Here is a 57,671-nt window from a genome sequence, read left to right as displayed (position 1 = left end):
CTCGAGTGCACAATTTGACCGGCATTGTTAACCAAATTGATGATCACCTTGCCATCGGTTAGCAAATCGAAATCTATTTTTGTTTTTCCAATGGCTGGATTTGGATAAACCCGCATATTACCAACCGCATTGGGAACAAAGTTGGAGGCGATGATCTCTGGCTGTTGGAAACCCTGGGTTAGCATAATGCCGGCATTTTGGAGCGTGAGGGTGGCTACATCACCAATGGTAAACTGAACCAAGGTATTGCCGACCTGAGCACTTCCACCTGTACTGGCAACTACACTACGGGTTAGTGCGGTCTGCCCATAAGATTTAATTAGGTACAGGAAAAAAATTAGGGAGCATAAAAATATTTTTTTCATAGAGCGCATGAAAGTTGTTCAGTTATGGTTCATAGAATTAGCATTCATATTTTCAACCATAACTTTCATCTCCCCAATAGGTAGAAGGGATGAGCGTTAATGGATGACCATTACAAATTGACAGAAAGCAATCAATTATTTCAATACGCTTTTTACGGTATTTTTTTTAATTAACAGCGATTATTGCAGGCCCAGAAATGCCTTGTTTTCTAAAGCGTATTTAACCAACAGCGCTGTATTGTTTAAATTGAGTTTATAAAAAATATTTTTACGGTGCGTATCTACTGTTCTGGTGCTTAAGAAAAGCAGATTGGCAATTTCCGCGTTGGTATTGCCCTCAACAATAAGGTTAACAATTTCAAGTTCGCGAGAGGAGAGGATGTGTTTATTTTTTTTGTCAGGATATTTATGATGGCATAAAAACTCTTCGAGGATATCTTCCAAACCGTTTGATACATAGTAAGCTCCCTGGTGGACATCATCAATTGCCTTGAATAGGTTTTTATCATCTGTGTCTTTAAAAAGATAGCCTTTGGCGCCAGCTTCAAGCATATTCAACACATTTCTTTTATCATTAAGCATTGATAGTACAATTACTTTAATTTCTGGATAATCTGATTTGATAATTTCAAGAGTTTGATATCCGTTTAAAACCGGCATATTTATGTCAAGCAGTATTACATCCGGCCTTTCATTTTTAACAAGATCGATCACTTCAGTTCCATTATTGGCAACTGCAATTACTTTAAAATCTTTTCTAACGGCTAAAATGAGTTGTAGCCCGTTAATTAGTACGTTATGGTCATCTGCGATTAATAGCTTAATCATTAATTCTTTGTTTTAAAATTCTTTTTAAGTTAAGTGTAATGGTAACGGCAACGCCTCTTCCAATTGCCGTATCAGTATTCAACTCTGCCTTTATGGCCTTGATGTAGGCTTCAATGTTATATAAGCCATAGCCTCTTTTTACGTTTTGAAAATCGTATCCTTTGCCATCATCTTCATAAAGTAAAATCAGTTTTTCGTGACGATTGATGATTACGATATGAATATTTTTTGCTTCAGCATGTTTAATGGTGTTGGAAATCAATTCCTGGCAGATTCTGTAAATGGCATACTCTGGCGTACTTTTAAGTGCAACGGTAAAGCCCGAATAATCGAAATGGATCTGTATAATGCCTAATTTGCTGAGACTTTCAATAAGATCCTCCATTGCTGTAACCAAGCCATTTTCATCAAGTGTTTTAGGACTTAAATTAATCAAAGTTGTTCTTAGCATGCTTACAGATGAATCAATATATTCTGTCGATAATTTACGCAGTTCGCCCCCATCGATCATTTTGTTAATGTCGCCGGCTAAGAGATAATGCTTTAAAGAAGATAATTTTAAGCCTAATTCATCATGAAGATAGTTAGCGATTCTTTCTCTGTCTGTTTTCTGGAAGTTGATCATCTGACGTAACTGTATCACTTGAAGGTGTTTTACCCATCTTAAATAAATAAAGAGCGCGAGTAGCGCAGTAATAATTAAGCTAACAATAAGCAACGCGATAAACCAATCCGTTTGCCAAAAAGGGCTGCTGATTACAATTGTTAAAATTGTTTTTTCATTACTGTAAACATCAGTGAGTACAAGTTTAAAATTTCCTGATGGCATATTTGGAAACCGGATGCTATTGCTGCCTAAAACACTAACCTTTTTGTTGTCATAGCCAATCATTTGATAAACTATTTTTCTTTGTGCAGGGTTAATGAAATCCATCGTACTGAATGCAATTGTGATGGTATTTTCATCGTGATCTAGTTTTAAGTATTTGGTTGTAATTGGATTATCGATGCCTTGATGAAGCTGATCATTGATCAGAATGTTGGTGATCTGGGGTTTAGAATAACTGGTATAGATATTCGATTTTTTTGGGTCTATCACATTAACCCCATTGATACCTCCAAATGCCAATAATCCATTTTTAAGTGATACAGCAGCATCAGGATTAAAAACCATGCTCTGCAAGCCATCACTAACGGTATAACGCGTTTGATTACTATTTTTTGTATTGTAAAAGTACATGCCATTGTTGGTTGCCACCCAAAGGTTTTTATATTGATCAGCTAAAACACTACGGCAATTTAGATCTGTCAATGTTGATTTTTCTATAGTATTTGTAGCAACATTAAATTTTAAAAGCCCTGAAGTTGTAGCCAGGTAAATAATTTTGTCAACTTTTATGCTGCCATTTATGCCATAAGGCGATCTGGTAAGTTCTTTAATGAAAATAAATTTTCCAGCCGTTAACCGGGCAAGATATATAGATGTATAATAGGTTTGGATGATGACTTGATTATTATCAGATGGAATTAACCGTTGTATATTGGGCCATGACACCGCACGGTTAATGGCCTGGTCCATTTCAAAGTATAGTTCGTTTTCTGGTTTGATAGTTACCCTCGCAATGCCATATTCTGTAGCTGCAAATAAATCCGGACCTATTTTTGAAATTTGATTGATCTGGGCCTTTCCATTTAACTTTTCCGAAAACTTTACTTTTAATGCTTTGAATTTTTGCTTTTTAACATCATAAATAAAAAAAAGACCATTATAAAGTACAGTTAAAATGTTGCCATTATCTAACGCTATAAGTTGAGCAACTCCGAGTTTTAAAAATTCATGTTTTAATGGCTTTGTTAAATCCGAGTGGTAGATAAGCAATCCAGCGTTCTTTGTTCCGCACCAGAATTGACCGTTTTTAGGCCTTAAAATTACACTGATATCATTTTCAAAATTAGGTGAAACATCGTTTTTATCGAGATATCTGGAAAAAATTACCTTATTTAAATTAGTATAATCGAGGCCATAACCATTAATGCCCAAGAACAGGTTCTGTTTTTGATCGATGTAAATTTTGCGAATAAAATTGCCCGACAGGCTAAATGAATTATCAGGTTGGTGGTTATACTCAGCAAAAAACTTTTTTGTAGGTAAATCGAACAAGAGTAAACCATTACTTCTAGTTCCTATAATAAGCCAGGGTTTGCCTGGGTATTTTGCGATGGCTGTTACAGATATGTTTTTGCTCGTTTTACAACCATTGAAACGCTCATACTGTCTGGTTTTTATATTTAGCTTTAACAATCCATTATCACTGCCAAGCCAAAGTAAGCTATCTGATGCAAAATATATATCTTCGATATGACTGTTCAGGTTTCCGTTCGTACTGTTCATAAAAAACTCCTGAACATGCTGCTCCTTAACATCGTCGGCCTGGTTAATATAAATACCTTTTACGCCTCTGCTAACAAACCAATCTAGCTTATTGTAAAATGGGAGCGGACTGAACAGATAGCCGTTAGAATATGTTGTTATATACTTTGTAGTACTATCTTTAGTGTTGTATTTATAAACGTTGCCCGCCAAATACACCCAAAGATTTTGCTGTTTGTCTATATAAAAAGGGAAGGAATAGTAATTCTCATTCAATTTAGCTCCTTTTGCGAAATTGTAGCTTTTAAAATTATCTTTTATCCGGTTATATTTTACCAGATTGCTTTGCGAACCGATTATTAAATCGCCATTTCGATCTTCGATAATGTTAGTAATATAATTTCCGGGAAAAGCGGTTGAATTGTTTTTCTTTTTATAGGTGATGCAGGTTTTTCCATCGAAACGATTTAACCCATTTTCGGTGCCAATCCATAAAAAGCCATCTTTATCACTACATAATGTACGTATTATTGGATCGCTTAAACCGTCTTCGAGTGTGAGATGCTTGAATAATAGGGGCGGGGCATTTTGAGCAGAAACTGATAGATAGAAGGAAATACAACAGAAAATCCCGCATAGCTTTTTTAATAAATTAAACTCGGAAAAGTAGTTAACAAAGTACATGGGACGTTAAAAATAGAATAATTTAGCTTTTAAATATATAAAAATATAATATTTTGCTTCTTTTAAATTTATAATAATATGCTGATTATTAGGGTTATGTCGAATAAATGGACTTTAAAATGCCGTTAAAATAAAAAAGTATATATTTGCCTTGCTCAAAGGGGTGCTTTTTGATTCCGCAATTTCTGTTGCCATCAATTTGCTGAGATTATACCCATTTAGAGGTTTAAGCCAAAAGGTTTAAGGTATAGGGTTTAACCTTACACCCTATACCTCAAACCTTACACCTACTAATGAACCTGATGCGGATAATGCCGCCGGAGGAAGAGGTTAAAATTTACAAAACTGTTTCGCCCCGAAAACGGTATCTAATTATTTTTACCGGCTGCAAAGCAAATTATTGTAAATGAATTTTCAAGATTGGTTTAAGCTTTTTCAGGAGCAGATTTTACACACCTCATTAATCGAATGGTTGGCTGTGGGTTTTGGGGTATCTGAAGTTTTATTGGCAAAGAAAAATAGTATCTGGCTTTATCCAACAGGAATAATTTCGATCCTGTTATCGATGTTTCTACTCTTAAATGTAAAGTTGTATGCAGAAACCTTGCTGAGCATTTATTATCTGGTGATGAGCGTTTACGGATGGATAATCTGGAAGAAAAGAAAACAGGACGGAGAAAACCAGGTTTCATGGTCTAGCAATAAAGAATTAACCATTGCTGTTTTAATTTCTGTGATTGGTTTCGGCATACTTTACCTTGTATTGAGACATTATACCGATTCGGATGTGCCTGTTTTTGATGCCTTTGTATCTTCAACAGCATGGGCAGGTATGTGGCTGTTGGCCAAACGCAAAATAGAAAACTGGATATTCCTGAATATTTCGAATATTGTTGCCATTCCGTTGCTGTTTCATAAAAAGCTTCCGCTTATGGCCTGTTTAACTACGTTTTTGTTCACTGTAGCAATATTTGGATTTTTAGACTGGAAGAAGATCATTAACAAAAGCAGACTCAAATTGGCTTAATTACTTTCATACGCAAAGCAAAAAAATAATCATGCAAGAAACATTAGCAACCACCTGGCAGGAAAAAGTAAAAGCTTATGCAGCAATTTCTGAAAAAATGGGAAAACTTCATCCCGAAATTTTAGAACTGGCCTATCAGGAAAACTGGTTTAAGCTTTTTGTGCCCGAAATTTATGGTGGAGCGAACAAGAAACTTCCTGAAATTTTAAGATTGGAAGAAGAATTGGCTGAAGCTGACGGAAGTTTAGGTTGGACCATTACACTTTGCGCTGGCGCAGGTTGGTTTGCCGGGTTTTTAAATCCTGAATTGGCTGCAGAGATTTTTGCCGATCGTGAGGTTTGTTTTGCAGGGAGTGGCGCTGTTGGTGGGGTGGCCATTAAAACGCAAAGTGGGTATCTGCTTAATGGAAAATGGAGTTATGCCAGTGGTGCATTACACGCCACTATATTTACAGCTAACTGTACGCTTAAAAACGAAAATGGTGATGATATTTTGGATGAAAATGGAGAGCCTGAAATTAAATCATTCATCCTTAAAAAAGAGGAAGTAAATATCCTTCCCGGCTGGTCTTATTTTGGTTTAATTGCAACGGGCAGTCATGCTTTTGAAGTTCGCGATCTAAACGTTGACGAGCGTAGGACTTTTAAAATTAACCAGCATATCGAAGTGGCAGATTCTGGCTTTGATTATCCCTTTTTACAGCTTGCTGAAACTACGTTAACGGTAAATAGTTTAGGAATGACCAATCATTTTATTAAACTGGTAGAGCAATCTTTTTACTCCCGCTCGGGATTGGGGAGATATAGCGAAGCGCAAATTTTGTTTTTTAACAACGAACTTAACCGTAGTAAAGAAGAGGTAATAAATCTTCGTACAAAATTCTACCATACGTTTGATAAATCCTGGAACCAGTTAATGAGTGAAGGCGAAATTGCTGAGGATACTTTAATGGAAGTGAGTTCAATCAGTCGTAAATTGGCTCATACCTGTTGGAAATCGGCAGCTGCTTTATTCCCATACTGTGGCTTAGAGGCTGCAAAAAAGGAATCAGAAATTAATAGGGTTTGGAGAGATATTCATACGGCGAGCCAACATGCTTTACTTACATTCGAAATTTAATCATTCCAAAAGCTCTGGTTTAATTTTATCTTTAAAATCAGTAGCAAACTTATTCAGTTTGGGCTGTATCACAAATGCACAATAAGGTTTCCCCTGATTGTTGCTAAAATAGTTTTGATGATAATCTTCAGCCTCGTAAAATTCGGTTATAGGAGAAACTTCTGTCACAATGGGCTTATCGAAAACATGTTGTTGTGTTAAATCTTCGATCATTTTCTCCGTCTGTTTTTTCTGACCTTCATTTTCATAAAAAACCACCGAGCGGTATTGCGTGCCAACATCATTACCCTGCCTATTTAAAGTTGTTGGATTATGGGTTTTAAAGAATACCAATAAAAGCTCATTGAATGAAATAACACTTTCATCGAATGAGATTTGAATTACTTCTGCGTGTCCGGTATCGCCGTTACAAATTTCCATATAGGTTGGATGCTTTAAGTCTCCCCCCATGTAGCCTGATGTAACCTGGCTTACTCCATTTAACGTCTGAAAAACGGCTTCGGTGCACCAAAAGCAGCCTCCGCCAAATGTTGCTGTTTGCATATCCTGCATATATAAAATCTATTCCAATTTTTAGATCAATCAAAAAAAGACATTTTTTTGATATTAAAGATTGGTTGGATACCGATTATTCCTATAAGTTTTAAGTAGGTGCTGTTTGGACAGCACTTTAGGATAAATACTTCAATGTCCTCAAGATTAAGTAATCTTAATTAACCATAGATAAAAGAGATGCATACAGATATAAGAATCTGAGTTTATCTGTGTGCATCTGTGGTTAAAAAACTTAACTAAACGGAATTGATAAATGCACGGCAAAATGTATCTATATAGCAGGAAAACAAAAAAAGCCTGTAATTGTAATTACAGGCTTCAGTTTTTTTATTGATATTGGATATATATCGGTTTTGGTGTAAGCTTTAATAGCTCTTCAGGGGTCATTAACCGCTTAGGCTCTTTCTTTAAATCATTTTTATAAAATAGCTTAAAGCCAGTAAACTGTACGGGTTCGCTCTGTATAAAGTGGCGATAAGTACCTTTTTTTAATTCAGGTTCACCCCATCCATCCATATGCATCACAACCTGAACCTCAGGACGTAATTTGATACTTGGAGAATTGGTTACCATTTTCTTAGTAAAACGGTGTAATACAAATACTTTTGGAGGCAAATTGTATTTTTTAACAATATCTGCTAAATATCCGGTTACATAATTAACATCGGCAGCATCATAGGTGCCGATCTTTTTGCCTGGCAATGTTCCGTCTTTCATCGAAAATTCTGGATCGATACCTAAATGAACATATGGCAATTCCAGGTATTTTGCAATGTGAGGTAACTCTGCTTTTATGGTGCTTAAAGCTACCTGAAGATCCAAAAATACAATTGTGTTAGGTTGCATTTTAGCAATTTTCAAAACAGAATCAATCTGTTTATTACCCATTCTGTTGATGTATTTTCCATCTTTTCCTGGTGTTCCGCTTGCTACTGCAGCAATATAGTGTAATCCTGGTTGTACCGGGGTAGAAGGATCAGCTTTTTCCCAGTGTTTAACCTCAGCATTTAAGCGCTGCCACATTTCTTTAGGCGCATATTCGCCAAGCGCACCCATTTTTTTCGAATGCAGGTTCCCATAATAAACAACTATGCGTTTAAAAGGTAAAATAGCTCCCGCTAAAGGATAGGGCTGTTTTTTTACTGGCCATCTGCCGGTAGTATCTCCGTTTGCCAGTTTTTTTACTAAAGAATCGTAAAGCTTTGGATCAACCGGTTTCATTACGTTTACCGTTGAGTCCGTTTTCTTTTTAGTTGAATCAGAAGAGAAGATTTTACCGATACCGCCGCTGCTCTTACCGTCTGAATTACAGTTGGCAAATAAGCTGATTGCGGCAAAACCAAGTATTAGTGTGCCTGCTAATTGAGGGAATTTCATAAATATTATATAGATAATTAAAGTTTATACTTTTTCCGGATCTGTTTTGATGAAAGTAGGGTGGAAATCTCGTAGTTTAAAATAAAGTAATCAACATTTACACATTACAGAATTTGCCAAAAACACCCAATGGCAATTTAATGCCCGATGTAGCCTGTAGAAACAGTTCTCCGGTTTCGAGGTTTTGAACAGATGGGAATGAGGTGCGGATCAAGTTTTCTACAATTACCGACGAAAAACCTAATGAATAAGTATTTAGGATTAAGAAATGTTCTTTTTCATCCAAAAGCTGTACCACATCCTGCATCATTTCCTGGATATGATCTTCCAGTTTCCATTTTTCGCCATTAGGGCCATGACCGTAAGCAGGAGGATCTAAAATGATTCCATTGTATTTTTTGCCTCTTTTCAATTCTTTTTTTACAAACTTTAAGGCATCCTCTACCATCCAGCGGGTATCTTTCAATCCCGAAAGCTCCTGGTTTTCATTTGCCCAGGTAACTACCTGTTTAATCGAATCTACGTGGGTAGTTTCGGCGCCAGCTGCATTGGCAATTAATGATGCCGCACCAGTGTAGGCGAAAAGATTTAAAACTTTAGGCTGAGGCGTTTTAAATTTTTTAATCGAAGAAGAGATGAAATCCCAGTTTACAGCCTGTTCAGGAAATACACCTACATGTTTGAAAGAGGTTAAACCTAAGCGGAGTTTAATACCTACTTCGTTGTTTTTATATTCTACATGCCAGCGATCTGGAATAGAAAGATTTTTCTTCACCCATTCACCAGAGGTAGCCGAACGCCCCCTGAAGGTGATGTTAGCCGTTTTTTTCCAATCCTGTTCGGAGTATGTTTTTTTCCATACCGCTTGAGGTTCAGGACGGATAAGGGTTACATTTCCAAAACGTTCCAGTTTTTCAAAATCCCCGCAATCAATCAGTTCATAATCTTTCCAGTGGGTTGGGGCAAGTAATTGTATCATGTATTAAATAACTTTAAATTTGGGTAACTTTTGATATATTGATCATCAGTTGTCAGCGTTAAATCATTAGCTATTGCTGGTGAAATAATAAGCCTGTCAAAAGGGTCTTTATGTATTAATGGTAATAATCTTTTTCGAAATAGAATTATCTCCATTAATAAAAAATAGAAATATATGTGTGTTTAATAAAAAACGCATTACATATAATCCTTTAGCTCGTCTAATGGCTCGTTAAAATCATCAGAAATATAAAGAATTGTGCCTTTTGCAGCGCCATAGAGACTTTTTGGCTCTTCAACAGTATTTGTTTTTTCACTTTCCGATTTAGGAAAGCGCTTTGAGTGTTTAGCTTTTAAAAAATAAATAAAATCTTCTACCTCGTTTACCATGCTTTCTGGTAAGGTTTCCAATTTGTGAATGATATTTTTTGTAGCCGTAGTCATATTACAAATATAAGAATTTTCTTAAAACTTATCTTTTGCAGCTTTCATAAAGCGGCTGGCGAATACGAAATCGTTTAATTCTTTAATATCGGTATGTGCAATTTCCTTGTTACTGCCTTCCCAGAATTTCTTCCCTTCGTGTAAGAACAAAATGTAATCGCCAATACCCATAACTGAGTTCATATCATGTGTTACTACAATGGTTGTGGTTTTGTATTCTTCGGTAATTTCCTGAATCAATTCATCAATTACAATGGAAGTTTTTGGATCTAAACCCGAGTTCGGCTCATCACAGAACAAATACTTCGGGTTCATAGAAATGGCACGTGCAATACCTACACGTTTTTTCATTCCACCAGATAATTCTGCCGGGAATAATTTGTTTTTACCCGCAAGGTTTACCCGTTCCAAACAAAAATCAACCCTTTCAAGCTTTTCTTTTCTGCTTTGATCCGTAAACATGTTTAAAGGAAACATAATGTTTTCTTCAACAGTCATACTATCGAACAGGGCGGAACCTTGAAACAACATACCAATTTCTTTACGTACTTCGATCCGTTGCTCGTAGGTCATTGGCGTAAAATCTCGGCCATCGTACAGTACCGAGCCCGAATCTGGCTGATGCAAACCTACCATGCATTTCAGTAAAGTTGTTTTTCCTGATCCGGAACCACCGATAATTAAATTGGTTACACCTTCTTCAAACTTTCCGGAAATACCTTGTAATACGTCATTTCCTGAGAACGATTTATAAATATCTTTAATTTCGATCATTACAATAACAATTGGGTCACGATATAATCGCAAGCTAAAATAGAAATACAGCTAATTACAACAGCTCTGGTACTGGCCTGCGAAACCTCTAAAGCACCACCACGAACGTAAAAACCTTCGTATGCCGGCACAGAGGTAATAATAAAGCCAAAAACAAATGCTTTTACCAAAGCAACAGTGATGGTATAAGGGTTAAAATCGGTAGTAATGCCCTGAATATATTCTGCTGGTGTTACTGCTCCTGAAACCGAACCGCCAATATATCCACCGGTAATGCTTAAAAACATAGAAATGATTACCAACATGGGTACCATCGTTATGCCCGAAATAATTTTAGGTAGAATTAAATATCCAGGTGCATTTATACCCATAATTTCTAAAGCATCAATCTGCTCGGTAACTCGCATCGAACCAATTTCTGATGAAATGGCCGATCCTATTTTTCCTGCCAGTACTATTGCACTAATGGTTGGGCTTAACTCCAATATACTCGAGTCGCGGTTTACAGAACCGATAATTGTTTTTGGAATAAAATCACTAACCAGCTGGAAAGCAATTTGTAGTGTCATTACTGCACCAATAAAAGTAGAGATAATAGCAATTAAACCTAAAGAGCCTACGCCAACATAATCCATTTGTTTGGCGATTTCTTTTAGGTAAATTTTCAGTTTTTCCGGCTTTCTGAATACAGACTTGAGTAGCAGGATGTATCTGCCGAAATTGGTAAAATTCATTCCGTATGTATTTGCTTAATTTAAATGATCATTTATAATACTACAAAGAAACGATAAAAAAGTTGGAGCGCTTTGCTAATTGCAAAAATATTCGTGGTTTTGAATATAAATATGGTTTTTTGTTAACAAAAATTAAACCATTAAATAATGAAAGCTGTAATAACCGGTGCAACTAAAGGAATTGGTAGAGCTATTGCGACTAAATTTGCCCAAAATGGATACGATTTAGTTTTGGTAGCAAGGGGATTAGATGAACTCGACAGGCTTCGACAGGAATTAACCCCTTACGGGAATGCCATTTTCACCCAGCAAGCAGATTGTTCAGTTAAAGAAGAAGTGTATGCTTTTTTAAATTCGACTGCTGTAAATTTTGATCATGTAGCTGTTTTGGTAAACAATGTGGGGATCTTTTTGCCAGGCAGCATGCTCGATGAGGACGACGAAACCTTCGAAAAGCAGCAGCATTTAAATACAAATGCCTGTTATTACATCAGTAAATTTTTTGGAAAAAAAATGCGTTCAGCCAAGCGAGGCCATATATTCAACATCTGTTCGGTGGCCAGTAAAGTACCTGTGAAAAATGGAGGCAGTTATAGTGTAACAAAAGCAGCGATGTTAAGTCTTAATCATGTATTGCGGCAAGAGTTAGCACCTCATAATGTTAAAGTAACTGCATTTTTGCCAGGCTCTACTAAAACTTCATCATGGGAAGGAACAACAATTCCGGATGAAAAATTTGTACAGCCTGAAGATATTGCAGAAACTTTGTTTACCATTTTAAACTTAAGTAAGGGGGTAAATATAGACGAGGTTTTGATTACTCCGCTTGATTTTTAAACACAAAATGAACAACGTTATGGAAAAGAAGCTTTTTAGAAACGAACACGATAAGATGATTGCCGGTGTAGCTTCGGGACTTGCAGATTACATGCAGGTGGAGGTTACCATAATTAGATTATTGTTTGCATTATCGGCTATATTTATGGCTGGAGGTGGCTTAATTGCCTATATAGTAATGTGGATTATTGTTCCGGTTAATGATGATCCGGCGGCAAGATTTTCTAAATTTAACGATTACTTTGGCAAGAAAAACCCAAATGCACAACCCTTTGGGAGTGCCGATCCTTTTGCGGGACCAGCTAATCAGGGAAACCAGAATTGGACACAACCTGTTGATGGCGGACTAAAAACACCGTTTGAAACACAGCCCAATTTCGACAAATTCAATAAATCCAACGATACTGGCCGCACTATAGGCGGATTGCTATTATTAGTGATAGGGTGCTTTTTCCTGATGCGCGAGATGGATTTTATACCCGATTGGTTTAGTATCCGCAATTTATTCAGGTACATGTGGCCATTAATATTTATTGCTTTAGGTGTAAGTATTATAGCCAAATCAAAAAGAAAGAACGACTGGGCTGCTTTTCAGAACCAACAGGAGGCTGAACAACAAAAAACAGCTGATTTTTCTGAAACCATTGTAGAAAATGAACCTACAGCACCAGCTAACAAAGATGATAATTCAACATCCGCTAACCCTCAAGTATAAATAAGATGAAATTAGATAGATTAATTTGGGGTATTATCCTGCTTTTTATTGGCGGTGTACTTCTACTCGAAAACTTTGGCGTAATCAATTTTTATTGGCGTAATGTTTGGAGCTTTTGGCCTGTATTCTTAATTATAGCAGGTTTAAATATCCTGTTCAATAAAAACAATTCGCAAACAGGTAGCATCATTTCTATTGGCGTTTTAGTGGTGGCCTTGTCTTTCCTTTTTTATAAAGGCCAGCAGGTTCCAGAACGCGGCAATTGGTGGGGGCGCCACTTTAAAAAAGACGTCGACATTAATATCGAACACAACAATGACGACGATGATGATAACGATAACGACACTTCGTATAATCACTTAAGTTTATCTGAGCCGTTTGTAGCTGCAGATAATGCAAAAAAAACGGTATTAAATATTTCAGGAGGTGGCATATCATTTAATCTGGATGGTGAAACAGCAGAGTTGATTAATGCCGACGTAAAGAAAAGGCATGGTAACTTCTCTTTAAAGAAATTGCTTACCGATAGTGCTACCGTACTTACTTTCCAAATGGACGATAAAAAGAGTAAGTGGAATTTTGGTGATGGTGGTAACGATGTTAACTTTAAATTGAATAAAGAAGCTAACTGGGATATTTTAATGAAACTGGGAGCTGGAGAGGCAAACTTTGATTTTGCCAATTACAAGGTGCGTACTTTCCGCTTTGATGGTGGAGCAGCAGCTTTAGATATTAAATTCGGAGATTTATTGCCAATAACCGATGTAATTGTGAAATCTGGCGTGGCCGATGTGAAAATTAAGGTACCTACCAACTCGGGTTGCCGGATTAAAACCAAAACAGGTTTATCAGCTAAAGATTTCGATGGTTTTGAGAAATTGAGTGATGGTGTTTACGAAACTTCAAACTATAAAGCCTCAACCAAAAAAATCTTTATCAATTTAGATGGCGGATTGAGTAACTTTGAAGTAAGCAGATACTAGGGAGGTTGAAGGTTAGAAGGTAGAAGGCGTAAGGCTAAGACTTCATTAACGGAATCTTTATAAAATGCTGATCTTACAATCCTAATCTCATAATCCTGATCCAATCTAATGAATCCTGATCAATATATAGTTGTAATTAATGGAAAGCCACAAGGGCCGTATAGTTTAACCGAACTGAAAGATTTAAACATCAGTGCGAATACTTTTATACGTAAACCCGGAATGGACGATTATAAAGAAGCTCATGCAATTCCCGAATTGCGTGAGCTTTTGGGTTTTAGTTATCAAAAAACTGCGCCCCAATATTTTGCCGCTTTCGATCAAAGGCTGTTGGCATCGGTGATTGATCATTTTATTATTTTTGGAATATATAGCATCATTATTTTAACGAGCTATATTTTTATTGAAGGCAAAGATCAGCGGATTATGGCTTTTCTAATCCCATTTCCATCCATATTTATCTTTAAGCTCATTTATGGCAGCATTGCCGAGGCGTCTAAAAGTCAGGCTACCATTGGTAAAAAACTCCTCAATATTAAAGTAACAGATTTAGAAGGGAGCCGGGTTTCTCTTGGTATATCCCTGGTTAGGAATTTTTCTAAAATCTTATCTGTAATTCCTGTTTTCTTTGGATATCTATATAGCTTTTTGAATAAGAAAAACCAGTGCTGGCACGATATTGCAGCCAATACCTTGGTGATTAAGGATCGGTTAATATAAGTTAGAAAAGCAAAGTCAATACACTATTTTCGTTAGTCGGGCTGTACGCTATATCTTTGGCTGGTCTTCGACAATGCTCAGGCTGTGACAGCCAAAGGATGCCGCTTCCATCCCGTTTAGGAAACTTGGGCCAGTGCAATGATGCCAAACCCACCCACCGCTAAAGAATAAACCTGTATTCTATGGTTTATGCAAATAAAAAGTTTTTTTTCTGAGAAGCATTACTTTAGATTTATGCAGCAGGCTCCAGGAGGTATGGCGTACCTCTTTTAACAGCAGCAAAAGCTCTGCTCAGTAGCTTATTTTTTATCACATTCAGTACACACATAGCGTTTTTTCCCTCAGCTTTTTTTCGATCATAGTATCGTTTGAATTCGTTATCTTTTTTTATCGTGTTTAGCGCACACATGGTCAGTAACGCCTTTAGTTTTTTATTGGCGAGGTTGCTTACCCGGTTTCTCCCTCGTATACTCGTCCCCGAGCTATGTGGAAATGGGACTATTCCACAATAGCTCGCAAACTTTCTGTAGTCTGAAAATGCAGCGAAGGCTTCAGTATGGATCAGGATAAACATAGCCGTCTGCTTTCCGATCCCATGCACGCTCTGCACAAGGCTGAACTGTTCGTTTAGTTCCTGGTCCTCTGTTATTAAGGCTGCCAACTCGATATCTACCTTTTTTATCCGTTCGGCGTAAAGGGCAAGCATTTCCTGGCTATCGGCTATGCAATAGCCAGCGTTCTCCCTATCAAATCCTTTAAGCGCTGAGCAGGTGCATTTAAAAGAGGTCTGGTGTCTTACCAACTGTTCGCGGTGTGCCAGCAGGTGTTTGAGTTTTGAGCTTGTTGCCGAAGGAAGGAGGTAAGGACGGGCTTTGTGCTGATTTGAAAAAGCATAGCTTGCGATTGCCTGTGCGTCAGCCTTATCAGATTTCCCCCGTTTAAGTCCAATGGAACGCTTAATGTGCAGCCCGTTTTCAACCCATATAGATAAATCATTTGCATGCATAAAGTTGGTTATGGGGCAGATATAAATACCTGTATGCTCGCAACAGAAAAGAACCTTCTTAAGCGCGATACCATGTATGGAAAGCCATTCCAGCATTAGGCCAAAGCCATCATAGCTGTTCTTAAAAACATGGTGGAGGGGCTTCTCGAAACAGGCCTGTGTAACAACAGCAACATCGATGGTTGATTTGGAAATATCTATTCCAACAAATAGTTCATAATTCATAACTTTACGGTTAAGTGAAATGGAAATCCTAAAGTTGAATAAAACTGAATCCCTTAATAGTCCGCTAGACTAAAATTCTATATGGTTCTTGTTCAACTAAAAAGCAGAGGTCTGTTACAGGTTCTAGATCGTAAGTCTGGATCGCAGCATAGTTCACCTCTGCTTTTAAGGTTTCCTTTGTCAAATTTAATTCTTTGATAATCTTTCTCAAACCTAAGGGATTGAGGCGGTAGCGCCCGATTTTCTTCTAATCGGGACTAAAGCCGAAAGCAGGACTGCAATTGCCAAGTACTACTGCTCTTTGTTTCCAAAAAAAAGCTTTGGGTTTTTGTTATAAGATCAGGTCGATTTAATTACAACATTCCAACATTAAAACATTCCAACAATCCTTATCTTTGCAAACAGATGGAAAATATATTGGCAAAACATGATCTGGCTGGCGGATATTGCAACAGTTTAACGGCTTATTCGAGATATTTAACCCGTGAAGTTAACATAGGTGATATTGCTTTAGGTGGGCACAATCCAATCCGGATTCAATCGATGACAACCACCGATACCATGGATACTTTGGGTACTGTTGAGCAGACCATCCGAATGGTAGAATCGGGTTGCGAGTATGTTCGTATCACTGCACCTAGCATTAAAGAAGCCGAAAATCTGGCCAATATTAAAAAAGAACTACGTTTCCGTGGTTATAATGTGCCATTAATTGCAGATATCCATTTTACGCCTAATGCTGCCGAAATGGCTGCACGTATTGTAGAAAAAGTAAGGGTTAACCCTGGAAATTACGCAGATAAAAAGAAATTCGAAAATTTAGAATACACGCAAGATGCTTACAATGCGGAGTTAAGCAGGATTTACAAAAAGTTTATCCCTTTAGTTAAAATCTGTAAAGAGTATGGCACTGCCATGCGCATCGGCACTAACCACGGGTCGCTTTCAGACAGGATTATGAGCCATTATGGCGATACGCCCCGCGGCATGGTCGAATCGGCAATGGAATTTATCCGTATGTGCGAAGACCAGAATTATTATAATCTGGTGATCTCGATGAAAGCCAGTAATACCCAGGTGATGGTTCAAGCCTATCGCTTATTGGTAGAAACCATGGCGAAAGAGGGGATGAATTATCCTTTGCATTTAGGTGTTACTGAAGCTGGTGATGGCGAAGATGGCCGTATTAAATCAGCCGTTGGTATTGGAACCCTATTAGAAGACGGTTTAGGTGATACTATCCGTGTTTCTTTAACCGAAGATCCTGAATTTGAAGCACCGGTTGCTAAGGCCTTGGCAGATCGTTATGCTTTAAGGAGTCCGAAGTCGGAAGTCGGAAGTCCAGAGTCGATTACGCTACGCTCTACGCTCCACGCCCAGCGCCCAACTTATTCCCCTTACGAATACAACCGCCGTGTTACTGCCACTGTACAGCATATTGGTGGCCATCATCATCCGGTAGTAATGATCGATGTTTCGAAAGAAAACTTAAAAGACCCTTACTTTTTAAGTTCAGTGGGTTACAATTACAACGCAGGTTTAGATAAATATAATCTGGCTGATCAGGCTTGCGATTTAGCCTTTTTAGGTGATAACTTGCCGTCTTTTTCTTTCCCAGGGAATTTAAAGCAAGTTTATAATTACAAAACCTGGTTAAAACTTAAAGATAAAAACAACTGTCATCCTTTATATACGCTTACGGAATATGGTTCTGTGGATGTTAAAGACAAATTTTTGAATTTTGTTCAGCTTGATTCAAAACAGCTTAGCGAAATAACAATTGCACAATTGGATAGCACGGTTGTTTTAATTCTAGAAACATCTTCAACACATGGAATGGCTGAACAAAGGGCATTTTTTGTTGGATTGCAGGAGAAAAACATCCAGATTCCTGTTATCGTAAAAAGGACTTACCAGAATGTAGATGCCGATCACCTAATGCTTTATGCTGCAACCGATATTGGCGCCTTATTTACCGATGGCTTTGGAGATGGTGTGTGGATTGATGCAGAAGGTCAAAACCTTTCGTTGATCAATTCTACCAGTTTTGGAATTTTACAGGCTACACGTACACGCATCAGTAAAACAGAATATATTTCTTGCCCAAGCTGCGGTAGAACACTTTTCGACCTGCAGGAAACCACTCAGTTGATTCGTTCGCGTACCGACCATTTAAAAGGGATAAAAATCGGTATTATGGGCTGTATAGTTAACGGCCCAGGTGAAATGGCCGATGCCGATTACGGTTATGTGGGCACGGGGCCTGATAAAATTACTTTATACCGTGGTAAAGAAGTAGTAAAGAAAAATGTAACTACCGCTTATGCCTTAGACGAACTGATCGACATTATTAAAGATGATGGCAACTGGGTAGAGAAGAACTAATAAGATAAATGTTATGCTAATGGTTTGTGTCTCACAAACCATTTTGCTTTATTTAGTGCCATTTAAATTTCTGACCAATAAATCCTAAATTGCCTTAATGAATATCCCGGAGTTTCAATTCCTATTTAACGAGCTTAGAAACTGGCTTGCTGGCAAAGGCCTTGCTGATGGCGAACTCATTTATTCTTACTTTTTTATCGGACTGGTTGGCGTTATTTTATTTCTGTTCATCACCATATTTTTAACCCGACAGCTTTTTATCGGTGTGGTAAAAAGTGCAAAAACAAAGTCAGACTGGCAAAAAGCCTTATTCGAATTTAGGGTTTTCAGGGCTTTTGCTTTGATATTTGGGGCCTATATCATCTATAATGTTGTTCCTTACCTTTTTATTGATTTTAAAAACGGGTTATTTTATGCTTTGATTTTTGCTAAAATCTACATGGTTTTAGCAGTAATGTTTGCTATAAATGCATTTCTGAATGCTTTGGTTTCCATCATGGAATCATCAAAGAAATATGCTGATAAACCCATTAGAAGTTACAAACAGGTAGCCAAAATTGTATTTTACATTGTTGGTTTTGTACTCATCCTATCGATTATTCTTGGCGAATCGCCGCTTTATGTTTTCGGCGGTTTTGGCGCAGTTACCGCTGTTTTTATTTTGGTTTTCAGAGATCCGATTTTAGGTTTTGTAGCTTCAGTACAAATGAGTGCCATTGATCTGGTAAGGGTAGGCGATTGGATTACCGTAGAGAAATATGGTGCCGATGGTGAAGTAACTGAAATAAATTTGACTACCATTAAAGTGCGTAACTGGGATAAAACGGTAACCATTGTGCCAAGTTATGCCATCGTTAGTGAGTCGTTTAAGAACTGGCGGGCAATGGAAGAGAGTGAGGGAAGGAGGATTAAAAGGCATATCAATATCAAAATTTCGAGTATTAAATTCTGCGATGAAGAATTGATTGGAAGACTACAGAGTATAGATTTTTTGAAAGATTATCTTAAAGAAACGCAGGCCTTTATAGAAAGGTATAATGCCGAAAATACGGTGAATCCCAATAATCTGGTTAACGGCCGCCACATGACTAATATTGGCACTTTCAGGGTTTATGCAGAGAAATACCTCGAAAGTAATCCACACATTAATACCGATTTAACTTTTATGGTGCGCCAGTTGCAGGCCACAGAAAACGGATTACCGATTGAGATTTATGTATTCTCGAAAGAAAAAGGATTGAAGCGTTTCGAAGAAGTGGCTGCTGATATTTTTGATCATTTATTAGCTGCTGTACCCTATTTCGATCTCGAAATTTTCCAAAGTCCCAGCGGTAGCGATATGCGCAATTTTGTGAGAAGGGGGGACGATTAGTATTGAAAAATTAGAACTTCCATAAATAATTTCCACCAAAGTAGTTTCTTAGGAAAACCAAAGAAATGATAATCAAAAAGACTAAAATTCCTTGAAGGGTGACGTTTTGTTCTAGTTTGCTGTTAAAATAAAGAATTATCGCTAGAAAAACACCTAAAGCACTAGTAACTAATCCAAAAAAATCATCCTTTAAAAACCGGGTTTTACAAACAATAGTTACATCAGGTTTCCGCAAACCAAAATATAAGATAATGCCGGTTATTTTTGATCTATAGATTAGCAGGGAATCTTTCTCATTTATTTCATTGAAAAGTTTAGGTGGTATCCTATATTTTTCATGAAGGGTTTGAACACTAAAAATGTGTTCTTTTCTGTTTTTGGAGCGATAGCCCTCAAAATCAACAATAAATTCAGCATTTGATTTTACGGGCGAGAAATTACTGTCAAGAAAAATGATAAAACAGAAAAATAATGTTAATCCAATTAAGCTCTTCTTAAATAGAGCTTGATTGAAGCCTGAGAAGTTGATTCTATCTTGAGCCATAATTTATGATGGCCCAAGATAATTAATTTATACTTCACTTATAAAAGTGATTACCTTTTCGCAAACCTTAAACAACAGCGGTGGTAAGGTTTCGTTGGAATAGGGCTGTGTTGCACCGTAAACATGATTGGCTCCTTCAATTTTAACCAATCTGCTATTTGGGTTGACCTCTGCCAAAGTTTGTGCAGTTTCAAAAGGAACATTTACATCATCATCGCCATGAACAATTAACCAAGGGATGTTTACCCGTTTTGCTGCATCTAAAATATCCAATGCTGCTGCATTCTCTTCCAGATCTTCCAATAAGGTTACGTTTAAAGGCATCTGCTCCTTGGTGCGGGCATTGGTGACGAATATTTTGCCGTTTTTCTTCCACTCAGCTTCCTGTTCTTTTTTCCACAGGCTGGCAAAATCGCCAATGGCACTCCAGGTAATCAGTTTGTTAATCCTTAAATCGTTCGCAGCTTCAATAATCGATAAGCCACCACCACGACTATGGCCTATCAGGTTTACCTTTGTGTCTTTACTATATGCTTTTTCGATAAAATCGAGTACCGCATTTAAATCAAAAAGTTCTTTTGATACGGTGTTGCTGGCAAAGGCTTCCATATCAGTCACATCTTTCGGATCATCAACCGGAACACCACTGTGCGATAAATTGAACTTGATGTAACGGTAGCCATTGCTGGCAAAATATCTGGCTACTAAATTGTGTGCACCCCAATCTTTAAAACCTTTAAAGCCATGAACAAAAAGTATAATGGGTGTGTTAGGGTTTTTCTCATCGAAAGTAATATCGCCGAGAATTAATTTTCCGTCTGAACCGATAAGGCTAAAATTGCTTTGTGTAATCATAATTTAAGAAATTGATACAGAATATAAACCTACGAAATCTAATTTTGTTGTGTATTTAGAAATAGAAGGATATTGACCACAACCATGAGTACAATAGCCCTGATGGAAATGGAAATCCCTTTTGGATAGGTTAAATTGTTGTTCTACGAAGTTTATCCAAAAGGATTGGAATGTACAGCAGGACAGAACCTTTCCCATTTGCACAGGAACTGCGCTTCAAAAAAGGATATATACTTATTGAATAGTAAATTATTCTTTACGGTAATAATGCGTGGCCCAACCAATAAATAACAACTTCAAAACAACCTTATTCATGCAATTAACATCAGTAATTAATAAGACCGCTAGCTTTCTGGTCAATGCAATTGTCAGTAAAATCCAAAAACGATTTCTAATATGCCTAAGAAATAAATTAAAAAGCCAGGTGCAGGCAACCATTTTTGCATAAATACGTAATATACTGCAGTGGATAAAAAGTGGTTACATCCGGCTAGGACGTAGAAGAGGGCATAAATCCAGAGGAAATTTTACGGATTGGTTTGTTCATAAAAATCAATATCGTTTGATTAATCTTTAAGTTCTTTATTTAAAACCGTTCTAAATTGATGTAAATTACAGGTTAATGACAGTCACATGCGTTCACCCTGTTACTTTTGTATCCCGATAATAGTTAATAACGGAAGCACTTGGAATATTTAAAAGTAATAGCTTTTACGCATCACCACATCGACCTGAAATCTTTAGGGAAATTAGTTATTTGTGATCAGAGTTTAGATAGCAGGTTGAAGAATGTTCAAGCAGAACTTCCCGTTAGCGAAATTTTCTATATCGGAACCTGTAACCGGGTAGAGTTTGTTTTCCTTACCAAAGAGAAAACCGACAAGGAATTTGTAACCAGATTTCTTACCGTTTTAGACATGGGGCTGCCTCCTGAATTTATGGAGCGTTTTCTGGATAACGTTACGGTGTACGAAAACGAAGAAGCTTTTAACCATTTACTCAGAACATCGTGCTCTTTAGAGAGTTTGGTGGTTGGCGAAAAAGAAATTCTTGCCCAGATCCGTAAAGCTTACGAAAACTGCCGCGATGCAGGTTTTACTGGCGATTACATGCGCATGATTATGGATCGCGTGGTTAAAACTGCAAAAGAAGTTTATACCCACACCAATATTTCGAAAAATCCGGTTTCTGTTGTTTCATTGGCCTACCGCAAGCTAAAAGAGTTAAATATGTGCGGCAACTCACGTATCTTAATTATTGGCGCCGGCGAAACCAATCAAAACATTGCAAAATACCTCAACAAACATAAATACTCCAACTTCTCGATTTTCAACCGTACGTTTTCTAAAGCCGAATCTTTGGCAGAAGAACTAGGTGGTAAGGCTTATCCTTTAGCTGCACTTGAAGATTTTAATGAAGGGTTTGATGTGATCATTACCTGTACTGGCTCTACAGAGGCGATTATTAACGAAGCCTTATACGCTAAATTGTTAAACGGCGATCAGGGCAAAAAGGTAATTGTAGATTTAGCCATTCCGAATGATGTTACACCTGCAGTGATCCATAACAATCCTGTACATTATATCGAAGTAGAATCGCTAAAAGAGGTAGCACGCAAAAATATCCAGGAACGTTATAACGAACTGGTGCATGCCGAAGAAATTATCAGCAATAACATTACCGAATTTTTCTCTGTTTTAAAACAACGCCGTATCGAATTAGCGATGCAGGAAGTGCCAAGAAAGATTAAAGAAATCAAAAATACAGCCATAAATGGCGTGTTTGCCGATGAAATTAGTCAGATGGATGAAGCCTCGCGCGAAGTTTTAGAACGTGTAATGAACTACATGGAGAAAAAATACATCAGCGTTCCGATGGTGATGGCCAAAGAAATTTTGGTTAATCAATCCTAATTTAACAGCAAAGGTCGCTAAGCAAAATCGCAAAGCGCACTAAGGTTTAATTTTTCTTTCTTTTTCTGTCTTCCTTCATCTTGTCATACTGAACGCCGTGAAGAATCTTTGTCTTTCTAGATAAATCCCGATGCCAATTCCCTTGTCGTCCTGCTGAACTTGTTTTAATATCTTTCATGCAACCAACTTAATGGACTTACCTTTTATATGGTTCAATCATCTGACATATCATAGTGCAGTCAGGTATTATCATCTGACTTATAGTATATCTAAAAGGATCAGGCGTAAGATGGTAACATCTTACACCACGTTATACTTTCATGTCGTAAATGTCACAGAAATCCTTTAAATTATCCCTTCTGTAACCTCACTGTCTCATTTTTAAACAATTCATGGTATAAACCACTAATTAAATTAAATTTGCAATTCATTTAACCTTTATAGTGAAGAAATTAACCATCGGAACACGCGGTAGCGACCTGGCTTTATGGCAAGCAAATCATATAAAAGATGAATTGGCTGCAATTGGAATAGAAGCAGAAATAAAAATCATTAAAACTCAGGGCGATAAAATCCTGAATTTAAGATTGGATAAACTGGAAGGCAAAGGCTTCTTTACCAAAGAACTGGAAGAGGAGCTTTTGGGCGGAACAATTGATCTGGCTGTACATTGCCTTAAAGATTTACCTACTACACACCCTGAAGGTTTGATTATTGCCGCTTTACCGCCACGTGAAGAAGCAAGTGAATATCTTTTGATTCTAAAAGATTGTGTAGATGTTTCGCAAAAGCTTTCGTTAAAAAAAGGTGCAATGGTTGGCACTTCATCCAATCGCCGCAAAGCCCAGTTATTGGGCTTACGTCCAGATTTGGAGGTTGAAGATTTACGTGGAAATGTGCCCACCCGTATCCAAAAACTTCGTGATGAAGATTACGATGCCATTCTGATTGCAAAAGCTGGTGTTAAGCGCTTAAATCTTGATGTGAGCGATTTACATGTGGAAGAATTAGAAACTACTGAGTTTATCCCGGCACCCGCACAGGGCGCTTTGGCTATTCAGATCAGGGAAAATGATACCGAGCTTTTCGATGCATTGCAAAAATTGCACGATCCAGAAACGGCAGAGACTGTAACTGTAGAGCGTAAGGTTTTAAACCTTTTCGAAGGTGGTTGCCACATGCCTTTAGGCTGTTATTGCAAAAAGGAAAACGGAAAATTCGAAATATGGACTTCAAAAGCCGAAACAGCCGATGATTTCCCTGAGCGTTTATTTTTACGCGCAGAAAGTACTGAAGGTTTAGCAGAAAAAATTGTTGCCAAGTTTAGTGTAGAAAGAAAGAAACCGGCAAAGGTTTTCATTTCACGCGAAATTGGCGAGCACAGTTATTTCCGTAGGGCATTAGAAAATAACAATATTGAAATAGAAGGACGTTCGTTGATCCGTACCTTCCCAATAGTAACGGTTTTAGATCAGTTTATTTTAAGGCACGTAGATTGGGTTTTCTTCAGCAGCCGCAACAGTGTTGAATATTTTTTCAATTTAAAACCGGTATTGCCAAAGAAAACAAGGTTTGGTGTGGTAGGAAGAGGATCAGAAGATGCCTTGCGTAAATTTGGCCATATTGCCGATTTTGTTGGCGAGAGTGGCGATATTACCGAGGTTGCCGAAGATTTTGCGCAATTGGTTGGCGGTCAGCAAATACTGTTCCCAAGAGCACAGGATTCTTTACAATCGATTCAAAAATCGTTACCAGCTGATGCTAAAATTATCGATCTGCCGATTTACGAAACGGTAATCGAAGATGATATAGACCAGAGTTATGCCGATGTACTGATTTTTACCAGTCCATCAAATGTTGATGCATATTTCGCTGATAATTTATTGGAGCCAGGCCAACAGGTAATTGCCATTGGAAACTCTACTGGTAAGAAATTTGATGAAATGGGCGTGAAATATGCTCTGCCTTATTCGCCTGATGAAATTGGATTGGCTGAAGCTGTTTTTGGGATAGAGATGAGGTAGGTTTGAGGCGGAAGGTAGAGGGTTTGAAGACCGAAGGTCTTGAGAGGGTAAAGACTAAAGCGCAAAGCCGATTACCCCTGCAAGAAAATATCCACTGCGAAATCCAAAAGTCGGTGTAATCATCTAATCTGTGTAATCACCCCGTAAGGAAAAATAGAAGATATTCAGGTCTTGATACCTGATACTAAATACTTGATACAAATAAAATGTTAAACCGTCCGCGTAGATTAAGGAAAAACCCATTGGTGAGAGAGATGGTAGCCGAAACACGGTTATCGAAAGATATGTTTGTGTACCCTTATTTTGTGGTACCAGGCAATAACGTTACCCATGCAATTGATGCCATGCCAGGGGTAAACCATTATTCGGTTGATACGCTGGTTAAAGATGTTGAAGCCGGAATGAAAAAAGGGCTCAACAAAATTATGCTGTTTGGTGTTGGTGATGAAAAATCAGAAGACGCGAAATCGGCTTATCATGATCATTCATTGGTTCCAACTGCAGTTCGGGAATTAAAAAAACAATTCGGAGATGATTTATATGTAATTACCGATGTTTGCGTTTGTTCTTATACTACCCATGGCCATTGTGGTATATTAGAGAACGATTATGTTCAAAACGATAAAACAGTAGCGGTAATTGCTAAAATGGCTTTAACACATGCCGAAGCCGGTGCTGATATGTTTGCCCCGTCTGACATGATGGATGGCCGGATTGAAGCCATACGTAATCTTTTAGATGAAAACGGTTTTGTTAATGCGGCTATTATGAGCCATGCCACAAAATTTGCTTCTGCCTATTATGGCCCTTTTAGAGAGGCTGCAGATTGTGCACCAAGTAAAGGTGATAGAAAAGCTTACCAGATGGACTTTAGAAACCCTCTAGAGGCTTTACGCGAAGCCGCTTTGGATGAGCAAGAAGGCGCTGATATTTTAATGGTGAAACCAGGCTTAGCCTATTTGGATATTATCCAAAGACTAAAACAGGATACCAATTTACCAATTGCAGTTTATAACGTATCTGGCGAATACTCCATGGTAAAAGCAGCTGCCGAACGCGGTTGGATAGACGAACAAAAAGTAGTAATGGAAACCATGCATGCCTTTGCCCGCGCAGGTGCAAGCATTATTACCACTTACCATATTAAAGAGATTTTAAATAACGACTGGCTTTAGAGGCGGAAGGTAGAAGGCTTAATGGTTGAGGGTTTATACCCACAATCTAGATCCTTAAGAATTCATTCTAAAACCTACAAATATAATGAGGTAAAAGATTGATGGCTTGTTGGCTATGGGTTATGCGCCCAAAACCTTTTACCTTCTACCTTTTAGCCTTCAACCTTAACAAAAATGTTAGATTCATTAAAAAAAATGTTTTCAGGCAACGAAGCCGATATTCCGGTAAATACAGGTAGTAAACCTGATATTTCGAGAGTAAAATCTGCCGAACTGTACGAAAAATCAAAAACGTATTTCCCTGGGGGGGTAAACTCACCTGTTAGGGCTTTTAAATCTGTTTATGGTACACCACTTTTTATCGAAAAAGGTGATGGCTGTTATATATGGGATGCAGACGGTAATCAGTTTATCGATTTTTGTGGTAGCTGGGGACCATTAATTTTAGGACATAACAATCCAAAAATCCGCGAAAAAGTTACCGAGGTAATGCAAAACGGAATGAGTTTTGGCGCGCCAACGGCTTTGGAAAATGAATTGGCAGAGCTGATTATCAAAAACAACCGTTTTGTAGAAAAAATCCGTTTTACCAGTTCTGGTACAGAAGCGGTAATGTCGGCCATACGTTTGGCAAGAGGCTTTACCGGTCGCGATAAAATTTTAAAGTTCGAAGGTTGTTACCATGGCCACAGCGATTCTTTATTGGTTAAAGCAGGTTCTGGTTTGGTTACCTTTGGCGAAACTTCATCGGCAGGTGTGCCTAAATCTTTTGCCGAGGAAACAATTGTTGTTCCATTAAACGATAAAACTGCGATTGAGCAGGCTTTTGCACAATTTAAAGATCAGATTGCTGCTGTAATTATTGAAGGTATTCCGGCAAACAATGGTTTGATTATGCAGGATGAAGAATACATTCATTTTCTGCGTAAAATCTGTACGGATAATGGTTCACTTTTAATTTTTGATGAAGTAATTACCGGATTCAGGGTTGGTTTTGAAGGCGCTGCAGCACATTATGGCATTACTCCTGATATTGTAACCTATGGAAAAATCATTGGTGGTGGTTTACCTGTGGGTATGTATGGTGCCCGTGCTGAAATTATGGCACATATCTCTCCTGATGGTGGTGTGTATCAGGCAGGTACCTTGTCTGGGAATCCGGTGGCTATGGCAGCGGGCATTGCCACTTTAACAGAACTGAACAAATCAAGCTTTTACAAAGATTTGAATGCCAAAGCGCAAGAATTTGTAGCTAGTATTCAGCGTTTTGCAACCGCACGTAACTATAAATTTAAGGTATTTACCATTGGTTCTATCTTCTGGTTTGCTTTTACCGATAAAGATAAAATCCAATCGGCTGATGATATTGATGCCGGCAGTATGGAGAAATTCAAAATTATGCACCGTGAGTTATTGAATAGAGGAATTTATTTGGGACCATCGGGATATGAAGTTGGTTTCGTATCTTCAGCACATACTAAGATCGAATTGGAGAAAGCGAAACGTGCTATTTTTGAAGCATTAGATTTGGTGTTTAAGAAGTAATTTTTTACCTGTTATATGATACCTTGCGATGGTTCGTGGAGACACGAACCATGGATAGAACTTAGTAAATCTGTGTAATCAAACCATCTGTGTAATCAACCCGAAAGGAATGAAGAAATCCATTATCATATTTTACGCATTATTGCTTTATGCACTAATTCAGCTCATTTCGTGGGGAACATTGGTGGTGCGTTTGCAGCCAAGCCGCATGACCATGATTATGGGCGAAGGTTCGGTGTTTTTGTTTTTGCTCTGTATTGGCGGTTATTTCCTTCATCAATCATTAAAACGTGAAGATAAATTAAGGGAACAGCAGCAGAACTTTCTGATGTCGATTACCCACGAGCTGAAATCGCCTCTTGCGGCGATAAAACTTTCTATCCAAACCATTGTTAAACGTGATTTGGATAAAGCACGCCAAACATCATTGCTTAACAATTCGTTAAAAGATATTGAACGATTGGATGATCTGGTTGAAAATATGTTGTTGGCCACCAAGATCGAAAACCGTTCCTATACTTTTCCGAAGGAAGAATTTAACTTCTCGGAGCTGGTATATAAAATTACGGATAGGTTACAGGTTCATTCTTGTGGCTGTGAGCAGATTATAAATGCTAAAATTCAGCCAAATTTGCAGTTGGTGGGTGACAAATTTGCCTTATCGTCAGTAGTAACCAATTTAATTGAGAATGCGGTGAAGTATTCGAATCCTTGTGATGAGATAAATGTGCATTTAAACAAAGTTGATGGGCATATTCAATTAAGTGTGATGGATCAGGGGCCGGGTATTTCAGATGCCGAAAAAATGTTGATATTTGATAAGTTTTACCGCGTTGGTAACGAGAATGTCAGAAAAGCGAAAGGAACAGGTTTAGGCTTGTTTATTGTGAAGGAGGTTTTACAATACCATGATGCAGATATTACAGTAAAAGACAATTTGCCTCAAGGAAGTATTTTTGAAGTAACATTTAGTTAATCTCAATTATGTCACAAAAATTAAGAATTCTATTGGTAGAAGACGAGGATCACTTGTTAGATGCTATCAAATTAAACCTCGAACTTGAGGGTTATAAAGTTCACGCCGTTAAAGATGGCAAAACCGCTCTTAAAATTTTTAAAGAAGAACGCTTTAATCTAATTATTTTAGATGTAATGTTGCCTGAAATGGATGGTTTCCAGGTTTGCGAAACAATCCGTTTAGAGAATGCAGAAGTTCCAATTATGTTTTTAACAGCTAAAAACACTTCGGAAGACCGTGTTTTAGGTTTGAAAAAAGGAGCTGACGATTATTTGGTTAAACCTTTCAACCTTGAAGAATTAATTCTTCGTGTTGGTATTTTGGTTAAACGCAGTTTAAAATCTGATGATTTAAAAGAATTGAATTCTTACAAAATCGGTGATAAAACAATTTATTTTAACTCTTTCGAATTAAAACACGATGATGGCACCATCACACCGTTAACCAAAAAGGAAACGATGTTGTTGAAACTGTTGATCGAGCGCAAAAACGACGCGGTTTCAAGAGAGCAGATTTTAGAAACTGTTTGGAATTATGATGTTTATCCTTCAACAAGAACAATTGATAACTTCATTTTAACTTTCCGTAAGTATTTCGAACCAGATCAAAAAAATCCAGTTTATTTCCACTCGATCCGTGGTGTAGGCTATAAATTTACTGATAGTCATTAATGTACAATAATAAGGGCAGATATGCTTTAATGGCAGTTTTTGCGCTTGCTGCATTGGTTTGTGTATTTTACAATCAATATCAACTGGCCGCTGTTTCAGTACTGTTGTTTGTCTTTGTTGTTTGGAGCCATTTTAAGCATAGTTCGGTTTTAATGGCATCGAAGCATTTCAAGAATAACGATTTTGGTAAAACCAAAGCCTTATTGGCTGAGGTGGTTAAGCCGGAGCGCTTGGCTAAAAGCCGAAGGGGTTATTACGAATTCATGCAGGGCAATATGGCTTTGAAAGAAGAGGACTACGATAAAGCCGAGTATCACTTTCAGCTGGCAAGCCGTTTTCCGGTGGGAGGTAAAAATGAGAAATCGTACGTACTGATCCATTTGGCTAATCTCGCTTTGCGGAAGAAAGATAAAGAAAGGGCAGAAGCTTATACGAAATTGGCCAAAGAACTTGCTGAAACGCAACGCTCGAAAGACATTATCGTTAAAATTGAAAAAGAAATAAGCAAGTTATAATATTAATATTGTCATTTTGAACAAACGAAGCACCAGTTTTTGATAAAAAGGTACTTCGTTTTTTTTTTATTTATACCTTTGCGCAATTAAAATTTTTATCCATCCGTCATCCTGAATTCAGTTCAGGATCCAACTAGATAGAAAGATGCTGAAATAAATTCAGCATGACGATAAATGGAGTATTACTACAAATCATGAAGAATAACTTATTTTTAGACGCAGCATTTTCAAAACAAACCGAACGCCCACCAGTATGGATGATGCGTCAGGCAGGTCGTTTTATGCCACAATATTGGGAAATTAAAAACAAATACTCTTTTTTAGAGATGTGTAAAAACCCGGAAATTGCTGCGGATGTGACCATGTTACCGGTTGATTTGTTGGATATTGATGCCGCCATTTTATTCTGTGATATTTTGGTAACTGGCGAGGCTATGGGCGGCGATTTGAGTTTTACTCAAGGCGTTGGACCTAAATTTGCAAATCCGGTACGTACCGCTAAAGACATCGAAAACTTAAATGTTGATTGCTTGGACGAATTGCAATACGTTGCCGATGCGATTAAAGTGATTCAACAACGATTGGATAGCAGAATTCCATTGATCGGTTTTGCAGGTGCGCCATTTACGGTAATGAGTTATTTAATTGAAGGAGGTTCATCTAAAGATTTTAAATTAACCAAACTCTTTATACATAATCAACCAGAGCTGGCACACAAACTTTTGGCTAAAATTGCTAAAGTAACGGCAGATTATTTAAACCTTCAAATAGCGGCAGGCGTTAATGCTGTTCAGATTTTCGACAGTTGGGCACTTGCTTTATCCTGGAACGATTATCAGGAGTTTTCTCACCGTTATATTCAGGAAATCATTGCTAACTTAAACAGAAAAGATATTCCGGTGATTTCTTTCTGTAAAGGCAGTTCGGTTTTTGCACCAATTATGGCAGAAGCTAAACCAGATGTAATTTCTGTTGACTGGAACGCTGATTTATTGAATATTAAAAATGCTCTGCCAGCAGGTATTGCCGTTCAGGGAAATTTAGATCCACATATTTTATATGCTGATAAAGCAGTAATTAAAGCACAGATCCATAAATTATTCGAACGTATGCGTGGCACCGAAGGCTTTATCTTCAACTTAGGACATGGTATAATGCCAGATATTCCTTTCGATAACGTTAAATACGCAATTGAAGTAGTTAAAGAATTTAGGTATTAAATTCTCATACCCCATTAGATAAATAATGATAGAAACCTTGCTGCCATATTACCACTATTTTCTTGCAGTACACATTGTATTTGTAATTAGCTGGATGGCGGGATTGTTTTATATCCTTAGTCTTTTTATTTACCACACTGAAGCAAACAATAAGCCCGAACCTGAAAAAACTATCCTCCAGAAACAGTTTGTTAAAATGGAGGCTACTTTATGGAAAATTATCGCCACCCCAGCCATGATCATTTCTGTTTTGGCGGGTGTATCTATGCTGACTTTAAACCAAGGTTTGCTTCAAGCCGATTGGATGTGGGTTAAGCTAGGTTTTGTTGTTGGCCTGCTCATTTATCATTTCATCTGCCAAAACATTGTTAAACAGCTTAAAAATAACCAATACAAGCTAACGAGCTTTCAGTTGAGATTATGGCGTGAGCTGGCTACCATTTTTATGATTGCCATTGTGTTCGTGGTCATCCTTAAAAGTGCCATTAACTGGATTTACGGTTTAATTGGTATAATGGGTGTGGCGATGGCCATTATGATTGCAGTTAAGCTATATAAGAACTATCGTAAAAAGCGCGGTGAATAATTTTTGTACCACAATTCACTAAGGCGATGAGAATGTGGTTTGTAATTAGCGGTATTGAGAAAAGCTTTGTGTTCTTTGTGCCTTGATGGTCAAATCATAAATAACTTTGTTTCCTTTGCGTAAACTTCACAGGCTTTGCGGTTAAATAAACCAAAAACTATTCTAAATTTGGGCGATAAAATTCAAGCGCATGTTTACAAATACAGGTCTGAAAAAGGCCTTACTACTAATATCATTTCTTTTTAGTGCTTATTTCGCTTCGGCACAGTTTAATCAATCGGCTTTTGAAAATCGTATCCGTCCTGATAGCAGCTTAACCAACGAGGTTCACTTCAACTTTTATAATTTAAACTACGTTCGTAATTACGAGTATACCAACGATTTTCATGATGGTTATACTTTGTACGGAACACAGTTGCAGCCTCAAATTGTTTATTATGCACATCCTAATCTGGCGATTACCGCAGGTGCTTTTATCAGAAAGGATTTCGGTAGAAACGGGATTTCGGATGCTAAACCTTTATTTAGCGTAAAATACCATAAAAGAAACCTCACCTTAATTTTTGGAAGTTTAGAAGGTAACATTCAGCATAAATATATCGAACCTTTATACGATTTCGAAAGAACTTTGACTACACCAATTGAATATGGTACACAGTTATTGGTTGAGCGCAAGAAGTTTACTTTAGATGCCTGGATTGCCTGGCAAAAAATGATTTATAAAGGCGACCCCGCTAAAGAAGAAATTATCGGTGGTTTATCTACAGAAAGCACTATTGCAGAAGGTAATGGCTGGAAGTTTAGTTTGCCTGCCCAATTTTTGGCTTTCCATCAGGGTGGACAAATTGATGTGCTTAAAGAAATTCCGATTACCACCATGTTTAACGGTGCTACTGGTTTAAAACTGCACAAAGCGATTAATACCAACATTAAACAGGTATATACCGATAACTATATTGCTGTATATAAAGATTTTTCACCTGATAAAAGAAGAGCTTACGAAGGTGGTTTTGGTTTATGGTTAAATGCAGGTGTAGAAAGTAAATGGGGAAGTTTGGTGGCTTCTTACTGGAAAGGCAATAACTTTATTTCAATTAAAGGTATGCCACTTTATGAATCGGTTTCAGATAACCTGTACAGTCCGGGCTTAAAGCAGAGTGCAAGAAATATTGTTTCATTGCGTTATGCTTACCAAAAAGAGTTAATCCCACATTTATACCTTGATGTACGTTTCGAACCGCATATTGATCTTGATCATACCGATAAACAACTTCAGTTTAACCATTCGTTCTTTTTAACTTATAAACAGGATTTCAAATTGTTTAAGGTGAAAAAGGATGGAAGGTAGCGGGTAGGAAGGTTTAGGGCGATTAGTCTCATAAGATTTCAAACCTCGCAGGTTTCTAAACCTACGGGGTTTGTTGTTTTATAGACTTCCGAAGTTCCCCCTGCGCTTTATCTCTTTTTTAAACTTCAGAAGTCCCTGCCATAAACCCGATAGCAGCGAAAACACGAAGATTCGGGAAGGCTTTGAAGCGGATAGCTCCAAAGGAGTGACTTTGTCACGGGACTGTTGCTCCCGATGAAATGCTGAGTGTTTATTTTCAAATAAAAAATCTATATCTTTCTTCAAAAATATTTTAACTATATCTTGTTGATAATCAATAGGTGTTTAGCTGTTTTTAACTTTATTTAACTTTTTTTGTCTCCTCATGCAACCATTGTTTGTAATCTGCCATCTTCTATATACAAACACACAATGAAATTGACGCGAAGCTATACGATAAACGATTTGATGGAAGGCTGCAAGGCTGGCGACCGGAAGATGCAAGAGCTGCTTTACAAGCAAACTGCATCGAAGATGTTGGCCGTTTGCATGCGCTATGCCAAAGATAGAATGGAGGCAGAAGATGTGCTGCAAATGGGGTATATTAAAATTTTCCAGAAAATAAAAGAGTATAGGGGCGATGGTTCTTTTGAAGGCTGGATTAGAAGGGTTATGGTGAACACTGCAATTGAAAGTTACCGTAAAAATTTACGCAGCTTAAATGTGGTAGAAATAGATGAAGCTTACGAGCAACCATCAACCGGATTTGATTTTGGCACTTTAGGGATGCAGGATTTAATGAAAGTGATACAAAAATTGGCAGATGGTTACCGGATGGTTTTTAACATGTACGTAATAGAAGGCTATTCGCACAAAGAAATTGGTGAAACGCTTGGAATCTCAGAAGGAGCAAGTAAATCGCAACTATCGAGAGCAAGGGCAATATTAAAAGAAGAAATTATAAAAATGGAGGGATTTGGTTATGCAACCTATACGGGATAAGGATTTTGATCAGTTATTTAAGGATGCTTTTGCTGATGCAGAAGTAGCACCTTATAGGGATTTATGGAGCAGCATTGAAAGCGAAATAACACCCAAGAAAAAAAGAATCATACCGATTTATTGGTTATCAGCAGCTGCTGTGCTATTAATTGCTACAGTTGGGGTTTTGGTTTATCAACAACAAGATACCACTGATGGAGATAAAAGATTGGCCAATAACACAATTGAAAAATCTAAACCAGCGGTAAGGGTACAGGCTATTAAAGATTCTTCAACTACAATTGTTGCGCCAGTTGAAAATATTGCACCAGCTTTGCCAGTTCGACCTAAGGCAGTGAGTGCTATTGCCAAAACAAAGGTGAAACAAGACATTAAACCTGCTGTGGAGCAGCCGCGGATAGTTACAGCTCCTGAAATGCAAAAGCAAGAAACAATTATAGCTAAAGTTGAAGAACCTAAAAAAGATATCAAAACAAAAATCGAAGAGGCGATTTTACAGCCAAAAGAAGAGATTGTAACTGCGGTTGTTGCAACGCCAGTTAAAACAGACGATCCTGTTAACGAAAATGAACAGAGCAATAAAGGCATCCGTAATGTTGGCGATGTGGTAAACCTCATTGTTAATAAAATGGACAAAAGAAAAGATAAGCTGATTCAGTTCCGTACGGATGATGATGATTCTTCTTTGGCATCGATCAATATCGGCCCGTTTAAAATAGGTAAACGGAATAAGAAATAAGCTAGGATTGATCAGGATTAACAGATTTTAGGATACGAAATTCAAACCATTCACTCATTAAATAACTCAACAACACACACATATGAAACGTCTAATTTATACAACACTTTTGGTAAGCGGGCTTGCCGGTGTTATGGCTCCAGGTGCTTTTGCACAACAAGATAGTACCAAAAAGAAAATGGATTATAGTGAAGGACACGGTATCATCATTAAAACCAAATCTACAGATTCAGTTAAAAAAGGCCGTTTCGTGGGCGGAATTACTTTTACCAGAGTTGATTTAGGTTTCTCCAGGTTAATCGATAATGGTAGTTTCAACTTATCTCCAAACAACGATTTTTTGGATTATAAAGGTGGCAAAACCAGTACTTTCTCTTTCGATGTTCTGCAATTAGGCTACCGCTTTAACTCTAACTTTAAAGTTTATGTAGCCGGTGGATTCGACTGGACGTTGATCCGCTTACGAAAAGACATTACCATTGCTAAAAACGCTAACGAATTTGTATATACCGATCAGGCGCCTGTACATTTTTCAAAAAACCGATTCTCGAGTAGCTATGTACATATTCCATTAAACTTCGAATTCCGTACCAGCGAAAACAAAAACAGCAAAAGATTTTACCTGGTTTTGGGTCCAGAGGTTAGCTTTTTGCTAAATGGAAAAATTAAACAGGTAAGTGAAGAACGTGGTAAAGAAAAACAATACGATAGCTACCACTTTCAATCGGTTCGTTACGGTGGTACAGTTAGATTTGGCTATGGTGGTATAGGATTATTTACCAAATATTACTTTAACGATATGTTTACTACCGCTCAACAAGCTGGCTTGAAAAACATGAGCTTTGGGGTTACCTTCGGGCTAAACTAACACCCTAAATCCCCTAAAGGGGACTTAATTAAACCCTCCTGAAGATGTAGGGCGTCAACACACAAATAAAACAGATCCTGTTTCGGTTAGGCGAGACAGGATTTTTTATTTCATCCCATTTTACCTCAAACCTTCCACCTTAAAACCCTCCACCTTTTTATTATCTTTACCGTGTGAGCAATACCATAATCAGCGTTAAAAACTTAACCAAGCAATATCAGGCAGAACAGGCCGGCGGAATCAAAAATGTAAGTTTCGAGATCAAAAGAGGCGATGTAGTGGCTATAATAGGAGAGAGTGGGAGCGGGAAATCGACCTTACTGAAATCCATCTATGGGCTGTTAAAAACCGATGAGGGTGAAATCTTTTTCGAAGACCAAAGAGTTAAAGGGCCCGATGAACAACTCATCCCTGGCCATAAGCAGATGAAAATGGTAACGCAGGATTTTTCGTTAAATATTTATGCGAAGGTTTACGATAATATCGCCTCACAACTATCAAATACCGATCTTAAAACCAAAGCTGAAAAAACGCTCCAGATTATGGAGCATCTTCGGATTTTACCGCTCCAGAACAAAAAAATTATTGAGTTGAGTGGGGGAGAGCAACAGCGCGTGGCCATAGCTAAAGCCATGGTTGCCGATACACAGGTTTTACTTTTAGATGAGCCTTTTAGTCAGGTTGATGCGTTACTTAAAAATCAATTGCGGGCTGATATAAAACGAGTGGCCTCCGAAACTGGTGTCACTGTAATTTTGGTTTCTCACGATCCGGCCGATGGCTTATTCCTGGCCGACCAATTACTTATCCTAAAAAATGGCGAATTGCTGCAAACAGGAAAACCGGCAGAAATTTACCAGCACCCAAAACATATTTATACTGCTCAGATTTTAGGCAATGCTGTAGTTTTATCGAAAGCCGATGCCGAAAAAATCGGTTTAAAAACGGAAAAAGAATTCGTTGTTTTTTACCCTGAATGGGCCGAAGTAAGCAATAGTTGGAGTAGCAGGCGCTATGAGGTAAAGGATGTGTACTACAAAGGCTTTTATGACGAACTGCTTTTGGAAAGAAACGGCGTGAATATCCGCGCTTTGCAGCTGAACAGGGGAGAACATAAAAAAAACGACCATGTTCAGTTGAACATCAGTCGTTTTTTAGAGTTTTAAATATTATTTTGGACTTAATTTCCAGCGTAGTCAGACGGAATAATAACAACCTTTACCAAAGTATTGTAGTTAGGTGGAACTGTAGCTGTTAAATTATTAGTGTCCTGAACATCAAACCTTAAACCTCCATTAGAAATTTTATAACTAAAAGCATTGTAATTGAACGTATAAGGTAATTGGATATCACCATTTGGATCACTAGGATGCTCAAAATAGACTAGAACACCTTCATCATCTAATGTTACCCCATCAATGGCGGCTAGTGGCTTATTTACAGAATAGCTCCCATTGGCATTGCGTAGCCATTCATTAGAATTAATCGTAAAGTTATAAGTTTTAGCTCTTAACTCTTGATAGACAGTTTCTTTTTTGCAGGAAGCCAGACCTAGTGTGGCAATGCAAAGCATTAAGATGGTAAATTTTTTCATGTTGATTAGTTTTTATTTGTGTGTGTGATATTGGTATTACAAATCTGTTGCCAAAAAAATAAAATTGAAGATTTATGGATTAATTATTGTGCAACAGATTAAATACACAAATGTTGGTACCCTGTTTTTTTAAAATATGAAGCTCTTTTTTCGCCTCTTACCCTGGTTAATTTTAATAGTTGCCGGATATTTATTTATTTCCAAAAAGTTTAGTATCAATACCTCCGTAGAGAGCAAACATCAGCTTCTGGTAGAGAAAATTGAGGCAATTGGTAAGCTAGAGCTGGTAAGGTACCAGATCAGCGACGTTTTAGAACACAAAAATAAAACAGACTTTTTACCCGAAGCCAGTGTTTTATTGATTGTTAAAGCCGAAGCAGTAGGCTGTATCGACTTAACAAAAATTACCCGTGAAGATATTGATATTGATGCGGACACAGCTGTAGTAAATTTGCCACAGCCCGAAATATGTTATGTAAAAATCGATCATAAAAACTCCCGGGTTTACGATACAAAAATGGCTTTCTTCCGCGAAGCCGGTTTAGTAGATGAAGCGTATAAAGCAGCCGAAAGACAGGTAACTGCTGAGGTTAAAAAATCGAGTATTTTAGCACAAACAAAAACCAATGCTACAACTGTACTTAAACCGATTATCGAAGGATTGGGCTATAAGAATGTGCGGTTTACCTTTGAGTAATTAAGTTGTCGTCATGCTGAATTTATTTCAGCATCTTATCTAACAAAGACCCTGAAATAAATTCAGGGTGACGTAACTAAAAAATCTTCCCTATGTGGATTAAAAATATCAATCAATAATCCGGCTTCTAAACATACCACGCCATGGAATACATTTGATGGGGCAAAGAAAACATCGCCTTCGTTTAAGATTTTCTTATCATCGCCCATGCTTACTTCAAAACTTCCTTTGGCTACATAACTCATTTGCAAATGAGGATGATTGTGAATGATACCGATAGCGTCTTTTTCAAAGTCTACCTTAACCAACATCAACCGGTCATCGTAAGCCATAATTTTGCGTTTAACGCCTGCTCCTAAATCTTCCCAATCGATATCGTTATCAGAAATTAATACTTTGTTGCTTAGGTCTTTGAAATTCATTTTTCTCTATTAAGATGTGTCATGTTGAGCCTGTCGAAACACTGCGGTTATCCTTCAACAGGCTCAGGATGACAAAGGAATTAAATTATACTTTGTGTGCTTTGTGAAAAACTTTACGCCCTTTGCGGTTAACTATTAAACCAAATATTCAAACAAAGTCTGGTCCTGGTTCAGTTCGATAATTTCGAATTTAAAATCTTTCATGCGTTGCAATAAACTCGCATAATCGTTTTTGTTCGAAAGTTCGATACCAACCAATGCAGGGCCATTTTCTTTATTTGTTTTTTTTATAAACTCAAAACGGGTAATATCATCCTGTGGACCTAAAACCTCGTTTACAAATAATTTTAAAGCGCCTGGCCTTTGTGGGAAACGGACAATGAAATAGTGTTTCAAACCTTCGAAAAGCAAAGATTTCTCTTTAATCTCCTGCATGCGCTCTATATCGTTATTTCCGCCACTTACAATACAAACTACGGTTTTACCGGCAATCTGGTCTTTAAGCTGATCTAATGCAGCCACAGAAAGTGCCCCGGCAGGTTCAACCACAATGGCATCTTCGTTATACAATTTTAAGATGGTGGTACAGATCTTTCCTTCAGGGATCAAATGCATCTGATCCAGCAATTCCTTGCAATATTCATAAGTAATGTGGCCGATCCTTTTTACGGCCGCACCATCTACAAAACGGTCTATTTCTTCTAAAGTATAAGGGCCGCCGTGTTCCATGGCCGTAACCATCGATGGTGCACCCAGCGGCTCAACACCAACCAATTTCACTTCGGGTTTAACGGTTTTCATGTAAGCACTCACGCCCGATGCCAAACCGCCACCACCAACAGGCATTACCAAAATGTCTAAATCAGGCAGGTCTTCATAAATTTCCATACCAACCGTGGCCTGTCCTTCAATTACCTTTTCATCATCGAAGGGAGGAATAAACGTAGCCGATTTTTCGGCACTATAAACCAAAGCTTCTTTTAAACAATCGTCAAAAGTATCGCCTACTAAAACCACTTCAACATTTTCACCACCAAACATGTAGGTTTGTTTAACCTTTTGTTTCGGCGTAATTTCCGGCATAAAAATAACACCCTTAATACCAAGTTTTTTGCATGAATAGGCTACACCCTGTGCATGGTTACCAGCACTGGCACAAACCACGCCGTTAATTAATGCATCTTGTGGCAAGGTGCTGATTTTATTGTAGGCACCACGTAATTTGTAGGAACGCACAATCTGCAGGTCTTCTCTTTTTAAGTAAATATTCGCATTATAATGTGCAGAAAGTCCGGCGTTAAACTCTAAAGGTGTGCGTTTTACTACGCCCTTTAACCGTTGCGATGCAGATTGAAAATCTAATGTATTCGGTGTTGTAGTATTCATAATTTAGTATCAAGAAGAGAGATATGAGTATCGAGACTAATATTTCACTTGTATTTTTTTGTAAAGCAGGGTTTGGTGTTCCATCAGAGGCAGCTCTCCTGCTTTACATTTATTTCGCTGCGCTTCATGCTCATTCCATCCGATAGTTATCGGATCAGGGTTAGAAAAATAAGTCAGTGCGTTATATAAAAACGCTAACCGCTCAGCACTAAACCCTAGCCGCATTAAGCTAAATGCAAGGCAACCAATTGGTTCAAATCGTAATCGTTAATGCCTTGTTTGCTATCGGCTAAAACCAAAAATTGTTTGTAAACAATATCTAAATGATCTTTTTCCAATTTATGGCCTAAACGGTCTAAATGGTGTTTTAAAGCATGGCGTCCGCTTCTTGCAGTTAATACAATGGTTGCATCAGGGAAGCCAACATCTTCTGGCTTAATAATTTCGTAGTTTTCACGGTTTTTCAAGAAACCATCCTGGTGAATGCCTGAGCTATGCGAAAATGCATTTCCACCAACAATTGCTTTATTTGGTTGTACTGGCATATTCATCTGGTTCCGCACCATGTGGCTCATTTCATAGAAACGGGTAGCATCAATCTGAGTGTTTAAGCCTAAAATCTTGTGCGTTTTCAAAATCATGACGACTTCTTCCATAGATGTATTGCCTGCGCGCTCTCCGATGCCGTTAATGGTACATTCTACCTGACGGGCACCATTCTGTAAACCTGCGATAGAATTGGCTGTAGCCAAGCCTAAATCGTTGTGGCAATGCACAGAGATGATGGCTTTGTCGATATTTTTTACGTTTTCTTTTAAGAAAAGAATTTTCGAGCCGTATTGGTCTGGTAAGCAATAACCGTTGGTATCTGGAATATTTACCACGGTGGCACCAGCAGCGATTACTGCTTCAACCATTTTGGCCAAAAATTCAATGTCAGCACGGCCGGCATCTTCTGCGTAGAACTCCACGTCTTCCACAAATTTTTTCGAATACCTTACAGCTTCAACAGCACGTTCTAAAATTTCTTCGCGGGTACTGTTAAATTTATGTTTAATATGGAAATCGGATGAACCAATCCCCGTGTGGATACGTGGTCTTTTCGCATAACGTAAAGCATCTGCAGCAACATCGATATCATTTTTATTTGCACGGGTTAAAGCGCAGATAATCGGGTTGGTAACCGCTTTCGATAACTCAATTACACTATTAAAATCTCCTGGACTAGATACCGGGAAACCTGCTTCAATCACATCAACGCCTAAAAGCTCAAGTGATTTAGCGATTTCTACTTTTTGGTTTGTATCTAACTGGCAGCCTGGAACCTGCTCACCGTCACGCAATGTCGTGTCGAAAATATAAACTTTGTTTGGGTCGTGAATCATGATCTTAAGTTTAGGAAGTGATTAATTTTTGTGATAAGAATTTAAGTACCAATTTACCCATTTCAGCTGTGCCTAAAACTTTAAATCGGTTTGTATTTTGGTCGGCAATGTCATGTGTTCTAAAACCTTCTTTCAGTACCTGGTCGATGGTATCAACCAATAATTTGGCTTCTTCTTTTAGTCCGAATCCAATTTCTAACATTAATGCTGCCGATAGGATAGAAGCCAATGGATTAGCTAAATCTTTACCTGCAATATCGTGTGCAGAACCGTGGATCGGTTCGAAGAAACCTGTGCTTTCGCCAACAGATGCCGAAGCCAGCATACCCATCGAACCTGCAATTTGTGAAGCCTCATCTGTCAAAATATCTCCAAATAAATTGGCCGTTAAAACCACGTCGAATTTCTTAGGGTTTTTGATCAACTGCATGGCTGCATTATCGATAAACATGTGCTCAGTTTCTACATCAGGATATTGTTTTGCAATTTCCTGAACGGTTTCGCGCCATAAGCGAGAACTTTCTAAAACATTTGCCTTATCTACCGAACATAATCTTTTGTTACGTTGCTGTGCGGCCTGGTAAGCTTTATGTGCAATGCGTTCTACTTCATAACGGTGATAAATCATCAGGTCTGAAGCCGTATTACGGTCCTCAGAGCGAATTTTTTCACCAAAGTAAACATCACCCGTTAATTCGCGGAAGAACAAAATATCGGTCCCTCTTAAAATTTCGGGTTTGATGCTCGATGCCTGAAGAAGTTCATCAAATAGTAATATGGGGCGGAGATTAGCGAATAAACCCAGTTCCTTACGGATTTTTAACAGACCTTGTTCTGGTCTAACTTTTAAACTTGGGTCGTTATCATATTTGGCGTGGCCAATTGCACCAAAAAGAATAGCATCACTTTGTCTTGCTTTTTCTAAAGTTTCATCTGGCAAAGGCTCGCCGGTAACTTCAATAGCCGCATGGCCCATTAAAGCTTCTTCGAATACAAATTCATGGCCAAAAATTTCGGCAATTTTCTCTAATGCTGCTTTTCCCCAAGTGGTAACCTCGGGCCCAATACCGTCTCCAGGTATTACTAAAATGTTCTTCTTCATTGTTGACTCCTCTTTTGCTTTGCAATTTGCCTATTCGTTGCCACGGAGGCACAGAAATCACAGAAAAATTTTGTTTCCGTGTTCGCCGTGTTTCTGTGGCTAAGCTTGCATCAGCTTAATATTTCTGTGTTTAAACTTTCGACGACTTTTACCTCGCCTTTTTCTAACAATATTCTTTTTTCTATGCAGGTTGGCAGCTGCGATTCAAAATGGCCAACATAAATCAAGGTCATCCCGTTGCTGCACAATTCATCAACCAATTGATTAAAATGTTTTGTTTGCTGTTGGTCTAAACCCTGGCAAGGTTCATCCAGAATTAATAGTTCCGGATTTTTTATAATCGTCCGCGCTAATAATACCAATCGCTGTTTACCGAGTGGAAGTGCGGTTAATAATTCATTTTTGTTTTCGGTTAATCCAAAATATTCAATCAGCTCATCAACTTGTGTCCTTTTGGTATAAGGCAATTGCTGAAACAGGCCCACGGTATCGTAAAAACCCGAAGCAATACACTTCCAAACGGTTGAGGTGGCATCGAAGTACCAATGAAATTCCGGCGATATTAAACCAATGTGCTGCTTAATATCCCATATACTTTCGCCACTTCCACGCCTGTTGCCAAACAAATAAAGCTCGTTGGCGTAAGATTGGGGGTGATCGCCGTTTATTAAACTCAATAAAGTAGATTTTCCAGAGCCATTTGGGCCTTGCAATAACCATTTTTCGCCAGCTTTAACTTCCCAGTTGATATTTTTTAGCACCTGTTTTTCGCCATAGCTGATGTTGACATCAACCATTTTTACCATATCAGTTGATGAATAAATAGGCGACTCCTTTAAAAAAGCTGGGATTTTCCTTTTGTGTATTTCAGGTGGAAGGTCTCCAATTTCTCTTGAAAACGAGCTTACAATCTGCCCGTCTATAATCTCTGCAAAACAATCGATACTTGCAGGAAATTCTAAATCGTTACAGATTAAAATTAATTGTACACCTTCTGCTGTAATCTGGTCCAAAAGCGTATTCAGGTTTTTGCGCGATGCTTTATCCAAACCGGTATAAGGCTGATCGATGATTAACAATTGGGGTTTTAACCATAAGGCTTTAACCAACTGCAGTTTTTTATGTTCGCCGCTTGATAATTCGATTAGCTGTGAACTGGCAAAAGTAGCAAAGCCCAGTGCTTCTAAGATCGGTTCAACCAAATCGAAATGGAGTCCTTTTTCTTTGCCGTAAGCTACCAGTTCTGCATGTACTGTCAAAGTATCATTAGCCTGTAAACTGGTGTAGCGTTGCTGATAATAAAAGTTTGCAACACCTTCGAGGTTTTTAAACTGATACCAGCTTTCTACAAATAAAACTTCGGCCGGTAATTTACTTTGGGCATCGTAATTGATTTCAATGCTGCCTTGAGAAGGAATTAAACCCGCAATGGCTTTGGCCAAAGAAGTTTTTCCGCTGCCACTTTCGCCCCATAAAACCCAGTTTTGGCACACATTTACTTCCCAATACAAATCCTTTAGCACCGCTTTATTGCGGTAACTTAAGTTTAGGTTTTGTATATAGACAAATGGTTTAAGCATTATTTTGTCTGTTCAAATTCTGCGATTAACTCTTTTTGGGCTAAGATGAAATCGATATCATCATAACCATTTATCAAACACGATTTTTTGTAAGGATTGATCTCAAATGATTCTTTAGCACCGGTTTCTAAAATGGTAACCGTTTGATTTTCTAAATCAACTTCTAAGGCCGATTTTGGATTGCTGTCAACCGCTTTGAAAATCTGCGCCAAGAACTCGTCACTTACCTGAATTGGTAATAAACCATTGTTCAAGGCATTTCCTTTAAAGATATCGGCAAAGAAACTGCTGATTACCGCATCAAAACCAGCATCTTGAATAGCCCATGCGGCGTGCTCGCGACTACTGCCACAACCAAAGTTTTTTCCTGCCACTAAAACCTGACCACTGTAGGTTGGGTTGTTCATCACGAAATCAGCTTTAGGCTGGTTATCGTTTTCATAACGCCAGTCGCGGAACAAGTTTTCGCCGAAACCCTCGCGGGTGGTCGCTTTTAGAAACCTTGCAGGGATAATCTGGTCGGTGTCGATGTTCTCTATGTTTAATGGCACTACTGCCGATGTTAATTTTGTGAATTTTTTCATGTCAATTAGTATCAAGTAAGGAGTACCAAGTAGCGAGACTTGTATTCCACTTTTTATCTTATTTCTTTAAGCCTTTTGCTTAATGGGGGTAATTTTATGCTCCAAGTTTTTACCCTCCGCCTTAAGCCCTACAACCCTCTACCATCTCAAAGTGTTCAACTGTAGGGAAAGGATCATAAAAGTGATGTAATAACTTTTTCCAATCCTGGTATTCTGCTGATCCCCTGAAACCTTTGGTATGTGCCTCCAGTGTTTTCCAGTTTACCAGCAGGATATATTTATTTTCTACCTCTATACATTTTTGAAGCTGATGAGAAATGTAACCTTCCATCGAAGAAATGATTTTTTGCGCTTCGTTAAAAGCTTTTTCAAAATCAGCCGATAACCCGGCTTTTACATTTAATATGGCAACTTCTAAAACTCCCAACCCCCTTGAGGGGGCTCTTGATTGAGTATTGGTAGTATTATTATTCATAGTGCTAAAGTCCCCTTCAGGGGATTTAGGGGTTAACCTTCTACCTTATCCAGCAAATCCCTTACGTCGGTAATTTTTCCGGTTACTGCTGCTGCTGCTGCGGTAAGCGGACTGGCTAATAATGTACGTGCATTTTGTCCTTGCCTGCCTTCAAAGTTCCTGTTTGATGTAGATACACAATATTTACCTGCAGGGATTTTATCTTCGTTCATTCCTAAACAGGCACTACAACCTGGTTCGCGTAACTGGAAACCAGCGGCTTCGAAAATTTTATCCAAACCTTCGTTTTTAGCCTGTTGCTCTACTTGTTTCGATCCTGGAACAATCCAAACTGTAACATTATCGGCTTTGCGTTTATCTTTAACAAAATCGGCAACTTCGCGTAAATCTTCAATACGTGAGTTGGTGCAGCTTCCAATGAACACATAATCAACCGATTTCCCGATTAATGAAGAATCGTCATCAAAGCCCATATAATCTAACGCTTTCTGGTACGAAAGTTTTTCTTTTTCGGGTTGTGCACCAGTGGCCGGAATATGTTCCTGGATACCCATGCCCATTCCAGGATTGGTACCATAGGTAATCATAGGTGCGATATCTGCCGCATCGAAAGTTAAAACACTATCGAATTTAGCATCAGCATCGCTATATAATGTTTTCCAATAAGCTAAAGCTTTATCCCACTCTTCGCCGGCAGGAGCAAATTCTCTTCCTTTAATGTAATCGAAAGTGGTTTGATCTGGTGCAATTAACCCACCGCGGGCACCCATTTCGATACTCATATTACAGATCGTCATGCGGGCTTCCATACTTAAAGCTTCGATTGCCGAACCTGCATATTCTATAAAATAACCTGTACCGCCAGCGGCAGAGATTTTGGCAATAATGTATAAGATTATGTCTTTTGCACCAACGCCTTTTCCAAGCTCGCCGTTTACCTCGATTTTCATGGTTTTAGGTTTCGACTGCAATAAACATTGCGTGGCGAAAACCTGCTCTACCTGCGAAGTACCGATACCAAATGCAATGGCGCCAAAAGCACCATGAGTAGAGGTATGGCTATCGCCACAAACCATTGTTTTACCAGGTAAGGTGATGCCCAATTCAGGGCCAATAACATGCACAATGCCTTGAAAAGGATGTCCTAAACCATACAGTTCTACACCGAATTCTGCACAGTTTTTGGTGAGCATATCTACCTGATAACGCGAAAGCTCCTCTTTAATTGGTAATAATTGATTTAAGGTAGGTACGTTATGATCGGCAGTTGCTACAGTCTGCTTCGGACGAAAAACAGGTAATCCTCTTTTGCGCAAACCATCAAATGCCTGCGGAGAGGTTACCTCGTGTATTAAGTGTGTATCAATGTATAAAATATCAGGAAATCCTTCTTCACTTTTTACGACGTGAGCATCCCAAATTTTTTCTACTAATGTTTTTGACATTTTATTATTATTTAATGTTTGTCAGTCTGAGCTTGTCGAAGACTTTTTCGTTATAGAAACAAAAAGAATTCCTTCGACAGGCTCAGGATGACATTCTTTTTGTTTCTATGCAGTTTTAATCGCTTTCATTGCCGTCATTGCTTTACGCAAGGTTGCTCCAATTTGTTCTACCTGGTGAGAGCGGATAGCTTCGTTGATATCGATTAATTGTCTGTTGTCAACAGCCCCATCTTTACCTTCATTGAAGTTTTTACCAACTAAATCAGTATCTACTTTTTTCATAAAATCAGCTAAAAGTGGTTTACAAGCCTGATCGAACAAATAACAACCGTATTCAGCAGTATCAGAAATTACACGGTTCATTTCGAACAATTTCTTACGTGCGATGGTGTTGGCAATAAGTGGTGTTTCGTGTAACGATTCGTAGTAAGCTGATTCTGGTTTGATACCTGCCTGTACCATGGTTTCGAAAGCCAATTCAACACCCGCACGAACAAAAGCAACCATTAAAGTATAGTTATCGAAATATTCTTGCTCACCGATTTTAACATCACCAGCTGGTGTTTTTTCGAAAGCAGTTTCACCTGTTTCAGCTCTCCATTTTAATAAATTTTTATCGCCATTTGCCCAATCTTCCATCATGGTACGGCTAAATTCGCCACTCATAATATCGTCCTGATGTTTTTGGAATAATGGACGCATAATGTCTTTCAATTCTTCCGAAATTTCGAAAGCCTTTATTTTAGCTACATTGCTTAATCTATCCATCATGGCCGTAATACCACCTTGTTTTAAGGCTTCGGTAATTACCTCAACACCATATTGAACCAATTTAGAAGCATAACCTGCATCGATTCCTTTTTCTACCATTTTATCGAAAGATAGGATAGAACCTGTTTGCAATAAACCACAAAGGATGGTTTGCTCGCCCATTAAATCTGATTTTACCTCAGCTACGAAAGATGATTTTAATACACCAGCTCTGTGGCCGCCTGTACCAGCACAATATGCTTTTGCCTGTGCCAATCCTTTACCTTGAGGATCGTTTTCAGGGTGAACTGCAATTAAGGTAGGAACACCAAAACCACGAACATATTCTGCTCTAACCTCGCTACCAGGGCATTTAGGTGCAACCATAATAACGGTTAAATCTTTACGGATTTGCATACCTTCTTCAACGATATTGAAACCGTGAGAATATAACAAAGTAGCTCCTTCTTTCATTAAAGGCATAATTGCATTTACAACAGCAGTGTGTTGTTTATCTGGAGTAAGGTTAATTACTACATCTGCATTTGGAATCAGTTCTTCGTAAGTGCCAACTGTAAAATTGTTTTCGGTTGCGTTTTTCCACGAATCGCGTTTGCCTTCAATTGCTTCCTTACGTAAAGTGTAGCTTACATCTAAACCACTATCTCTTAAATTTAAACCTTGGTTTAAGCCTTGTGCACCACAACCAACAATTACCAGTTTTTTGCCTTTTAATGCGCTAACGCCATCTAAAAATTCAGAACTGTCCATGAAGTCGCAAACGCCTAATTGGTTTAATTTTTCTCTAAGAGGTAATGTGTTAAAATAATTTGCCATTGTTTTTTATTGGTTAATTTCTATTTAATTATCGTTATATATTCTTTTTTTCCTTAGGGTTGATTACAAAGATTTTTCCACCCATTTTCAATTTCAAATCTTCCATTTTATACCTGTTTCTTTAGCGCCCATGCATAACCTTGATGTACATTATCGTGGCCAATGGTTGTGATCAGGATTTCTTCAATGCTGTTCATCTGTACGCCATAGGTGGCGGTTGTAAAAGAAGTGATGCTCGAAAATTTTCCATTTGCATAATCATCTTTTATTTTTTCAATGCTCTCTAATGCGATGGCTTTCAATTCTGCTACTTCTTCTTCAGTTACTGTATAAGATGGCTTTGTATCCTTTTTATAATACTCGTTAAATTTTACCGAAGCAGCATCTTGCAATACACCTGTACGTACATAACAAAGCGTTTGCGTGCTCACTACAATATGGCCAAAATTCCAGATGATATTATTGTTGTAACCATCGGGAATTTTATTTAATTCTTCGATTGTTAAATCATCTATTAACTTAATAAATGCCTTGCGTGAGTTTATTATAAAATCAAATACCTCGTTCATCATATTATAATTCGTATCTATCTAATTATCGTTTTGTTTGTCTGCTTCGGTTAATTCTTCGTTAAATGTAATCTTATTAAAGAATGGGTCGTTTACTGTTACTGCCCAGGTTCCGTAAAAAGTTTTTTCCAGACCCGGCCTGTTATATTTGTACTTTTTATCTATGATTTCTTTGTGAAATGCTTTTAAACCAGTACAATCAATATGAATATGTGTGCCTGGAGAACTGTCTCCGTGATGTTCGCTCAAATGTAATTCAATCCCATTTAACGAAATCTGCATATAAACAGGGGTATTTTCTTCAAAAGTATGTTCCCAGTCTATTTTAAAGCCCAACCAGTTTACATAAAATTCAACTGCTTTATCGTAATCGAACATTCTCAAAATCGGTATGACTTTATTGCATTTCATATTGTTATTTTTTCGTCATTGCGAGGCCGGGTTTGTGTGAGCCGAAGCAATCTATTTGAACTAGTCTAAAAGATTGCTTCGTTGTTCCTTCTCGCAATGACGGATTTGTTGTTGTTTACATCGTAAAAATCTTCTGTCCTTTTTCTAAAAACTCATTTTCTATCAATTCTTCGCCTGGTTCGAAAGCTTCGAATTCCTTTAATTTTTCGTGAAATCCAGCACTGTCTTTAATAATGGCAACTCTGGCAGATCTTACAAATTCAATTAACTCGTAAGGCTCTAAAGCTTTTACCAAAGCATCAGTTTCTTCGCGGTGACCAGTTACCGCAAAAACAGTATAATCTTTACGGATCACCACCGCACTGGCACCATACTGTCTTAATAAACGCTCTACGGTTACTTTTTCTGCAATTTCATCTGTAGAAACTTTGTAAAGTGCAAGTTCCTGCCAGATAATTTCTTCGTTGGTGTTGAAATAAACTTTCAGTACTTCAATCTGTTTTTCTATCTGGCGGGCCAGCTTTCTCACTACTTCGTAACCTTCGTGGATGACGATGTTGAAACGGTGTATCCCATCAATTTCTGATGGAGAGGTGTTTAAGCTTTCGATGTTGATTTTTCTTTTGGAGAAAATGATTGCAATCCTGTTTAATAAACCGATACGGTTTTCGGCATAAACCGTAATGGTGTATTCCTGTTTTCCGTCTAAATCGGCTTTATCTATTTTATATTCTATTGTATTTTCAGTACTCATGATAATTTCTTTTTTACCTTAAACCTTAGGCCTTTGAACCTTCTACCTTATTTCAGCCTGATTTCGCTTACACTCATTCCTTGAGGAACCATAGGGAAAACATTATTTTCTCTGCCTACCATAACTTCTAATAGGTAAGAACCTTCGTGATTGATCATGGTTTCTAGCGCAGTTCTTAGGTTTGCACGTTCATCAACTTTGCTCGCTTCGATATAATACGATTTTGCTAAAGCAACAAAGTCAGGACTGGTGATATTCACGAAAGAATAACGTTTATCATGAAAAAGCTGTTGCCACTGGCGAACCATGCCTAAAAAGCGGTTGTTCAAAATCAGAATCTTCACTGCTGCACCAAATTGCATAATGGTACCCAGCTCCTGAGGTGTCATCTGGAAACCACCATCACCAATAATGGCAATAACGGTTTTATCAGGTGCACCATATTTAGCACCAATGGCAGCCGGTAAACCAAAACCCATTGTGCCTAAACCACCAGAAGTAATGTTGCTGCGGGTATTGTTGAATTTAGCATAGCGACAGGCCACCATTTGGTGCTGACCAACATCGGTAACGATTACGGCATCGCCACCGCAGATTTCGTTGATGTTGCGCAATACTTCGCCCATGGTCATTTCATCACCAGTTGGATAAAGTTCCGGAGTAATGACTTGATCTATTTCTTCTTGATTATATTGTCTGAATTTAGCTAACCAATCTTCGTGTTTGTTTTCGTTAACTAAATTAGTTAGTAGGGGTAAAGTTTCTTTACAGTCGCCCCAAACACCAACTTCTGCTTTAACATTTTTATCAATTTCGGCAGGATCGATATCTAAATGTACCACTTTAGCTTGTTTAGCATATTTATCTAAACGGCCGGTTACGCGGTCATCAAAACGCATGCCGATGGCAATAATTACATCAGCTTCGTTGGTTAATACGTTTGGACCATAATTACCGTGCATACCTAACATACCTACATTTAGCGGGTGTGAAGTTGGGATAGCACCTTCACCCATAATGGTCCATGCAGCAGGAATACCTGTTTTATCAATAAATGCTTTGAATTCTTCTTCGGCTTTACCTAAAATAACCCCTTGTCCAAATAGAATGAAAGGTTTTTTTGCTGAGTTGATTAATTCGGCTGCCTGCTCGATATATTCGATCCTAACTTTTGGTTTCGGGCGATAACTGCGGATGTGATTGCATTTTACATATTCGGGGAATTCCTCCAATTGTAACTGTGCATTTTTGGTAATATCGATCAATACAGGGCCTGGTCTGCCGCTTTTCGCAATATAAAAAGCTTTAGCCAGTACTTCTTGAATTTCTTTGGCATCAGTAACCTGATAGTTCCATTTTGTAACTGGCGTGGTTATATTAATCACATCGGTTTCCTGGAAAGCATCTGTTCCCAATAAGTGAGCGAAAACCTGTCCGGTGATACAAACCAATGGCGTACTGTCTATCTGTGCATCTGCCAAACCGGTAACCAGATTGGTTGCACCTGGCCCGCTGGTTGCGAAAACAACACCAACTTCGCCGCTTGCTCTTGCAAAACCCTGAGCAGCGTGGATACCACCTTGCTCATGGCGAACCAATATGTGTTCTAATTTATCGGCATAATCATAAAGAGCATCATAAATAGGCATGATTGCTCCCCCCGGATAACCAAAAATGGTGGTTACACCTTCTTCAATTAATCCATTCAACAAAACCTGCGAGCCTGTTCCTTTGAATAAGGTTTTTGAGGTTTCTGCTTTCGCCTCGTTTTGTTGTATTGTATCTTGTGCAGTTTCCATAGTTATGTTTTTGCGGTTCTACTATTCTTTAATTTTAAACCCAATTCTTTGTCTTTCGTTCCATTTTAATTGAGCAATTTTCTCGTCTATTAAATTTTCCATTGCATCATAAAGCTCGTTGAGCTGAACATCATGTTCGCCAATCCGTTCTTTAATTTCTGCTAACTGTTCGTTAAGGTTGCTTTGCTTTAGCAAAATTTTCCGAACATCAACAAAAGCTCTCATAATGGCAATGTTCATATTAATCGCCTTATCGCTCTTTAAAATGCCACTCAGCATGGCTACACCTTGCTCTGTAAAGGCATAAGGCAAATATTTGCTTGTCCTATTTTGTGGTATGTTACCCATCATCACAAATTGTGATGATGGATTTGTAACTTGGGATGCGGTCACAATTTGTGACTGCATATTTTGCCACTCTATGGACGTGAGTTGAAACATAAAATCATGAGGAAAACGCTTTATATTTCGTTTTACGGCTTGATTTAATACTCTTGTCTCCACTTCATAAAGTACTGCCAAATCGAAATCTAACATTACTCTTTCTCCCCGGATTTCATAAATCCTATTCTGAATACTTTTAATTATTTGCATAATCTATTTTCTTAGTAATCAATTAATCTGGGGATGATTTTTTGATTTTAATATTCGTCAGTTACGCAACCACTCGCTGCATCTGAAACGGTTTTAGCATATTTATATAAAACACCTTTTGTTACTTTTAATGCTGGTTGTACATAGTTTTTTCTACGCTCGGCAATCACTTCATCACTTACTTGGAGGTTGATGATGTTGTTTACCGCATCGATTAAAATCCGGTCTTCATCTTCCACTAAGCCGATTAAGCCACCTTTGTAAGATTCAGGCGTAATGTGACCAACCACAAAACCATGTGTACCGCCAGAGAAGCGTCCGTCGGTAATTAAAGCTACTGATTTGCCTAAACCAGCACCAATAATTGCTGAGGTTGGTTTTAACATTTCTGGCATACCTGGTGCACCTACCGGACCAGAATTTTTAATTACGATTACGTCGCCTGGTTGAACACGCCCACTCGAAATTCCGGCGATTAAATCGTGCTCGCCATCGAATACACGTGCAGGGCCTTCAAATTTCTCACCTTCTTTACCACTTATTTTTGCAACCGAACCTTTTTCTGCCAGGTTTCCATAAAGAATCTGTAGGTGACCAGTAGCTTTAATCGGCTCACTTAGTTTCTGAATGATTTTTTGATCATAATCCATGATCGATTTTACGTCAGCCAAATTCTCAGCTACAGTTTTTCCGGTAACAGTTAAACAATCTCCGTGTAATAAACCCTCGTTTAATAAATATTTCAATACTGCAGGGATACCTCCATATTGATGTAAATCCTGCATTAAGTATTTTCCACTGGGTTTGAAATCGGCAAGTACAGGTGTTACATCACTCATGCGTTGAAAATCATCCTGGGTGATTTCGATACCGATAGCTTTACCCATTGCAATAAAATGTAATACTGCATTCGTACTGCCACCTAAAATGATAATAGAACGAATGGCATTTTCGAATGCTTTTCTCGTCATGATATCAGATGGTTTGATATCTTTCTCTAATAAGATTTTGATGTATTTACCCGCATCTAAACATTCTTGTTTTTTCTCCTCGCTGATTGCTGGGTTCGAAGATGAATAAGGCAAACTCATACCTAAAGCCTCTATTGCTGATGCCATTGTGTTTGCAGTATACATCCCTCCACAAGCACCTGCACCAGGGCAGGTATGTTTTATGATACCCTGATAGTCTTCCTCAGAAAGGTTGCCACATATTTTCTGCCCCAAAGCTTCGAAAGCTGAAACGATGTTCAATTCTTCGCCTTTGTAATGGCCTGGGGCAATTGTTCCACCATAAACCATAATTGAAGGACGATCTAAGCGTGCCATGGCCATAATCGCGCCAGGCATATTTTTATCACAGCCAGGAATAGAGATAATTCCATCGTAATATTGGCCACCACAAATGGTTTCAATACTATCAGCAATAACATCACGGCTTACTAACGAATAACGCATTCCATCTGTACCGTTGCTCATCCCATCACTTACGCCAATGGTATTAAAAACCAAGCCCACTAAACCATTATTCCAGACCCCTTTTTTCACATCTTTTGCAAGATCGTTAAGGTGCATATTGCAGGTGTTACCATCGTAACCCATACTTGCAATACCGACCTGTGCTTTAGCCATATCAGCATCAGTTAATCCGATTCCGTAAAGCATAGCTTGCGCTGCCGGTTGTGTAGGGTCTTGTGTAAATGTTTTACTGTACTTGTTTAATTCGCTCATTGTTTAAATTGTATGTATTCTGTTGTATTTCAATTATTTCTTTTTGAGGCAAAAAAAAACCGCCTCTTGTGGGAGGCGGTTTCGATATGGTATATTTTTTATATTATACGCAACGATTTCCACCTCTCTTTTGAGAAATGACAATAATTAGGTTGCTAATAATGTTTGTGTTTAAATTCATGTCTTTGATGGATCACAAACATACTAACTATTTAAAAAAGTAAAGAACTATTTAATCTTATTTATTTTTTACTCCGATCACGATTCCTGTTGCCCAAACCTGCTTGGTTAAGTACAGATCATCACGAGATTCTAAATCTTTAATCAGTTTTACGGCCTTATCCTGGTGGCCATCAGGCCAATTCGTTTGTGGCAGCATATCATCAATAATGTAAAGTCCGCCGCTATTAAGCATGGATAAGGCTTCATCTAAAAGCAGGTATTTTCCATGCCATGTATCAGCAAAAATATAATCGAACTTTTTATCTTTATTCTTTTCAATCCATTCGGCGCCATCAGTATCAACCAATGTTAAACGATCGTCATCGCCAAGAAATGTTTTGGCAATAGCTAAGAATTTAACATCGTTATCTATCGAAGTAAGTGTACTTTCTTGATCTAAACCATCCAAAATCCACGAAGTAGATAAGCCTGTACCAGTTCCAAGTTCCAGAAATTTGCCTGAAGGCTTAGTAGAAGCAAGTGTTCTGAGCAAAGAGCAGGTCAGCACATCAGATGCCATGTCAAATCCTGATGCTTTTGTTGCAACATTAATTTGCTGGTAGGCTTTCGGGAAGTGTTGATTAATTTCTTCAGTCATCTGCTTTTTGGATATCTTTTTACTATTTAGGTTTTTATTGTGGTTGATGGTCTTTTGGCTCATGGTTAATAGCTTCATTGGCTATCAACCATTTAACTATGATCTATTAACCAATTTTAAATAATTACTTCGTAATTCACTTTTTCCAGTACCAGGTTTTTATAAGCCCGTTGTATAGTATAACCAAGAGATTCTCTCCACAACGGGCGATATACAATATCATCAATTGATGCTATACCTGCTATTTCGGTTGCTGTTCCGCATAAGAAAGCGCTATCGGCATTTTTTAAATCTTCTAGGGTTAACTTTTTCTCAATGCATTCTATATCCAGAACGGTGCAAAGTTCTTTTACGGTTGCACGTGTAATACCTGGTAAAATATTTCCTAAAGATGGTGTAAATAGTTTCCCGTCTTTTTCAAGAAAGATGTTCGCGCCAGATGCCTCGGCAACAAAACCATGCATATCTAAAAGCAAAGCCTCATCATAACCTTTAATATTTGCCGCTGTAGTAGCTAAAATAGAATTAACATAGTTTCCACTCAATTTCGCCTCCATTGGAATCGATTTAGGGTTTGGTCTTTCATAATCAGAAACCGTTAATTTTAATAATTTGTTGCCAGAATAAGCATCCCACTCCCATGCACAGATTAAGATCGAAACCCCACTTGGCTCGTTTAATTTCATGTTCGGGTGGCAAAATACCAAAGGACGGATATAAGCATCTTTCAGTTTGTTCAACTGAAGTAATTTATAGGTTGCTGCAATTAATTCTTGTTTATCCCAGGGAAAAGGAATGTTCGCCAATTGGCAAGAACGCTCTAAGCGATCGAAATGGGCCGCAGCTTTGAAAATACGGTTGCCGTTGTGTGTTTTATAGGCTCTAATACCCTCGAAAGCAGCATAACCGTAGTGTAGCGACTGACCATAAAGGTCAGTACTGCTATTTACAGCCTTTTCAAACTGTCCATCGAGGTAAATAATCGTATTAGAATTATAGTATTTCATCTGTTTATTCTTATTGTCTTTTAACCGTCAGATGGAGCTTACCATGATAATAAGCATTCCATTCTTTATTTTGACTATTTATCATGGACGGTTCATAATACTGTCTTCTGTTATTTAAAAAAAGCGTCCCGTTTTGTATCGGGACGCTTTAGGTATATTTAGTTTTTAAAATCTATTTAAACTGCGTCCGCTTATTACCCCATAAAATGTTTAGGAGTAGGAGATTAAGTAAAATGACAGGTAACAACACTACATTACCAGCTGCTCTCGCAGTAGTAGAGGTAAAAAATATGTTGTTCTGGATAGCCATTATTATGTTATTGTTTATAAAAACCAATTTAGTTTTTGGTTCATTAATATGCAAGAGAAATCAGAAAAAAGTTAAATAAAAATATTGTTCTGTAAATTTGTTAATAATCGGAATATTATTCTTAACTAAGGTTGGATTAGTTATTTAATGCCGATAGCCGTAGACCAAATATCAAAACGGTATACGGTCTATTTGTTATGCTTGCATTATAAATTTTCTATTTTTCTGCCTAAAATGGATAAAAGCACGTTCAAAATTAAAAATTCACGCTATGTTTTGATGTAAAATGCGAAGCATTATTGATGGTTTCTTTGTGGATTTTAAGGTATTATTAAATTCCTTTAATTGCTTATTGGAAATAGTTATGTAATTTAATATTAGAAACTATTCCTATGAAAACAATTTATATCCTTTCGATTCTTTTAATCATATTATTTGGTGGATGTTCCCCATCAGATTCAACCTCCCATCTCAAAATGGGGAACCAGACCATTTTTACTTCTGATGCTGTAAAATTATCTGTTAAGGTAGCAGGCAGAGGCCCTGTTTGTATCTTTTTGCATGGAGGCCCTGGTCAGGATTTTCTTTCCTTTGAAAAAATGGGTGGAGCAAACCTGGAGAAATGTTTAACAATGGTTTATCTGGATCAAAGAGGATCTGGTCATTCGCAAAATGCAAAGAATTATAGTTTAGACCGGGTTGTTCAAGATGTTGAAGAACTGCGGTTAAAATTGGGTGTAGAAAAAGTGTACTTACTTAGTCATTCATTCGGTGGTGTTCTGGCCATTAATTATGCCCTGAAGTATCCCGAACATTTATCTGGCATCATCATGGCGAACACAATAGCCCATTTTATGAATCCAAATCAAGTTAAGGAACAAATTGAATATGGATACCGGTTATTAAAAAAGGATACCACTATAAATGAAACAGATTTTAAAAAATTAATGAATGAAGCGGCGCTGGTTAGAAAAAAGTTAAGCGCAGTGCATCTTGGATATAAATATCTTGCCAATGATGTAAATACCATTATTAAAATGGACAGCATCGAAAATTCCTATAAACGTACATCAGATTTCGGAATGACGCTTTTTATGCCTTTGATGGATAGTACAAAGGTGCAGAAGTATCCGGAATATTTTAAAGATTATGCTTTACTTACCACTGAGATTAAAACACCGGCCTTGATTATAACGGGCAAGGGTGATCATGCGGTTGGACCGGATTATTATAAAAATTATAAATTCCCCAATCAAAAGGTAGCGCAGCTGGGTGGTTCGCATATGCTTTATTATGAAAACAATAAGGAATTTACTGCAACAGTTTGTGATTTTGTTAAACAATAACACAAAAAACAAAAGCCTCCCTGATTTTTAAATCGGGAGGCTTTCTGTTTCATCACGCTGAAATAAATTCAGCATGACGGATGATTAGATTAAGCGACGCCTTCAGCTAAAACCACAATTTTGTTGTGAATGGCTTCAACTACACCGCCTTTAATAAAAAAGCGTTGCTCATCAGCTTTGTTTGCTTTTATAATAACTTCTCCATCTTCTAAAGTAGAGATGATAGGGGCATGGTCTTTTAAAATCTGGAAAGAGCCTAAAGTACCAGGAACCGTAACCGCTGTTACTTCACCTTCGAAAACTTTTTTATCTGGAGTTAATATTTCTAAATTCATTTTTTTTAGATTTAAGTATCAAGTAGCTAGTATCAAGTATCAAGATCGTGTTAGTATTCCTGGTACTTAATACTCAAATCTCGATACTAGTTCGCTTCTGCTAATAATTTTTTACCTTTTTCGATCGCATCTTCAATGCTACCAACCAAGTTAAATGCAGCTTCTGGATACTCATCAACTTCACCATCCATGATCATGTTAAATCCTTTGATGGTATCTTTAATGTCAACCAATACA

General features: G+C 38.0%; 57 protein-coding genes (2 of these 57 cut by a window edge). 24 read left to right on the top strand and 33 right to left on the bottom strand.

The window, feature by feature from the left end; genetic code table 11:
* The 3 genes from ACN9MR_RS18230 to ACN9MR_RS18220 all read right to left on the bottom strand — a co-directional run.
* Positions 1 to 365 carry the 5' portion of a T9SS type A sorting domain-containing protein gene (locus tag ACN9MR_RS18230; protein WP_426325789.1) on the bottom strand. 127 nt of this gene lie to the left of the window's left edge, so 365 of the gene's 492 nt are visible here — the first part of the coding sequence; the start codon lies at positions 363 to 365; its stop codon lies off the left edge, out of view.
* A gap of 180 nt (positions 366 to 545) precedes the next feature.
* Complete coding sequence (locus tag ACN9MR_RS18225; RefSeq protein WP_426325787.1) at positions 546 to 1,193, bottom strand: response regulator; 648 nt, start codon at positions 1,191 to 1,193, stop codon at positions 546 to 548.
* Positions 1,186 to 4,248, bottom strand: a complete 3,063-nt coding sequence (locus ACN9MR_RS18220; RefSeq protein WP_426325785.1) for a ligand-binding sensor domain-containing protein — start codon at positions 4,246 to 4,248, stop codon at positions 1,186 to 1,188. The genes ACN9MR_RS18225 and ACN9MR_RS18220 overlap by 8 nt, the downstream gene beginning before the upstream one ends.
* A 406-nt stretch (positions 4,249 to 4,654) precedes the next feature.
* Between ACN9MR_RS18220 and pnuC the strand changes: the two genes are divergently transcribed.
* Positions 4,655 to 5,275 carry a nicotinamide riboside transporter PnuC gene (pnuC, locus tag ACN9MR_RS18215; protein WP_426325783.1) on the top strand — a complete coding sequence of 207 codons (621 nt, stop codon included), beginning with the start codon at positions 4,655 to 4,657 and terminating at the stop codon, positions 5,273 to 5,275.
* 31 nt (positions 5,276 to 5,306) lie between these two features.
* The gene (locus ACN9MR_RS18210) at positions 5,307 to 6,395 is read left to right on the top strand and encodes an acyl-CoA dehydrogenase family protein (RefSeq protein WP_426325781.1); all 1,089 of its coding nucleotides are present in this window, start codon (positions 5,307 to 5,309) and stop codon (positions 6,393 to 6,395) included.
* On the opposite strand, the gene msrA is transcribed toward ACN9MR_RS18210, so the two are convergent.
* The 6 genes from msrA to ACN9MR_RS18180 form a co-directional block, all read right to left on the bottom strand.
* Positions 6,396 to 6,938 (bottom strand): peptide-methionine (S)-S-oxide reductase MsrA, encoded by a 543-nt coding sequence (gene msrA / locus ACN9MR_RS18205; protein ID WP_426325779.1) that lies wholly within the window; start codon positions 6,936 to 6,938, stop codon positions 6,396 to 6,398.
* Positions 6,939 to 7,277: 339 nt separating this feature from the next.
* Positions 7,278 to 8,327 carry a hypothetical protein gene (locus ACN9MR_RS18200; RefSeq protein ID WP_426325777.1) on the bottom strand — a complete coding sequence of 350 codons (1,050 nt, stop codon included), beginning with the start codon at positions 8,325 to 8,327 and terminating at the stop codon, positions 7,278 to 7,280.
* A 97-nt stretch (positions 8,328 to 8,424) separates the two neighbouring features.
* Positions 8,425 to 9,306, bottom strand: a complete 882-nt coding sequence (locus ACN9MR_RS18195; RefSeq protein WP_426325775.1) for a class I SAM-dependent methyltransferase — start codon at positions 9,304 to 9,306, stop codon at positions 8,425 to 8,427.
* Positions 9,307 to 9,503: 197 nt separating this feature from the next.
* Positions 9,504 to 9,749 carry a type II toxin-antitoxin system VapB family antitoxin gene (gene vapB / locus ACN9MR_RS18190; protein ID WP_426325773.1) on the bottom strand — a complete coding sequence of 82 codons (246 nt, stop codon included), beginning with the start codon at positions 9,747 to 9,749 and terminating at the stop codon, positions 9,504 to 9,506.
* A gap of 21 nt (positions 9,750 to 9,770) precedes the next feature.
* Positions 9,771 to 10,523 carry an ABC transporter ATP-binding protein gene (locus ACN9MR_RS18185; RefSeq protein WP_086547603.1) on the bottom strand — a complete coding sequence of 251 codons (753 nt, stop codon included), beginning with the start codon at positions 10,521 to 10,523 and terminating at the stop codon, positions 9,771 to 9,773.
* The gene (locus tag ACN9MR_RS18180; RefSeq protein WP_039478005.1) at positions 10,523 to 11,257 is read right to left on the bottom strand and encodes an MlaE family ABC transporter permease; all 735 of its coding nucleotides are present in this window, start codon (positions 11,255 to 11,257) and stop codon (positions 10,523 to 10,525) included. Before ACN9MR_RS18180 ends, ACN9MR_RS18185 begins: the two co-directional genes overlap by 1 nt.
* A 147-nt stretch (positions 11,258 to 11,404) precedes the next feature.
* Here ACN9MR_RS18180 and ACN9MR_RS18175 point away from each other — a divergent pair, with 147 nt between their 5' ends.
* From ACN9MR_RS18175 to ACN9MR_RS18160, 4 genes are all read left to right on the top strand, one after another.
* Positions 11,405 to 12,094: an SDR family oxidoreductase gene (locus tag ACN9MR_RS18175; protein WP_426325770.1), complete on the top strand. Its 690-nt coding sequence runs from the start codon at positions 11,405 to 11,407 to the stop codon at positions 12,092 to 12,094.
* A 19-nt stretch (positions 12,095 to 12,113) separates the two neighbouring features.
* Complete coding sequence (locus ACN9MR_RS18170) at positions 12,114 to 12,809, top strand: PspC domain-containing protein (RefSeq protein ID WP_426325768.1); 696 nt, start codon at positions 12,114 to 12,116, stop codon at positions 12,807 to 12,809.
* A 5-nt stretch (positions 12,810 to 12,814) separates the two neighbouring features.
* On the top strand, positions 12,815 to 13,792 hold the full coding sequence (locus ACN9MR_RS18165; RefSeq protein ID WP_426325766.1) for a LiaF transmembrane domain-containing protein: 978 nt from the start codon (positions 12,815 to 12,817) through the stop codon (positions 13,790 to 13,792).
* A gap of 108 nt (positions 13,793 to 13,900) precedes the next feature.
* Positions 13,901 to 14,512: an RDD family protein gene (locus tag ACN9MR_RS18160; protein ID WP_426325764.1), complete on the top strand. Its 612-nt coding sequence runs from the start codon at positions 13,901 to 13,903 to the stop codon at positions 14,510 to 14,512.
* 232 nt (positions 14,513 to 14,744) lie between these two features.
* Here ACN9MR_RS18160 and ACN9MR_RS18155 read toward each other — a convergent pair whose 3' ends face one another.
* On the bottom strand, positions 14,745 to 15,743 hold the full coding sequence (locus tag ACN9MR_RS18155) for an IS110 family transposase (protein ID WP_426325762.1): 999 nt from the start codon (positions 15,741 to 15,743) through the stop codon (positions 14,745 to 14,747).
* 405 nt (positions 15,744 to 16,148) lie between these two features.
* On the opposite strand from ACN9MR_RS18155, the gene ispG reads away from it, so the two are divergent.
* Positions 16,149 to 18,128 (top strand): (E)-4-hydroxy-3-methylbut-2-enyl-diphosphate synthase, encoded by a 1,980-nt coding sequence (gene ispG, locus ACN9MR_RS18150; RefSeq protein ID WP_426325760.1) that lies wholly within the window; start codon positions 16,149 to 16,151, stop codon positions 18,126 to 18,128.
* Between the two features lie 97 nt (positions 18,129 to 18,225).
* Positions 18,226 to 19,500 (top strand): mechanosensitive ion channel family protein, encoded by a 1,275-nt coding sequence (locus ACN9MR_RS18145; RefSeq protein ID WP_426325758.1) that lies wholly within the window; start codon positions 18,226 to 18,228, stop codon positions 19,498 to 19,500.
* A 10-nt stretch (positions 19,501 to 19,510) separates the two neighbouring features.
* Here the strand turns inward: ACN9MR_RS18145 and ACN9MR_RS18140 are convergent, their stop codons facing one another.
* Together ACN9MR_RS18140 and ACN9MR_RS18135 are read right to left on the bottom strand one after the other, a co-directional pair.
* The gene (locus ACN9MR_RS18140) at positions 19,511 to 20,044 is read right to left on the bottom strand and encodes a hypothetical protein (protein WP_426325756.1); all 534 of its coding nucleotides are present in this window, start codon (positions 20,042 to 20,044) and stop codon (positions 19,511 to 19,513) included.
* 27 nt (positions 20,045 to 20,071) lie between these two features.
* Complete coding sequence (locus ACN9MR_RS18135; RefSeq protein ID WP_426325754.1) at positions 20,072 to 20,899, bottom strand: alpha/beta hydrolase family protein; 828 nt, start codon at positions 20,897 to 20,899, stop codon at positions 20,072 to 20,074.
* A 686-nt stretch (positions 20,900 to 21,585) separates the two neighbouring features.
* Here ACN9MR_RS18135 and hemA point away from each other — a divergent pair.
* Positions 21,586 to 22,812, top strand: coding sequence for a glutamyl-tRNA reductase (gene hemA, locus ACN9MR_RS18130; RefSeq protein WP_426325752.1), 1,227 nt, complete (start codon positions 21,586 to 21,588; stop codon positions 22,810 to 22,812).
* Positions 22,813 to 22,858: 46 nt separating this feature from the next.
* Here the strand turns inward: hemA and ACN9MR_RS18125 are convergent, their stop codons facing one another.
* On the bottom strand, positions 22,859 to 22,990 hold the full coding sequence (locus ACN9MR_RS18125; RefSeq protein WP_426325750.1) for a hypothetical protein: 132 nt from the start codon (positions 22,988 to 22,990) through the stop codon (positions 22,859 to 22,861).
* Between the two features lie 265 nt (positions 22,991 to 23,255).
* Between ACN9MR_RS18125 and hemC the strand changes: the two genes are divergently transcribed.
* The 13 genes from hemC (at position 23,256) to ACN9MR_RS18060 (ending at position 36,668) form a co-directional block, all read left to right on the top strand.
* Complete coding sequence (gene hemC, locus ACN9MR_RS18120) at positions 23,256 to 24,836, top strand: hydroxymethylbilane synthase (protein WP_426325748.1); 1,581 nt, start codon at positions 23,256 to 23,258, stop codon at positions 24,834 to 24,836.
* 206 nt (positions 24,837 to 25,042) lie between these two features.
* Positions 25,043 to 26,011 carry a porphobilinogen synthase gene (gene hemB, locus ACN9MR_RS18115; protein ID WP_426325746.1) on the top strand — a complete coding sequence of 323 codons (969 nt, stop codon included), beginning with the start codon at positions 25,043 to 25,045 and terminating at the stop codon, positions 26,009 to 26,011.
* A 174-nt stretch (positions 26,012 to 26,185) separates the two neighbouring features.
* On the top strand, positions 26,186 to 27,556 hold the full coding sequence (hemL, locus tag ACN9MR_RS18110) for a glutamate-1-semialdehyde 2,1-aminomutase (protein ID WP_426325744.1): 1,371 nt from the start codon (positions 26,186 to 26,188) through the stop codon (positions 27,554 to 27,556).
* Positions 27,557 to 27,665: 109 nt separating this feature from the next.
* Positions 27,666 to 28,532 carry a sensor histidine kinase gene (locus ACN9MR_RS18105; protein ID WP_426325742.1) on the top strand — a complete coding sequence of 289 codons (867 nt, stop codon included), beginning with the start codon at positions 27,666 to 27,668 and terminating at the stop codon, positions 28,530 to 28,532.
* Positions 28,533 to 28,540: 8 nt separating this feature from the next.
* Complete coding sequence (locus ACN9MR_RS18100) at positions 28,541 to 29,245, top strand: response regulator transcription factor (RefSeq protein ID WP_025146905.1); 705 nt, start codon at positions 28,541 to 28,543, stop codon at positions 29,243 to 29,245.
* Positions 29,245 to 29,760 carry a hypothetical protein gene (locus ACN9MR_RS18095; protein ID WP_426325739.1) on the top strand — a complete coding sequence of 172 codons (516 nt, stop codon included), beginning with the start codon at positions 29,245 to 29,247 and terminating at the stop codon, positions 29,758 to 29,760. The genes ACN9MR_RS18100 and ACN9MR_RS18095 overlap by 1 nt, the downstream gene beginning before the upstream one ends.
* 194 nt (positions 29,761 to 29,954) lie before the next feature.
* Positions 29,955 to 30,980 carry a uroporphyrinogen decarboxylase gene (gene hemE, locus ACN9MR_RS18090; protein WP_029275764.1) on the top strand — a complete coding sequence of 342 codons (1,026 nt, stop codon included), beginning with the start codon at positions 29,955 to 29,957 and terminating at the stop codon, positions 30,978 to 30,980.
* A 25-nt stretch (positions 30,981 to 31,005) separates the two neighbouring features.
* Positions 31,006 to 31,566, top strand: a complete 561-nt coding sequence (locus ACN9MR_RS18085; RefSeq protein WP_426325737.1) for a CopD family protein — start codon at positions 31,006 to 31,008, stop codon at positions 31,564 to 31,566.
* Between the two features lie 190 nt (positions 31,567 to 31,756).
* Positions 31,757 to 32,914 (top strand): hypothetical protein, encoded by a 1,158-nt coding sequence (locus tag ACN9MR_RS18080; protein ID WP_426325735.1) that lies wholly within the window; start codon positions 31,757 to 31,759, stop codon positions 32,912 to 32,914.
* A 411-nt stretch (positions 32,915 to 33,325) separates the two neighbouring features.
* On the top strand, positions 33,326 to 33,895 hold the full coding sequence (locus ACN9MR_RS18075) for an RNA polymerase sigma factor (protein ID WP_025146912.1): 570 nt from the start codon (positions 33,326 to 33,328) through the stop codon (positions 33,893 to 33,895).
* Positions 33,876 to 34,634: a hypothetical protein gene (locus tag ACN9MR_RS18070; protein WP_426325733.1), complete on the top strand. Its 759-nt coding sequence runs from the start codon at positions 33,876 to 33,878 to the stop codon at positions 34,632 to 34,634. Before ACN9MR_RS18075 ends, ACN9MR_RS18070 begins: the two co-directional genes overlap by 20 nt.
* An 82-nt stretch (positions 34,635 to 34,716) precedes the next feature.
* Positions 34,717 to 35,502: an outer membrane beta-barrel protein gene (locus tag ACN9MR_RS18065; RefSeq protein WP_426325731.1), complete on the top strand. Its 786-nt coding sequence runs from the start codon at positions 34,717 to 34,719 to the stop codon at positions 35,500 to 35,502.
* Positions 35,503 to 35,675: 173 nt separating this feature from the next.
* Positions 35,676 to 36,668 (top strand): ABC transporter ATP-binding protein, encoded by a 993-nt coding sequence (locus ACN9MR_RS18060; protein WP_426325729.1) that lies wholly within the window; start codon positions 35,676 to 35,678, stop codon positions 36,666 to 36,668.
* Positions 36,669 to 36,682: 14 nt separating this feature from the next.
* On the opposite strand, the gene ACN9MR_RS18055 is transcribed toward ACN9MR_RS18060, so the two are convergent.
* Positions 36,683 to 37,096 carry a hypothetical protein gene (locus ACN9MR_RS18055; RefSeq protein ID WP_426325727.1) on the bottom strand — a complete coding sequence of 138 codons (414 nt, stop codon included), beginning with the start codon at positions 37,094 to 37,096 and terminating at the stop codon, positions 36,683 to 36,685.
* Between the two features lie 136 nt (positions 37,097 to 37,232).
* On the opposite strand from ACN9MR_RS18055, the gene ACN9MR_RS18050 reads away from it, so the two are divergent.
* The gene (locus tag ACN9MR_RS18050; RefSeq protein ID WP_057931998.1) at positions 37,233 to 37,793 is read left to right on the top strand and encodes a DUF4230 domain-containing protein; all 561 of its coding nucleotides are present in this window, start codon (positions 37,233 to 37,235) and stop codon (positions 37,791 to 37,793) included.
* A gap of 62 nt (positions 37,794 to 37,855) precedes the next feature.
* Here ACN9MR_RS18050 and ACN9MR_RS18045 read toward each other — a convergent pair whose 3' ends face one another.
* From ACN9MR_RS18045 to ilvE, 17 genes are all read right to left on the bottom strand, one after another.
* Positions 37,856 to 38,215 carry a cupin domain-containing protein gene (locus ACN9MR_RS18045; RefSeq protein WP_426325725.1) on the bottom strand — a complete coding sequence of 120 codons (360 nt, stop codon included), beginning with the start codon at positions 38,213 to 38,215 and terminating at the stop codon, positions 37,856 to 37,858.
* Positions 38,216 to 38,350: 135 nt separating this feature from the next.
* Positions 38,351 to 39,601, bottom strand: coding sequence for a threonine ammonia-lyase IlvA (gene ilvA, locus ACN9MR_RS18040; protein WP_426325723.1), 1,251 nt, complete (start codon positions 39,599 to 39,601; stop codon positions 38,351 to 38,353).
* Positions 39,602 to 39,825: 224 nt separating this feature from the next.
* On the bottom strand, positions 39,826 to 40,986 hold the full coding sequence (locus ACN9MR_RS18035) for a 2-isopropylmalate synthase (RefSeq protein ID WP_083488690.1): 1,161 nt from the start codon (positions 40,984 to 40,986) through the stop codon (positions 39,826 to 39,828).
* A gap of 10 nt (positions 40,987 to 40,996) precedes the next feature.
* Positions 40,997 to 42,088, bottom strand: coding sequence for a 3-isopropylmalate dehydrogenase (leuB, locus tag ACN9MR_RS18030; RefSeq protein ID WP_057931994.1), 1,092 nt, complete (start codon positions 42,086 to 42,088; stop codon positions 40,997 to 40,999).
* A 110-nt stretch (positions 42,089 to 42,198) separates the two neighbouring features.
* On the bottom strand, positions 42,199 to 43,668 hold the full coding sequence (locus ACN9MR_RS18025; protein ID WP_426325720.1) for an ATP-binding cassette domain-containing protein: 1,470 nt from the start codon (positions 43,666 to 43,668) through the stop codon (positions 42,199 to 42,201).
* A complete protein-coding gene (gene leuD / locus ACN9MR_RS18020; RefSeq protein WP_426325717.1) occupies positions 43,668 to 44,252 on the bottom strand; it encodes a 3-isopropylmalate dehydratase small subunit in 585 nt (194 codons plus the stop codon). The genes ACN9MR_RS18025 and leuD overlap by 1 nt, the downstream gene beginning before the upstream one ends.
* Before the next feature lie 121 nt (positions 44,253 to 44,373).
* Positions 44,374 to 44,727, bottom strand: coding sequence for an antibiotic biosynthesis monooxygenase family protein (locus ACN9MR_RS18015; protein WP_426325715.1), 354 nt, complete (start codon positions 44,725 to 44,727; stop codon positions 44,374 to 44,376).
* Positions 44,728 to 44,759: 32 nt separating this feature from the next.
* Positions 44,760 to 46,172 carry a 3-isopropylmalate dehydratase large subunit gene (gene leuC / locus ACN9MR_RS18010; RefSeq protein WP_426325713.1) on the bottom strand — a complete coding sequence of 471 codons (1,413 nt, stop codon included), beginning with the start codon at positions 46,170 to 46,172 and terminating at the stop codon, positions 44,760 to 44,762.
* A gap of 105 nt (positions 46,173 to 46,277) precedes the next feature.
* The gene (gene ilvC, locus ACN9MR_RS18005) at positions 46,278 to 47,759 is read right to left on the bottom strand and encodes a ketol-acid reductoisomerase (RefSeq protein WP_426325711.1); all 1,482 of its coding nucleotides are present in this window, start codon (positions 47,757 to 47,759) and stop codon (positions 46,278 to 46,280) included.
* Between the two features lie 107 nt (positions 47,760 to 47,866).
* A complete protein-coding gene (locus ACN9MR_RS18000) occupies positions 47,867 to 48,331 on the bottom strand; it encodes a DinB family protein (protein ID WP_426325709.1) in 465 nt (154 codons plus the stop codon).
* Between the two features lie 18 nt (positions 48,332 to 48,349).
* Entirely contained in the window at positions 48,350 to 48,739 is a 390-nt protein-coding gene (locus ACN9MR_RS17995) for a glyoxalase superfamily protein (protein WP_426325707.1), read from the bottom strand.
* A gap of 115 nt (positions 48,740 to 48,854) precedes the next feature.
* Entirely contained in the window at positions 48,855 to 49,493 is a 639-nt protein-coding gene (gene ilvN / locus ACN9MR_RS17990; protein ID WP_426325705.1) for an acetolactate synthase small subunit, read from the bottom strand.
* 47 nt (positions 49,494 to 49,540) lie between these two features.
* Complete coding sequence (gene ilvB / locus ACN9MR_RS17985) at positions 49,541 to 51,292, bottom strand: biosynthetic-type acetolactate synthase large subunit (protein WP_426325703.1); 1,752 nt, start codon at positions 51,290 to 51,292, stop codon at positions 49,541 to 49,543.
* A gap of 21 nt (positions 51,293 to 51,313) precedes the next feature.
* The gene (locus ACN9MR_RS17980; RefSeq protein ID WP_426325701.1) at positions 51,314 to 51,886 is read right to left on the bottom strand and encodes an ORF6N domain-containing protein; all 573 of its coding nucleotides are present in this window, start codon (positions 51,884 to 51,886) and stop codon (positions 51,314 to 51,316) included.
* Positions 51,887 to 51,933: 47 nt separating this feature from the next.
* The gene (gene ilvD / locus ACN9MR_RS17975) at positions 51,934 to 53,616 is read right to left on the bottom strand and encodes a dihydroxy-acid dehydratase (RefSeq protein WP_426325699.1); all 1,683 of its coding nucleotides are present in this window, start codon (positions 53,614 to 53,616) and stop codon (positions 51,934 to 51,936) included.
* Between the two features lie 238 nt (positions 53,617 to 53,854).
* Positions 53,855 to 54,514, bottom strand: coding sequence for an O-methyltransferase (locus ACN9MR_RS17970; RefSeq protein WP_426325697.1), 660 nt, complete (start codon positions 54,512 to 54,514; stop codon positions 53,855 to 53,857).
* A 38-nt stretch (positions 54,515 to 54,552) separates the two neighbouring features.
* Entirely contained in the window at positions 54,553 to 55,443 is an 891-nt protein-coding gene (gene ilvE, locus ACN9MR_RS17965; RefSeq protein WP_426325695.1) for a branched-chain-amino-acid transaminase, read from the bottom strand.
* Positions 55,444 to 56,145: 702 nt separating this feature from the next.
* Between ilvE and ACN9MR_RS17960 the strand changes: the two genes are divergently transcribed.
* Complete coding sequence (locus tag ACN9MR_RS17960) at positions 56,146 to 57,099, top strand: alpha/beta fold hydrolase (RefSeq protein WP_426325693.1); 954 nt, start codon at positions 56,146 to 56,148, stop codon at positions 57,097 to 57,099.
* A gap of 89 nt (positions 57,100 to 57,188) precedes the next feature.
* Here the strand turns inward: ACN9MR_RS17960 and atpC are convergent, their stop codons facing one another.
* Both atpC and atpD read right to left on the bottom strand, forming a co-directional pair.
* The gene (atpC, locus tag ACN9MR_RS17955) at positions 57,189 to 57,434 is read right to left on the bottom strand and encodes an ATP synthase F1 subunit epsilon (RefSeq protein ID WP_029276466.1); all 246 of its coding nucleotides are present in this window, start codon (positions 57,432 to 57,434) and stop codon (positions 57,189 to 57,191) included.
* Positions 57,435 to 57,520: 86 nt separating this feature from the next.
* Positions 57,521 to 57,671, bottom strand: partial view of a F0F1 ATP synthase subunit beta gene (atpD, locus tag ACN9MR_RS17950; protein WP_029276465.1) — the 3' end only. The gene runs 1,352 nt beyond the window's last position; only the last 151 of its 1,503 coding nucleotides appear in the window; its start codon lies off the right edge, out of view; the stop codon is at positions 57,521 to 57,523.

It is taken from the genome of Pedobacter sp. R-06 (assembly GCF_049913135.1).
Taxonomy (GTDB): Bacteria; Bacteroidota; Bacteroidia; order Sphingobacteriales; family Sphingobacteriaceae; genus Pedobacter.
Note: the sequence above shows the minus strand (reverse complement) of the source record. Positions and strands in the feature narration are given on the sequence as shown.

What these genes read in the sequence shown, in the direction of transcription:
- ACN9MR_RS18225 (WP_426325787.1), bottom strand. Translation starts at nt 1,193, where the DNA reads ATGATTAAGCTATTAATCGCAGATGACCATAACGTACTAATTAACGGG.
- ACN9MR_RS18220 (WP_426325785.1), bottom strand. Translation starts at nt 4,248, where the DNA reads ATGTACTTTGTTAACTACTTTTCCGAGTTTAATTTATTAAAAAAGCTA.
- pnuC (WP_426325783.1), top strand. Translation starts at nt 4,655, where the DNA reads ATGAATTTTCAAGATTGGTTTAAGCTTTTTCAGGAGCAGATTTTACAC.
- ACN9MR_RS18210 (WP_426325781.1), top strand. Translation starts at nt 5,307, where the DNA reads ATGCAAGAAACATTAGCAACCACCTGGCAGGAAAAAGTAAAAGCTTAT.
- msrA (WP_426325779.1), bottom strand. Translation starts at nt 6,938, where the DNA reads ATGCAAACAGCAACATTTGGCGGAGGCTGCTTTTGGTGCACCGAAGCC.
- ACN9MR_RS18200 (WP_426325777.1), bottom strand. Translation starts at nt 8,327, where the DNA reads ATGAAATTCCCTCAATTAGCAGGCACACTAATACTTGGTTTTGCCGCA.
- ACN9MR_RS18195 (WP_426325775.1), bottom strand. Translation starts at nt 9,306, where the DNA reads ATGATACAATTACTTGCCCCAACCCACTGGAAAGATTATGAACTGATT.
- vapB (WP_426325773.1), bottom strand. Translation starts at nt 9,749, where the DNA reads ATGACTACGGCTACAAAAAATATCATTCACAAATTGGAAACCTTACCA.
- ACN9MR_RS18185 (WP_086547603.1), bottom strand. Translation starts at nt 10,523, where the DNA reads ATGATCGAAATTAAAGATATTTATAAATCGTTCTCAGGAAATGACGTA.
- ACN9MR_RS18180 (WP_039478005.1), bottom strand. Translation starts at nt 11,257, where the DNA reads ATGAATTTTACCAATTTCGGCAGATACATCCTGCTACTCAAGTCTGTA.
- ACN9MR_RS18175 (WP_426325770.1), top strand. Translation starts at nt 11,405, where the DNA reads ATGAAAGCTGTAATAACCGGTGCAACTAAAGGAATTGGTAGAGCTATT.
- ACN9MR_RS18170 (WP_426325768.1), top strand. Translation starts at nt 12,114, where the DNA reads ATGGAAAAGAAGCTTTTTAGAAACGAACACGATAAGATGATTGCCGGT.
- ACN9MR_RS18165 (WP_426325766.1), top strand. Translation starts at nt 12,815, where the DNA reads ATGAAATTAGATAGATTAATTTGGGGTATTATCCTGCTTTTTATTGGC.
- ACN9MR_RS18160 (WP_426325764.1), top strand. Translation starts at nt 13,901, where the DNA reads ATGAATCCTGATCAATATATAGTTGTAATTAATGGAAAGCCACAAGGG.
- ACN9MR_RS18155 (WP_426325762.1), bottom strand. Translation starts at nt 15,743, where the DNA reads ATGAATTATGAACTATTTGTTGGAATAGATATTTCCAAATCAACCATC.
- ispG (WP_426325760.1), top strand. Translation starts at nt 16,149, where the DNA reads ATGGAAAATATATTGGCAAAACATGATCTGGCTGGCGGATATTGCAAC.
- ACN9MR_RS18145 (WP_426325758.1), top strand. Translation starts at nt 18,226, where the DNA reads ATGAATATCCCGGAGTTTCAATTCCTATTTAACGAGCTTAGAAACTGG.
- ACN9MR_RS18140 (WP_426325756.1), bottom strand. Translation starts at nt 20,044, where the DNA reads ATGGCTCAAGATAGAATCAACTTCTCAGGCTTCAATCAAGCTCTATTT.
- ACN9MR_RS18135 (WP_426325754.1), bottom strand. Translation starts at nt 20,899, where the DNA reads ATGATTACACAAAGCAATTTTAGCCTTATCGGTTCAGACGGAAAATTA.
- ACN9MR_RS18125 (WP_426325750.1), bottom strand. Translation starts at nt 22,990, where the DNA reads ATGAAAGATATTAAAACAAGTTCAGCAGGACGACAAGGGAATTGGCAT.
- hemB (WP_426325746.1), top strand. Translation starts at nt 25,043, where the DNA reads ATGTTAAACCGTCCGCGTAGATTAAGGAAAAACCCATTGGTGAGAGAG.
- hemL (WP_426325744.1), top strand. Translation starts at nt 26,186, where the DNA reads ATGTTAGATTCATTAAAAAAAATGTTTTCAGGCAACGAAGCCGATATT.
- ACN9MR_RS18105 (WP_426325742.1), top strand. Translation starts at nt 27,666, where the DNA reads ATGAAGAAATCCATTATCATATTTTACGCATTATTGCTTTATGCACTA.
- ACN9MR_RS18100 (WP_025146905.1), top strand. Translation starts at nt 28,541, where the DNA reads ATGTCACAAAAATTAAGAATTCTATTGGTAGAAGACGAGGATCACTTG.
- ACN9MR_RS18095 (WP_426325739.1), top strand. Translation starts at nt 29,245, where the DNA reads ATGTACAATAATAAGGGCAGATATGCTTTAATGGCAGTTTTTGCGCTT.
- hemE (WP_029275764.1), top strand. Translation starts at nt 29,955, where the DNA reads ATGAAGAATAACTTATTTTTAGACGCAGCATTTTCAAAACAAACCGAA.
- ACN9MR_RS18085 (WP_426325737.1), top strand. Translation starts at nt 31,006, where the DNA reads ATGATAGAAACCTTGCTGCCATATTACCACTATTTTCTTGCAGTACAC.
- ACN9MR_RS18080 (WP_426325735.1), top strand. Translation starts at nt 31,757, where the DNA reads ATGTTTACAAATACAGGTCTGAAAAAGGCCTTACTACTAATATCATTT.
- ACN9MR_RS18075 (WP_025146912.1), top strand. Translation starts at nt 33,326, where the DNA reads ATGAAATTGACGCGAAGCTATACGATAAACGATTTGATGGAAGGCTGC.
- ACN9MR_RS18070 (WP_426325733.1), top strand. Translation starts at nt 33,876, where the DNA reads ATGCAACCTATACGGGATAAGGATTTTGATCAGTTATTTAAGGATGCT.
- ACN9MR_RS18065 (WP_426325731.1), top strand. Translation starts at nt 34,717, where the DNA reads ATGAAACGTCTAATTTATACAACACTTTTGGTAAGCGGGCTTGCCGGT.
- ACN9MR_RS18055 (WP_426325727.1), bottom strand. Translation starts at nt 37,096, where the DNA reads ATGAAAAAATTTACCATCTTAATGCTTTGCATTGCCACACTAGGTCTG.
- ACN9MR_RS18050 (WP_057931998.1), top strand. Translation starts at nt 37,233, where the DNA reads ATGAAGCTCTTTTTTCGCCTCTTACCCTGGTTAATTTTAATAGTTGCC.
- ACN9MR_RS18045 (WP_426325725.1), bottom strand. Translation starts at nt 38,215, where the DNA reads ATGAATTTCAAAGACCTAAGCAACAAAGTATTAATTTCTGATAACGAT.
- ilvA (WP_426325723.1), bottom strand. Translation starts at nt 39,601, where the DNA reads ATGAATACTACAACACCGAATACATTAGATTTTCAATCTGCATCGCAA.
- ACN9MR_RS18035 (WP_083488690.1), bottom strand. Translation starts at nt 40,986, where the DNA reads ATGATTCACGACCCAAACAAAGTTTATATTTTCGACACGACATTGCGT.
- leuB (WP_057931994.1), bottom strand. Translation starts at nt 42,088, where the DNA reads ATGAAGAAGAACATTTTAGTAATACCTGGAGACGGTATTGGGCCCGAG.
- ACN9MR_RS18025 (WP_426325720.1), bottom strand. Translation starts at nt 43,668, where the DNA reads ATGCTTAAACCATTTGTCTATATACAAAACCTAAACTTAAGTTACCGC.
- leuD (WP_426325717.1), bottom strand. Translation starts at nt 44,252, where the DNA reads ATGAAAAAATTCACAAAATTAACATCGGCAGTAGTGCCATTAAACATA.
- ACN9MR_RS18015 (WP_426325715.1), bottom strand. Translation starts at nt 44,727, where the DNA reads ATGAATAATAATACTACCAATACTCAATCAAGAGCCCCCTCAAGGGGG.
- leuC (WP_426325713.1), bottom strand. Translation starts at nt 46,172, where the DNA reads ATGTCAAAAACATTAGTAGAAAAAATTTGGGATGCTCACGTCGTAAAA.
- ilvC (WP_426325711.1), bottom strand. Translation starts at nt 47,759, where the DNA reads ATGGCAAATTATTTTAACACATTACCTCTTAGAGAAAAATTAAACCAA.
- ACN9MR_RS18000 (WP_426325709.1), bottom strand. Translation starts at nt 48,331, where the DNA reads ATGATGAACGAGGTATTTGATTTTATAATAAACTCACGCAAGGCATTT.
- ACN9MR_RS17995 (WP_426325707.1), bottom strand. Translation starts at nt 48,739, where the DNA reads ATGAAATGCAATAAAGTCATACCGATTTTGAGAATGTTCGATTACGAT.
- ilvN (WP_426325705.1), bottom strand. Translation starts at nt 49,493, where the DNA reads ATGAGTACTGAAAATACAATAGAATATAAAATAGATAAAGCCGATTTA.
- ilvB (WP_426325703.1), bottom strand. Translation starts at nt 51,292, where the DNA reads ATGGAAACTGCACAAGATACAATACAACAAAACGAGGCGAAAGCAGAA.
- ACN9MR_RS17980 (WP_426325701.1), bottom strand. Translation starts at nt 51,886, where the DNA reads ATGCAAATAATTAAAAGTATTCAGAATAGGATTTATGAAATCCGGGGA.
- ilvD (WP_426325699.1), bottom strand. Translation starts at nt 53,616, where the DNA reads ATGAGCGAATTAAACAAGTACAGTAAAACATTTACACAAGACCCTACA.
- ACN9MR_RS17970 (WP_426325697.1), bottom strand. Translation starts at nt 54,514, where the DNA reads ATGAAGCTATTAACCATGAGCCAAAAGACCATCAACCACAATAAAAAC.
- ilvE (WP_426325695.1), bottom strand. Translation starts at nt 55,443, where the DNA reads ATGAAATACTATAATTCTAATACGATTATTTACCTCGATGGACAGTTT.
- ACN9MR_RS17960 (WP_426325693.1), top strand. Translation starts at nt 56,146, where the DNA reads ATGAAAACAATTTATATCCTTTCGATTCTTTTAATCATATTATTTGGT.
- atpC (WP_029276466.1), bottom strand. Translation starts at nt 57,434, where the DNA reads ATGAATTTAGAAATATTAACTCCAGATAAAAAAGTTTTCGAAGGTGAA.